The 55,649-nt window shown below is 72.3% G+C and carries 55 protein-coding genes and 1 tRNA gene (2 of these 56 running past the window's edge); 25 read left to right on the forward strand and 31 right to left on the reverse strand.

Annotated elements, in window-relative coordinates; genetic code table 11:
- Both coaD and V6R91_RS23705 read right to left on the reverse strand, forming a co-directional pair.
- Positions 1-335: the 5' portion of a pantetheine-phosphate adenylyltransferase gene (gene coaD / locus V6R91_RS23700; RefSeq protein ID WP_219084751.1), read on the reverse strand. It extends 163 nt beyond the left edge of the window; 335 of the gene's 498 nt are visible here — the first part of the coding sequence; it begins with the start codon at positions 333-335; the stop codon falls past the left edge of the window.
- Positions 336-419: 84 nt separating this feature from the next.
- Complete coding sequence (locus V6R91_RS23705; protein ID WP_336397328.1) at positions 420-2,597, reverse strand: ATP-dependent DNA helicase RecG; 2,178 nt, start codon at positions 2,595-2,597, stop codon at positions 420-422.
- 80 nt (positions 2,598-2,677) lie between these two features.
- On the opposite strand from V6R91_RS23705, the gene rsmD reads away from it, so the two are divergent.
- Complete coding sequence (gene rsmD / locus V6R91_RS23710; RefSeq protein ID WP_336397329.1) at positions 2,678-3,313, forward strand: 16S rRNA (guanine(966)-N(2))-methyltransferase RsmD; 636 nt, start codon at positions 2,678-2,680, stop codon at positions 3,311-3,313.
- Here rsmD and thiL read toward each other — a convergent pair.
- Positions 3,283-4,296, reverse strand: coding sequence for a thiamine-phosphate kinase (gene thiL, locus V6R91_RS23715; RefSeq protein ID WP_336397330.1), 1,014 nt, complete (start codon positions 4,294-4,296; stop codon positions 3,283-3,285). The genes rsmD and thiL overlap by 31 nt on opposite strands.
- A 23-nt stretch (positions 4,297-4,319) precedes the next feature.
- Here thiL and V6R91_RS23720 point away from each other — a divergent pair, with 23 nt between their 5' ends.
- On the forward strand, positions 4,320-4,844 hold the full coding sequence (locus V6R91_RS23720) for a DUF3515 domain-containing protein (protein ID WP_336397331.1): 525 nt from the start codon (positions 4,320-4,322) through the stop codon (positions 4,842-4,844).
- Between the two features lie 43 nt (positions 4,845-4,887).
- On the opposite strand, the gene V6R91_RS23725 is transcribed toward V6R91_RS23720, so the two are convergent.
- The 8 genes from V6R91_RS23725 to V6R91_RS23760 all read right to left on the reverse strand — a co-directional run bounded on the left by V6R91_RS23725 (position 4,888) and on the right by V6R91_RS23760 (position 13,062).
- The gene (locus V6R91_RS23725; RefSeq protein WP_219084747.1) at positions 4,888-5,970 is read right to left on the reverse strand and encodes a D-alanine--D-alanine ligase family protein; all 1,083 of its coding nucleotides are present in this window, start codon (positions 5,968-5,970) and stop codon (positions 4,888-4,890) included.
- Positions 5,870-7,015, reverse strand: coding sequence for an NAD(P)H-dependent glycerol-3-phosphate dehydrogenase (locus tag V6R91_RS23730; RefSeq protein WP_067244444.1), 1,146 nt, complete (start codon positions 7,013-7,015; stop codon positions 5,870-5,872). The genes V6R91_RS23725 and V6R91_RS23730 overlap by 101 nt, the downstream gene beginning before the upstream one ends.
- Positions 7,005-7,775, reverse strand: a complete 771-nt coding sequence (locus V6R91_RS23735) for a lysophospholipid acyltransferase family protein (protein WP_336397332.1) — start codon at positions 7,773-7,775, stop codon at positions 7,005-7,007. The genes V6R91_RS23730 and V6R91_RS23735 overlap by 11 nt, the downstream gene beginning before the upstream one ends.
- A gap of 4 nt (positions 7,776-7,779) precedes the next feature.
- Complete coding sequence (murA, locus tag V6R91_RS23740; protein WP_067244440.1) at positions 7,780-9,147, reverse strand: UDP-N-acetylglucosamine 1-carboxyvinyltransferase; 1,368 nt, start codon at positions 9,145-9,147, stop codon at positions 7,780-7,782.
- Positions 9,148-9,225: 78 nt separating this feature from the next.
- On the reverse strand, positions 9,226-9,822 hold the full coding sequence (leuD, locus tag V6R91_RS23745) for a 3-isopropylmalate dehydratase small subunit (protein WP_336397333.1): 597 nt from the start codon (positions 9,820-9,822) through the stop codon (positions 9,226-9,228).
- 3 nt (positions 9,823-9,825) lie between these two features.
- A complete protein-coding gene (gene leuC, locus V6R91_RS23750; RefSeq protein WP_336397334.1) occupies positions 9,826-11,271 on the reverse strand; it encodes a 3-isopropylmalate dehydratase large subunit in 1,446 nt (481 codons plus the stop codon).
- A 212-nt stretch (positions 11,272-11,483) separates the two neighbouring features.
- A complete protein-coding gene (locus V6R91_RS23755; protein ID WP_336397335.1) occupies positions 11,484-11,888 on the reverse strand; it encodes a hypothetical protein in 405 nt (134 codons plus the stop codon).
- Positions 11,889-12,057: 169 nt separating this feature from the next.
- A complete protein-coding gene (locus tag V6R91_RS23760) occupies positions 12,058-13,062 on the reverse strand; it encodes a TerC family protein (RefSeq protein WP_067244432.1) in 1,005 nt (334 codons plus the stop codon).
- Between the two features lie 197 nt (positions 13,063-13,259).
- Between V6R91_RS23760 and V6R91_RS23765 the strand changes: the two genes are divergently transcribed.
- The 3 genes from V6R91_RS23765 (at position 13,260) to V6R91_RS23775 (ending at position 15,656) form a co-directional block, all read left to right on the forward strand.
- Positions 13,260-13,880, forward strand: a complete 621-nt coding sequence (locus tag V6R91_RS23765) for a TIGR00645 family protein (RefSeq protein ID WP_336397336.1) — start codon at positions 13,260-13,262, stop codon at positions 13,878-13,880.
- 103 nt (positions 13,881-13,983) lie between these two features.
- Positions 13,984-14,541: an RNA polymerase sigma factor gene (locus V6R91_RS23770; RefSeq protein WP_271061158.1), complete on the forward strand. Its 558-nt coding sequence runs from the start codon at positions 13,984-13,986 to the stop codon at positions 14,539-14,541.
- Positions 14,538-15,656, forward strand: a complete 1,119-nt coding sequence (locus tag V6R91_RS23775; RefSeq protein WP_336397337.1) for a DUF4349 domain-containing protein — start codon at positions 14,538-14,540, stop codon at positions 15,654-15,656. Before V6R91_RS23770 ends, V6R91_RS23775 begins: the two co-directional genes overlap by 4 nt.
- Positions 15,657-15,704: 48 nt before the next feature.
- On the opposite strand, the gene V6R91_RS23780 is transcribed toward V6R91_RS23775, so the two are convergent.
- Entirely contained in the window at positions 15,705-16,145 is a 441-nt protein-coding gene (locus V6R91_RS23780) for a hypothetical protein (protein ID WP_336397338.1), read from the reverse strand.
- A gap of 208 nt (positions 16,146-16,353) precedes the next feature.
- On the opposite strand from V6R91_RS23780, the gene V6R91_RS23785 reads away from it, so the two are divergent.
- From V6R91_RS23785 to V6R91_RS23805, 5 genes are all read left to right on the forward strand, one after another.
- Positions 16,354-16,899: a helix-turn-helix domain-containing protein gene (locus V6R91_RS23785; protein WP_336397339.1), complete on the forward strand. Its 546-nt coding sequence runs from the start codon at positions 16,354-16,356 to the stop codon at positions 16,897-16,899.
- A 1-nt stretch (position 16,900) separates the two neighbouring features.
- Positions 16,901-18,193, forward strand: coding sequence for an MFS transporter (locus tag V6R91_RS23790; protein ID WP_336397340.1), 1,293 nt, complete (start codon positions 16,901-16,903; stop codon positions 18,191-18,193).
- A 9-nt stretch (positions 18,194-18,202) separates the two neighbouring features.
- On the forward strand, positions 18,203-18,625 hold the full coding sequence (locus V6R91_RS23795; RefSeq protein ID WP_336397341.1) for a nuclear transport factor 2 family protein: 423 nt from the start codon (positions 18,203-18,205) through the stop codon (positions 18,623-18,625).
- A gap of 76 nt (positions 18,626-18,701) precedes the next feature.
- Positions 18,702-19,436 carry a response regulator transcription factor gene (locus V6R91_RS23800; RefSeq protein ID WP_336397342.1) on the forward strand — a complete coding sequence of 245 codons (735 nt, stop codon included), beginning with the start codon at positions 18,702-18,704 and terminating at the stop codon, positions 19,434-19,436.
- Positions 19,437-19,442: 6 nt separating this feature from the next.
- Entirely contained in the window at positions 19,443-19,754 is a 312-nt protein-coding gene (locus V6R91_RS23805; RefSeq protein ID WP_067244417.1) for a DUF7882 family protein, read from the forward strand.
- Positions 19,755-19,854: 100 nt separating this feature from the next.
- Here the strand turns inward: V6R91_RS23805 and V6R91_RS23810 are convergent.
- Positions 19,855-19,927 (reverse strand) — tRNA-Glu (locus V6R91_RS23810).
- Between the two features lie 146 nt (positions 19,928-20,073).
- On the opposite strand from V6R91_RS23810, the gene V6R91_RS23815 reads away from it, so the two are divergent.
- Together V6R91_RS23815 and V6R91_RS23820 are read left to right on the forward strand one after the other, a co-directional pair.
- The gene (locus V6R91_RS23815) at positions 20,074-20,712 is read left to right on the forward strand and encodes an MBL fold metallo-hydrolase (RefSeq protein WP_336397343.1); all 639 of its coding nucleotides are present in this window, start codon (positions 20,074-20,076) and stop codon (positions 20,710-20,712) included.
- On the forward strand, positions 20,705-21,289 hold the full coding sequence (locus V6R91_RS23820; protein WP_336397344.1) for a GNAT family N-acetyltransferase: 585 nt from the start codon (positions 20,705-20,707) through the stop codon (positions 21,287-21,289). Before V6R91_RS23815 ends, V6R91_RS23820 begins: the two co-directional genes overlap by 8 nt.
- Before the next feature lie 65 nt (positions 21,290-21,354).
- Here the strand turns inward: V6R91_RS23820 and pepN are convergent, their stop codons facing one another.
- The gene (gene pepN / locus V6R91_RS23825; RefSeq protein WP_336397345.1) at positions 21,355-23,835 is read right to left on the reverse strand and encodes an aminopeptidase N; all 2,481 of its coding nucleotides are present in this window, start codon (positions 23,833-23,835) and stop codon (positions 21,355-21,357) included.
- A gap of 52 nt (positions 23,836-23,887) precedes the next feature.
- On the reverse strand, positions 23,888-25,165 hold the full coding sequence (locus tag V6R91_RS23830) for a trans-sulfuration enzyme family protein (protein WP_336397346.1): 1,278 nt from the start codon (positions 25,163-25,165) through the stop codon (positions 23,888-23,890).
- A 112-nt stretch (positions 25,166-25,277) separates the two neighbouring features.
- Between V6R91_RS23830 and V6R91_RS23835 the strand changes: the two genes are divergently transcribed.
- Complete coding sequence (locus V6R91_RS23835; protein WP_336397347.1) at positions 25,278-25,769, forward strand: Lrp/AsnC family transcriptional regulator; 492 nt, start codon at positions 25,278-25,280, stop codon at positions 25,767-25,769.
- Positions 25,770-25,780: 11 nt separating this feature from the next.
- Here the strand turns inward: V6R91_RS23835 and V6R91_RS23840 are convergent, their stop codons facing one another.
- Positions 25,781-27,055: an MFS transporter gene (locus V6R91_RS23840; protein WP_336397460.1), complete on the reverse strand. Its 1,275-nt coding sequence runs from the start codon at positions 27,053-27,055 to the stop codon at positions 25,781-25,783.
- A gap of 95 nt (positions 27,056-27,150) precedes the next feature.
- On the opposite strand from V6R91_RS23840, the gene V6R91_RS23845 reads away from it, so the two are divergent.
- The gene (locus tag V6R91_RS23845; protein WP_336397348.1) at positions 27,151-28,311 is read left to right on the forward strand and encodes an acyltransferase family protein; all 1,161 of its coding nucleotides are present in this window, start codon (positions 27,151-27,153) and stop codon (positions 28,309-28,311) included.
- A gap of 6 nt (positions 28,312-28,317) precedes the next feature.
- Here the strand turns inward: V6R91_RS23845 and V6R91_RS23850 are convergent, their stop codons facing one another.
- The 6 genes from V6R91_RS23850 to V6R91_RS23875 all read right to left on the reverse strand — a co-directional run bounded on the left by V6R91_RS23850 (position 28,318) and on the right by V6R91_RS23875 (position 39,142).
- On the reverse strand, positions 28,318-29,805 hold the full coding sequence (locus V6R91_RS23850) for a glycosyltransferase (RefSeq protein WP_336397349.1): 1,488 nt from the start codon (positions 29,803-29,805) through the stop codon (positions 28,318-28,320).
- 62 nt (positions 29,806-29,867) lie between these two features.
- Positions 29,868-30,569: an ABC transporter ATP-binding protein gene (locus tag V6R91_RS23855; protein WP_067244403.1), complete on the reverse strand. Its 702-nt coding sequence runs from the start codon at positions 30,567-30,569 to the stop codon at positions 29,868-29,870.
- On the reverse strand, positions 30,566-31,471 hold the full coding sequence (locus V6R91_RS23860; RefSeq protein ID WP_067244400.1) for an ABC transporter ATP-binding protein: 906 nt from the start codon (positions 31,469-31,471) through the stop codon (positions 30,566-30,568). The genes V6R91_RS23855 and V6R91_RS23860 overlap by 4 nt, the downstream gene beginning before the upstream one ends.
- A gap of 4 nt (positions 31,472-31,475) precedes the next feature.
- Entirely contained in the window at positions 31,476-34,148 is a 2,673-nt protein-coding gene (locus V6R91_RS23865) for an ABC transporter permease (RefSeq protein ID WP_336397350.1), read from the reverse strand.
- Complete coding sequence (locus tag V6R91_RS23870; protein WP_336397351.1) at positions 34,145-36,490, reverse strand: hypothetical protein; 2,346 nt, start codon at positions 36,488-36,490, stop codon at positions 34,145-34,147. The genes V6R91_RS23865 and V6R91_RS23870 overlap by 4 nt, the downstream gene beginning before the upstream one ends.
- Before the next feature lie 204 nt (positions 36,491-36,694).
- Positions 36,695-39,142 (reverse strand): tetratricopeptide repeat protein, encoded by a 2,448-nt coding sequence (locus tag V6R91_RS23875; RefSeq protein ID WP_336397352.1) that lies wholly within the window; start codon positions 39,140-39,142, stop codon positions 36,695-36,697.
- A gap of 143 nt (positions 39,143-39,285) precedes the next feature.
- Between V6R91_RS23875 and V6R91_RS23880 the strand changes: the two genes are divergently transcribed.
- The 3 genes from V6R91_RS23880 (at position 39,286) to V6R91_RS23890 (ending at position 41,400) form a co-directional block, all read left to right on the forward strand.
- A complete protein-coding gene (locus V6R91_RS23880; protein ID WP_336397353.1) occupies positions 39,286-39,783 on the forward strand; it encodes a hypothetical protein in 498 nt (165 codons plus the stop codon).
- Between the two features lie 3 nt (positions 39,784-39,786).
- Positions 39,787-40,788 (forward strand): hypothetical protein, encoded by a 1,002-nt coding sequence (locus tag V6R91_RS23885; RefSeq protein WP_336397354.1) that lies wholly within the window; start codon positions 39,787-39,789, stop codon positions 40,786-40,788.
- Positions 40,789-40,917: 129 nt separating this feature from the next.
- Positions 40,918-41,400, forward strand: coding sequence for a YciE/YciF ferroxidase family protein (locus V6R91_RS23890; RefSeq protein ID WP_336397355.1), 483 nt, complete (start codon positions 40,918-40,920; stop codon positions 41,398-41,400).
- A gap of 7 nt (positions 41,401-41,407) precedes the next feature.
- Here the strand turns inward: V6R91_RS23890 and V6R91_RS23895 are convergent, their stop codons facing one another.
- Both V6R91_RS23895 and V6R91_RS23900 read right to left on the reverse strand, forming a co-directional pair.
- Positions 41,408-42,364 carry a DNA topoisomerase IB gene (locus V6R91_RS23895; RefSeq protein ID WP_336397356.1) on the reverse strand — a complete coding sequence of 319 codons (957 nt, stop codon included), beginning with the start codon at positions 42,362-42,364 and terminating at the stop codon, positions 41,408-41,410.
- A gap of 9 nt (positions 42,365-42,373) precedes the next feature.
- On the reverse strand, positions 42,374-42,736 hold the full coding sequence (locus V6R91_RS23900; RefSeq protein ID WP_219087098.1) for a hypothetical protein: 363 nt from the start codon (positions 42,734-42,736) through the stop codon (positions 42,374-42,376).
- Between the two features lie 339 nt (positions 42,737-43,075).
- Between V6R91_RS23900 and V6R91_RS23905 the strand changes: the two genes are divergently transcribed.
- Both V6R91_RS23905 and V6R91_RS23910 read left to right on the forward strand, forming a co-directional pair.
- Positions 43,076-43,273 (forward strand): hypothetical protein, encoded by a 198-nt coding sequence (locus V6R91_RS23905; RefSeq protein WP_336397357.1) that lies wholly within the window; start codon positions 43,076-43,078, stop codon positions 43,271-43,273.
- Positions 43,274-43,384: 111 nt separating this feature from the next.
- On the forward strand, positions 43,385-44,005 hold the full coding sequence (locus V6R91_RS23910; RefSeq protein ID WP_271062228.1) for a dihydrofolate reductase family protein: 621 nt from the start codon (positions 43,385-43,387) through the stop codon (positions 44,003-44,005).
- A 3-nt stretch (positions 44,006-44,008) separates the two neighbouring features.
- On the opposite strand, the gene V6R91_RS23915 is transcribed toward V6R91_RS23910, so the two are convergent.
- Genes V6R91_RS23915 through V6R91_RS23930 form a run of 4 tightly spaced genes read right to left on the reverse strand, consistent with a single transcriptional unit; the run spans position 44,009 to position 48,193 of the window.
- Positions 44,009-44,863 carry a carbohydrate ABC transporter permease gene (locus tag V6R91_RS23915; protein ID WP_231821052.1) on the reverse strand — a complete coding sequence of 285 codons (855 nt, stop codon included), beginning with the start codon at positions 44,861-44,863 and terminating at the stop codon, positions 44,009-44,011.
- A complete protein-coding gene (locus V6R91_RS23920; protein WP_271062229.1) occupies positions 44,863-45,810 on the reverse strand; it encodes a carbohydrate ABC transporter permease in 948 nt (315 codons plus the stop codon). Before V6R91_RS23920 ends, V6R91_RS23915 begins: the two co-directional genes overlap by 1 nt.
- On the reverse strand, positions 45,807-47,147 hold the full coding sequence (locus tag V6R91_RS23925; protein WP_336397358.1) for an ABC transporter substrate-binding protein: 1,341 nt from the start codon (positions 47,145-47,147) through the stop codon (positions 45,807-45,809). Before V6R91_RS23925 ends, V6R91_RS23920 begins: the two co-directional genes overlap by 4 nt.
- A gap of 59 nt (positions 47,148-47,206) precedes the next feature.
- Positions 47,207-48,193, reverse strand: a complete 987-nt coding sequence (locus V6R91_RS23930; protein WP_336397359.1) for a LacI family DNA-binding transcriptional regulator — start codon at positions 48,191-48,193, stop codon at positions 47,207-47,209.
- A 167-nt stretch (positions 48,194-48,360) separates the two neighbouring features.
- Between V6R91_RS23930 and V6R91_RS23935 the strand changes: the two genes are divergently transcribed.
- From V6R91_RS23935 to V6R91_RS23945, 3 genes are all read left to right on the forward strand, one after another.
- Complete coding sequence (locus tag V6R91_RS23935) at positions 48,361-49,356, forward strand: ADP-ribosylglycohydrolase family protein (RefSeq protein ID WP_336397360.1); 996 nt, start codon at positions 48,361-48,363, stop codon at positions 49,354-49,356.
- Complete coding sequence (locus V6R91_RS23940) at positions 49,353-50,384, forward strand: ADP-ribosylglycohydrolase family protein (protein ID WP_336397361.1); 1,032 nt, start codon at positions 49,353-49,355, stop codon at positions 50,382-50,384. The genes V6R91_RS23935 and V6R91_RS23940 overlap by 4 nt, the downstream gene beginning before the upstream one ends.
- 534 nt (positions 50,385-50,918) lie before the next feature.
- On the forward strand, positions 50,919-51,575 hold the full coding sequence (locus V6R91_RS23945; protein ID WP_231821058.1) for a M23 family metallopeptidase: 657 nt from the start codon (positions 50,919-50,921) through the stop codon (positions 51,573-51,575).
- 12 nt (positions 51,576-51,587) lie between these two features.
- Here V6R91_RS23945 and V6R91_RS23950 read toward each other — a convergent pair whose 3' ends face one another.
- Complete coding sequence (locus V6R91_RS23950; protein ID WP_231821059.1) at positions 51,588-51,896, reverse strand: DUF1905 domain-containing protein; 309 nt, start codon at positions 51,894-51,896, stop codon at positions 51,588-51,590.
- Between the two features lie 29 nt (positions 51,897-51,925).
- Positions 51,926-52,312, reverse strand: coding sequence for a DUF1761 domain-containing protein (locus tag V6R91_RS23955; protein ID WP_271063000.1), 387 nt, complete (start codon positions 52,310-52,312; stop codon positions 51,926-51,928).
- A 71-nt stretch (positions 52,313-52,383) separates the two neighbouring features.
- Here V6R91_RS23955 and V6R91_RS23960 point away from each other — a divergent pair, with 71 nt between their 5' ends.
- From V6R91_RS23960 to V6R91_RS23970, 3 genes are all read left to right on the forward strand, one after another.
- A complete protein-coding gene (locus V6R91_RS23960; protein ID WP_336397362.1) occupies positions 52,384-53,034 on the forward strand; it encodes a TetR/AcrR family transcriptional regulator in 651 nt (216 codons plus the stop codon).
- A gap of 77 nt (positions 53,035-53,111) precedes the next feature.
- Positions 53,112-53,810 (forward strand): HEAT repeat domain-containing protein, encoded by a 699-nt coding sequence (locus tag V6R91_RS23965; protein WP_336397363.1) that lies wholly within the window; start codon positions 53,112-53,114, stop codon positions 53,808-53,810.
- Positions 53,804-54,838: a MerR family DNA-binding transcriptional regulator gene (locus V6R91_RS23970; protein ID WP_336397364.1), complete on the forward strand. Its 1,035-nt coding sequence runs from the start codon at positions 53,804-53,806 to the stop codon at positions 54,836-54,838. Before V6R91_RS23965 ends, V6R91_RS23970 begins: the two co-directional genes overlap by 7 nt.
- Here V6R91_RS23970 and V6R91_RS23975 read toward each other — a convergent pair.
- Positions 54,823-55,649, reverse strand: the 3' portion of a protein-coding gene (locus V6R91_RS23975) for an aldehyde dehydrogenase family protein (RefSeq protein ID WP_336397365.1). It continues 622 nt past the right edge of the window; the window shows 827 of its 1,449 coding nt (coding positions 623-1,449); its start codon lies off the right edge, out of view — the gene reads right to left on this strand; its stop codon occupies positions 54,823-54,825. The two genes, V6R91_RS23970 and V6R91_RS23975, sit on opposite strands and share 16 nt — an antisense overlap.

Below are 55,649 nucleotides of genomic sequence, written 5' to 3' on the forward strand. Positions count from 1 at the left end.
CGGTTCACGATGGCCATGGGCGACTCGTACGCCACGTCGACCTGCGAGCGGATGCCCTTGACGAGCACTCCCGCGCCGACATCGCGCGCGTAGTCCACCAGGAGCCCCATGCTCCAGGAGCCGACGATGACCTGGCCGGCGACCCCCGCCTCCGCGATCGACTCCTCCAGCAGCGAGAGCCGCTGGGACACCGGCAGCATCGCCTGCTTGTCGGGGTTGTGCACGACGAGCACGTGCAACTCGTCATACAGCGCGGCGGCTCGACGGATGACGTCGAGGTGCCCCAGAGTGGGCGGATCGAAGGAACCCGGGACGACGGCGATCCGGCTGCTCACTTCGACTCCTTCGTTCGGTCAGTGCACCGCATCCGTCCAGCCTAACGGGGTCGTCACCGGTCGCGACGCGTCCTCGTCCCACGCTCAGTTCTTCGCCAGGGCGGCGCGGTCCTCGTCGCTGAGCCGGCGATCGATCGCCTGTCGCAAGCCGGGATGCTGCTGGAGCCCCGGATCCCCGCTGAGGATGTCCTCCGCGATCTGCCTGGCCCGCACGATCAGTTCCTCGTCCTTGATGACGCGGAGGAGCTTGAGGGACGATCGGGCGCCGGACTGCCGCGCCCCGAGGACGTCGCCCTCGCCGCGGAGCTCCAGGTCGACCTCTGCCAGGGCGAATCCGTCCAGCGTCGCCGCGACCGCCTCGACCCGTTCTCGGGCGGGCGTGCCCTGCTCCGCCTCGGTGACGAGCAGGCACAGCCCCGGAACGCTCCCGCGCCCGACGCGGCCGCGGAGCTGATGCAGCTGCGAGACCCCGAAGCGGTCGGCGTCATGGACGATCATGGTCGAGGCGTTCGGCACGTCGACCCCGACCTCGATCACGGTCGTCGCCACGAGCACGTCGATCTCGCCGCGGGCGAACGACCGCATCACGGCGTCCTTCTCCTCGGCCGGCATCCGCCCGTGCAGCCCCGCGAGCCGCAGCCGCCCCACGCGCGGATGCGTCTCCAGGGCGGCGAGGAGCTGCACGACGCCCCAGCGCGGGCCGGTCGGCGCCTCGCCCTCGATCTCGGGCTCGGCCTCCCCGGCCTCCACAGTGTCCTTCTCAGTGTCGATCGCGGCGCACACCGCGAACACCTGCCGCCCCTGAGCGACCTCCTCCGCGGCACGCTCCCAGACGCGGGCGAACCAGCCGGGGTGATCGGCCAGCGGTGCGACGTGCGTCTCGATCCCCGCGCGTCCCTCGGGCATGGTGCGGATGACCGACGTGTCCAGGTCGCCGAAGACCGTCATCGCGACCGTCCGCGGGATCGGGGTGGCGGTGAGGACGAGGGCGTGCGGACTCGCCCCCTTGGCGCGAAGCGCCTCGCGCTGCTCGACCCCGAACCGATGCTGCTCGTCGACCACGACGAGGCCGAGGTCCGCGAACGTCGTCTTCTCCCCGAGGAGGGCATGCGTGCCGACCACGATGAGCGCCTGGCCGGAGGCCACCCGCAGGGCGGCCTTGCGTCGTTCGGGTGCGGACATCTGCCCGGTGAGGAGCGTCGGCATCAGCTGCGGCGCCAGCTCCGGTCCGAGCATCTTCGTGATCGATCGCAGGTGCTGGGCGGCGAGGACCTCCGTCGGCGCGATCAACGCCGACTGACCGCCCGACTCGGCCACCTGGAGCATGGCCCGCAGCGCCACGAGCGTCTTGCCCGACCCGACCTCGCCCTGGATCAGACGGTTCATGGGCGCGCCGCCGACGAGATCCCGCTCGATCACCGCGCCGACCGCCTCCTGGTCGGCGGTGAGAGAGAACGGCAACGCGGCGTCGAAGCGCTCCCGCGGTCCTCCGGGCCGCGCCTCACGCCGCGTGGCCGGCAGGCTCCGGACGACGCCCCGCTGCTCGAGCAGCGCCGTCTGCATCGTGAGCGCCTCGTGCATCCGCAGCGTCCGCAGAGCGGGCTCGATCTCGTCCCGCGTCCGCGGCCGGTGCACCTGCTCCAAGGCCGCCCGGGCGTCGAGCAGGTGCTCCTCCCGCCGCAGGTCCTCCGGCAACGGGTCCGGCACGGGACCGAGCTCGTCCAGGACGACGGCGACCATCTTCTCGATCTGCCACGTCGCCAGGGCCGACGTGGCGGGATACAGGGGGATCGGTCGCGTGACGACCTTGTCCGCCTTGGTGCGCGCCTCGAGCTCGTCGTCGAACAGCTCGTACTGCGGATGGGCGAACTGCGTGACGCCCTTGTAGCGGCCGACCTTGCCGGAGAAGACGCCCCGGCGCCCCAGACGCAGCTCCTTCTCCCGCCACTCGAGCTGGCCGCGGTGCTTGCCGAAGAACGTGAGCGACATGCGTCCGATGCCGTCGCCGATCGTGACCTCCATCATCGCGCCTCGGCGGTTGCGCATGTCCCGCACGGACACGCTCATCACCTCGGCCACGATGGTGACGGTCTCCCCCACGGGCAGGTCGAGGATCGGCGTCAGCTCGCCCCGGCTCGCATAGCGCCGCGGATAGTGCGACAGCAGATCGGCGACGGTCTGCATCCCGAACGCCTTCTCCAGCGCCTTGGCGTTGGTCGCGCCGACCGCGGCGTCCAGCCGGGTCTCCAGGGTCACGGGCATGTTCCGAGTCTAGGGTCGCGCACCGACACGGATCCGCGGGCCGGGAGGGAGCGCGTCCGGCCGCGGGCTAGGCTCGCCGGGTGACGAGAATCATCGCGGGAGCCGCAGGCGGCCTGCGTCTGGACGTGCCGGCGAGCGGGACCCGCCCCACCAGCGACCGCGTCCGCGAGTCGCTCTTCGCGGCTCTGGAGTCGGCGGATGCGATCGAGGGGGCCCGAGTGCTCGACCTCTACGCCGGCTCCGGCGCGCTGGGCCTGGAGGCGTTGAGCCGTGGCGCGGCGAGCGCGGATCTCGTCGAGCGCTCCCGCCCGGCTGCGGGCGTCGTGCGCCGGAACGCCCAGCGCGTCGCGAAGGCGCTGGGGAGCGCGCGCAGCGCCCCCGCGCGGGTCCACGAGAGCACGGTCCACGCCTTCCTCGCTCGCGCCGCAGGACCGTACGACCTCGTGTTCACCGATCCGCCCTACGACCTCGACGACACGGCCATGACAGCGGATCTCGTGGCCCTCGCGCCCCTGCTCTCGCCGGAGGCCCTCGTCGTCGTGGAACGCGCCAAGCGGGCCGCCCCTCCGGAGCTCGACGCCGCCGGGCTGGTCCTCGTCCGCGAGCGCGCCTACGGGGACACACGCGTCTGGTGGGCGGAGCCCGCCTCGGACGACGACGCGGGCGACGCGGACGACGAAACGGGTCAGCCCGACGCGGCGTCCCAGTCGCGGTAGGGGTCCCACCCCGCGACGTCGACCGGTTCGTCGTCGCACGTCACCCGGGCCTCCGCCCGCGCCGGGACCACCCGGCCGATCTCCCGGAATCCGGGAGGCAGGGCACCCGGGGGGAACGTGGCGAGCAGGGCGTGGTCCTCGCCGCCGGCCAGCGCGCGGTCCGGAGACGGTCCGAGCGCGTCGCGTCGGAGCTCCAGGGTGACGCCCGAGGCCTCCGCCATCCGACGAGCGTCCAGGGCCAGTCCGTCCGAGACGTCCATCATCGCCGTCGCTCCGGCCATCGCCGCGACCGGCCCCAGTCCCACCGGCGGCGCCGGTCGCAGCTGGGCGTCCACGAGCTCCCGCTCCCCCGGGCCGAGCGAGGCCCCGTCCACCGGGACCGGTTCGCCGCCGCGCCGGAACCGCTGGAACAGGATGGCGAGCCCGGCTCCGGCCGCCCCCGCCTCGCCGGCGAGCGCGACCGTGTCGCCGACGCGGGCGCCCGCCCGCGTCACCGGCGCCTGCCCGTCGAGATCGCCCAGCGCCGTGACCGCGATCGTCAGCACGTCGGACGTCGTGAGATCGCCCCCGACGACGGCGCACCCCGGGGCCAGCGCGGCGCAGGCGTCGCGCAGGCCGTCGGCCAGGCGTTCCACGAAGGACACCGTCATCTCCCGGGGGATCGCGAGGGCCACGAGCAGCGCCGTGGGACGGGCGCCCATCGCGGCGACGTCGGCGAGATTCACCGCTGCGGCCTTCCACCCCAGGTCGTAGCCGCTCGACCACGCCAGGCGGAAGTCGGGGCCGTGCACCAGGGTGTCGGTCGTCGCGACCACGGATCCGGACGGCGCGGCGAGCACGGCCGCGTCGTCACCGGGACCGATCAGGGCCAGCTCCGCCGCGGGAGTGCGCGCCAGGATCGCACGCAGCAGCGCGCCCTCGGAGACGTCGGAGATACGGGGGTCGTCGGGATCCGCGGCGGCGGAGCCTGGGAGGCGGGGCATGGCTCCCACGGTAGCCTGGACTCATGCCCCGCCGACTGCTCGCCGCCCTCCTCACGGTCGTCGGCGGAGCAGCCGTCCTCGCCGGGTGCTCCTCCACCGTGCACCTGGAGCCGGCCGAAGCGGCGAACGACCCCGCGTGCGCCGAGGTCTCCGTCCGCCTGCAGAACGTCCCGTCGATCGGCGAGCAGGAACGCCGGTGGACCGACGCACAGGCCACCGCGGCCTGGGGCGTTCCCGGGCAGCCGTCGGCCGTGCTCCTCGTCTGCGGCCTGCCGAAGGCGCAGCCCACGAGCGAGCTGCAGTGCGTCACCGCGGAGGGCATCGACTGGCTCGTCGACGTCTCCGAGCGGCCCTGGCTGCGCCTGACCACGTACGGGCGGGAGCCCGCCGTCCAGCTCTACGTCAACACGAAGCCGGACGAGCCGAACAAGGGCCTCAGCGCCAACGACGTCGTGGGCAACAAGAGTCTCGCGGCGGCCATCGGGACCATCCCCGCGGAGAACCGCTGCACGGAGCCGGACGCGCTCCAGGACGACGCCCAGGGCTGACCCCGGGCGGCGGGAGCGCCCCCCTCTCCCGCCGACGGTCCGATCAGCGACGCAGGCCCGCGTCGATCAGCTCCGAGATCAGCTCCCGGTACGACAGCCCGCTGGCGATCCAGCACTTGGGGAACATCGAGATCGGGGTGAATCCCGGCATCGTGTTCAGCTCGTTGACGACGATCCCGTTCTCCGCCGTGAGGAACATGTCGACACGGGCGAGGCCGCGCCCGTCGACCGCCTCGAACGCACGCACCCCCGCGGCCTGGATCGCGGCGACCTGGTCGCCGTCCAGCTCGGCAGGGCACACCACGTCGACCCCGTCGCCGCCGAGGTACTTCCCCTCGAAGTCGTAGAAGCCTCGGGAGGTCAGCACGATCTCCCCGGGGACCGAGGCCCGCGGGCCCTCGGCGCCTTCCAGGATCGCGACCTCGATCTCCCGTCCGACGACACCGGTCTCGATGAGGACCTTGTCGTCCTCCGCGAACGCGATCGCCAGGGCGTCGTCGAGATCGGCGGCGTTCTCGACCTTGGAGACGCCGACGCTCGAACCCGCGCGGGCGGGCTTCACGAACACGGGGAGTCCGAGCTCCGCCGCCGAGGCACGGACGTCCTCGGGCGCGGCGTCCCACTCGCGGCGGCGCACGGTGACCCACGGCGCCACGGCGATGCCCGCGGCCTGCAGTGCGACCTTCATGAAGTGCTTGTCCATGCACAGCGCCGAATCGAGCACGCCGCCGCCGGCGTACGGGACCTCGAGCGTGTCGAAGAAGCCCTGCAGGGTTCCGTCCTCGCCGTGGGGGCCGTGCAGCAGAGGCAGCACCACATCGATCTCGCCGAGGTCGTGCGCCTCGCCGCCGGGACGGATCACCCGCAGCGTGCGGATCCCGCCGGGCTCCGGCCACTGCACGCGGGTGCCGTTGTCGACGACCTCCGGCAGGTGTGCGGCGTCCAGAGGGAACTTGTCCGGGTCGTCGTCCTCCAGGACGAACGCGCCCTCCCGAGTGATCCCGACCGGGATCACGTCGAAGCGATCACGATCGATCGCTCGAAGCACCCCTCCCGCCGTTGCGGAACTGATCGAATGCTCGCTGGAGCGCCCGCCGAAGAGCACCACCACCGCCTGCTTGTCCATTCTGGGTCCTCTCCCCCTGAGGGGTGTCGTCGTCGGTGGTCAGATGCGGGGCGATGTCGCGCGGGTCCATGGTGCCGTCCAGCACCATCTTGACCTGCTCGACGATCGGCATCTCCACGCCGGCGGCGCGGGCCAGCTGCAGCACGGGCGCGACGGAGGCGAGTCCTTCGGCCGTCTGCTGCATCTGCTTGACCACGTCCTGGTAGCCGTATCCCTGGCCGAGCAGGCGCCCGGCGGTGTTGTTGCGGCTGAGCGGCGACTGGCAGGTGGCGATGAGGTCGCCGAGCCCCGCCAGGCCCTGCAGCGTCTCGGGCTGAGCGCCGTTCGCGACGGCGAAGTCGGTCATCTCCACGAGCCCGCGGGTGATGATCGACGCCTTCGTGTTCTCGCCGTACCCCACGCCGTCCACGATCCCGATCGCGACGGCGATGAGGTTCTTGAGGACGCCGCCGAACTCCGTGCCGACGACGTCGGTGTTCACGAAGCTGCGGAAGTACCGGTTGCGCGCCGCGCGCGCGACGATGTCCGCCGTCTCCTGGCTGTTCGAGGCGATCACGGCGGCCGTGGGCTGCTCACGGGCGATCTCCAGCGCGAGGTTCGGCCCGCTCGCCACGGCGATGCGGTCGGGATCGCAGCGCAGCTCCTGCTCGATCACCTGGCTCATCCGCAGGCCGCTGCGCCGCTCGACGCCCTTCATCAGGCTCACCACCGGCGCGTCGGAACCGGCGAGCAGCGGACGCAGCGCCTTGAGGTTCTCCCGCAGCGACTGGCTCGGCACCGACAGGTACACCTGCTCCGCGCCGTCGAGCGCCGCCGAGAGCTCGTGGGTCGCCGTCATCGATCGCGGCAGGTTGATGCCGGACAGGTACTGCGAGTTGCGCTTGGCCTCGGCGATCTCGTGCGCGAGCTCCGGGCGACGGGCCCACATGGTGACCTGCGCCCCGCCGTCGGCGAGGATCTTACCGAAGGTGGTCCCCCAGCTCCCCGCGCCGATGACGGTCACACGCGGCCCGGCCACGGGCGCGGGCGTCTGCTTACGAGTCAAGGCGACCTGTCTCCCTCTGACCGTGCTCGGACGGGTTCCAGCGCTGCGCAGGAGCCTTCTCGCCGCGGACCTCTTCGAGGAGCGCCGTGATGGCGGCCATCAGACGGTCGGTGGCCTCGGTGAGCGTGCCGCGCTCCCCCGCGCGCTCGCGCAGGTCGGACAGGTCCACCGGATCTCCGACGACCACCTGCACGCGCTTGCGCGGCGGCCACAGGCTCAGCCCCTTGGCGTAGCGGCCCATGATCTCCTGGGTCCCCCACTGCACCATCGGGATGAGCGGGATGTCGCCCGCGAGCGCCAGGCGCACCGCACCGGACTTGCCGCGCATCGGCCAGAGGTCCGGATCGCGGGTGAGCGTGCCCTCGGGGTAGACGATCACGCCGCGCCCGTGCTCCACGAGCTCGGCGGACTGCTTCAGGGTCAGCTTGGCGGCGGACGCCGACGAGCTCCGCGCCACCGGGATCATGCCCGTCTTCCGCAGGGCCCAGCCGAGGACCGGGACGCGGAACAGGCTCTCCTTCGCCATGAACCGCGGTGCGCGACCGAGCCGCCACACCGCGACGGCGACGATCAGCGGATCGAACTCCGAGTAGTGGTTCGGAGCGAGGACGAACGCGCCGTCCTTGGGCAGCTTGTCGCGCCCCCGGAACTCCAGCTTCGCCGCGAACGACACGAAGGGGACGACGAACACCGCCAGCAGCCAGAACAGGCTGGGGCGGGTCTTCTCCCGAGAGGCTCTGCCCATGTCCTTCGAGGCCATCCGCTCAGCCGACGACGTCGAAGTCGGCCCCCAGGGCGTCCAGCTTGCTGATGAACTTCTCGTAGCCGCGGCTGAGGATGTCCACCCCCGACACGGTGGACTCGCCCGACGCCGTCAGCGCCGCGATCACGTGGCTGTACCCGCCGCGGAGGTCCGGGACGACGATGTCGGCGCCGTGCAGCGGCGTCGGCCCGGTGATGACCGCCGCCTGCTCCAGGGCTCGGCGCGCGACCCGGCGCGGCCCGTCCTGCAGCCCGTGGGGGTGCACGACGATGTCGGCGCCCATCTTGACCAGCGCGTCGGTGAAGCCCATGCGGTTCTCGTACACCGTCTCGTGCACGATGGAGCGGCCGTGCGCCTGGGTCAGCGCGACGACGAGCGGCTGCTGCCAGTCCGTCATGAACCCGGGGTGCACGTCGGTCTCCACGACGACGGGGCGCAGCTCGCCCTCGCGGCGGAAGAGGATGCCGTCCTCCTGGACGTCGAACCAGCCGCCGGCCTTGCGGAACACGTTGAGGAACGTGAGCATCTCCTGCTGACGGGCGCCGCCGACGAAGATCTCGCCGTCGGTCGCGAGGGCCGCGGACGCCCAGGACGCGGCCTCGTTGCGGTCGAAGATGGAGCGGTGGTCGTAGCCGCGGAGCGTGGGGACGCCCTCGATGAGGATGACGCGGTTGGGCTCGTAGGAGATGATCGCGCCCATCTTCTGCAGCACGGCGATCAGGTCCATGATCTCCGGCTCGATGGCGGCGTTGCGCAGCTCGGTCGTGCCCTCGGCGCGCACCGCCGTCAGCAGCACCTGCTCCGTGGCGCCGACGCTCGGGTACGGCAGGTGGATGTTCGCGCCGCGCAGACCGTGCGGCGCGGACAGGCGGATGCCGCTCGGCAGCTTCTCCACGACCGCGCCGAACTTGCGCAGCGCGTCGAGGTGGAAGTCGATCGGCCGGTCGCCGATGCGGCAGCCGCCGAGGTCGGGGATGAACGCCTGGCCGAGACGGTGCAGCAGCGGGCCGCAGAACAGGATCGGGATGCGCGACGCGCCGGCGTGGGCGTCGATCTCCTCCATGTGCGCCGACTCGACCCCGCTCGGGTCGAACGTGAGCGAGCCCGGCTCATCGCCGACCGCCACACGCACGCCGTGCACCTCCAGCAGCGAGCGGACGACCGCCACGTCGCTAAGGTCCGGCACATCGCGCAGCGTGCTGGGGGTCTCGCCGAGGAGCGTCGCGACCATGGCCTTGGTGGCCAGGTTCTTCGCGCCCTTGACGTCCACGCGACCGCGCAGGGGTCGCCCGCCGCGGATCGCCAGCACGTCACCGGTGAGCGAGGGTACCGAACCGACGGAGGTGGTGTCGTGCAGCGGTGTCGTCATTCCCTGGGCCTCTTCTTCTTCACGCGGAGCGCGGCCGGAGCCGCCGGGGCGGAGGTGCCCCCGGCCCACGCTCCCCGCTCAGCGAACGGGCAGGGTCCGTGGCCGCCACGACTCGCGGCGGGCCTCGAACTGCGCGATCTTGTCTTCGTTGCGCAGGGTGAGCCCGATGTCATCGAGCCCTTCGAGGAGCCGCCATCTAGTGTAATCGTCGATGCCGATGGAGGCCTGGAAGCCGCCGATCACGGCGGTGCGCTCGACGAGGTCGACCGTGATCTCGCGACCGGGCTCCTCGTCGATCAGCGCCCAGATCCGCTCGATGTCGGCCTCGTCGACCGTCGCGGCGAGGAGACCCTGCTTGCCCGAGTTGCCCCGGAAGATGTCGGCGAACCGAGGGCTCAGGACGACCTTGAAGCCGTAGTCGCGCAGCGCCCAGACCGCGTGCTCACGACTGGAGCCGGTGCCGAAGTCGGGCCCCGCGACGAGGACGGACGCCTTCGCGAACGGCTCCTGGTTGAGGACGAAATCCGGATCCTGCCGCCAGGCGTGGAACAGGGCGTCGTCGAAGCCGGTCTTGGTGACGCGCTTGAGGAACACGGCCGGGATGATCTGGTCGGTGTCGACGTTGGAGCTCTTCAGCGGAGCGGCGACGCCGGTGTGCGTGGTGAACTTCTCCATGATTCAGGCCTCCTGCTCGACCAGGTCGCTCGGGCTGGACAGGGTGCCGCGCACGGCGGTGGCGGCGGCGACGAGCGGCGACACGAGGTGCGTGCGCCCGCCCTTGCCCTGCCTGCCCTCGAAGTTGCGGTTGGAGGTGGAGGCGCAGCGCTCGCCCGGGGCGAGCTGATCGGGGTTCATGCCCAGGCACATCGAGCAGCCGGCGAACCGCCACTCGCCGCCGAACTCCTCGACGATCTTGTCGATCCCTTCGGCCTCGGCCTCCAGGCGGACCCGGGCCGAGCCCGGGACGACCATCACCCGGACGCCCTCGGCCTTCTGCTTGCCCTTGATGATGGACGCGAAGGCCCGCAGGTCCTCGATCCGGCTGTTCGTGCAGGAACCCATGAAGACCGCGTCGACCTTCACGTCCTTCAGCGGCGTCCCGGGCGCCAGGTCCATGTACTCCAGGGCCCGCTGGGCGGCGGCGCGCTCGTTCGGGTCCTCGATCGCGGACGGATCCGGGACGGACGAGGACAGGGAGCTGCCCTGGCCCGGGTTGGTCCCCCAGGTCACGAACGGCTCCAGCGCGTCCGCGTCGATGAAGACCTCCGCGTCGAACTCGGCGCCCTCGTCCGTCGGGAGCGTCCGCCAGTAGGCGACGGCGTCGTCCCAGTCCTGCCCCTGCGGGGCATGCGGCTTGCCCTTCACGTACGCGAAGGTCGTCTCGTCCGGAGCCACCATGCCGGCGCGGGCACCCGCCTCGATCGACATGTTGCAGATCGTCATCCGGCCTTCCATCGACAGCGCGCGGATGGCGCTGCCCCGGTACTCCAGGACGTAGCCCTGCCCGCCGCCGGTGCCGATCTTGGCGATCACGGCGAGGATGATGTCCTTCGCCGTGACCCCGGGGCGCAACGTCCCGTCGACGTTGATCGCCATCGTCTTGAACGGCTTCAGCGGCAGGGTCTGGGTCGCCATGACGTGCTCGACCTCGCTGGTGCCGATCCCGAACGCCATGGCGCCGAACGCGCCGTGGGTCGAGGTGTGCGAGTCGCCGCAGACGACGGTGATGCCGGGCATCGTCAGGCCGAGCTGCGGCCCGACGACGTGCACGATGCCCTGCTCGGCATCGCCCAGCGAGTGCAGGCGCACGCCGAACTCCTCGGCGTTGCGGCGCAGGGTCTCGATCTGCGTGCGGCTGGTGAGGTCGGCGATGGGCTTGTCGATCGCCAGGGTCGGTGTGTTGTGGTCCTCGGTCGCGATCGTGAGGTCGAGGCGCCGGAGCGGCCGCCTCTCCGTGCGCAGGCCGTCGAAGGCCTGCGGGCTCGTGACCTCGTGCACCAGGTGCAGGTCGATGTAGATGAGGTCCGGCTCGCCGTTCTCGCCCTTGACCACGAGGTGGTCGTCCCAGACCTTCTCGGCCAGGGTGCGGGGGCGCGTCGGCGCGGTCGTCGCGTCGTTGGTCATGTGTCGCTGTCTCCTGTTGTCGGCGTATGGCCAGAGCGGACTCCGCGACGAGGATGGCCTAGCTGATCGAGGTCTCGTCGCGGCTGCTAAGGAGAAGCGCCGGCGCCTGCATGCCGGTCAGTTTACACCGGCACGCAGGCGCCTCGGACCGCGGGCGTCACTCCGTGACGGCGAGGTCCCGCCTGTCACGTCCACCCGCCGCCCCGCTGCCGTCAGGGAACGACATTCGATACCTCGCCGGGAAGAACCAAGAACTCCCCGACGACGGTCGTCCCGTCCTCGGCATAGACGGGGACCGGGAAAGACCGTCCTCCCCGTTCCTGCTGCCACGCCAGCGCCTGCTCCGGCGAGGTGAAGGACAGAGCGGCCGTCGTGCCGTCCGCGACCTCCAACTCCGTCCTGCGGACGTATCCGAGCCTGCCGTTGGTCGCGTACGCCCGGATCAGATCCGGCTCCTGTTCCCGGTTCGAGGCGTCCGCCGCGGACCCGAAGGTCTCACCGTGCGCGTTCACCGCGTAGGACGGCGCCGGGCGGGTCTCCGAAATGTCGCGGGATTCCGATGTCGCTCCGTTGGCGGCGAGCACCGTTCCGCCGGCGACGCCGACGAGTGCGGCCACGGCACAACCAGCGCCGATCAGAATCCGCCGACTCGCCGTCATCATCGTCCTCTTGCTCACCGATCTGGTGTGCAAAACGTACTCCTGAGGCGAGGAGAAGTACAGAGAGACGGCGAGGCGCCCGCGTGGGCACGGGGTGCCGGCACGCAGGCGCCTCGGACCGCGGGCGTCACTCCGTGACGGCGAGGTCCCGCTTCTCCTGCTTCTTGTCACGCGAGGACGCGATGAGGCTCGCCACGGTCGCCACGGCCATGGAGGCGAAGATCACGCCGAGGGAGACCCAGTTGTTGATGTCCGGCGCCCACTCGATCGGGTGGCCGCCGTTGATGAACGGCAGCTCGTTGTGGTTCATGGCGTGCAGGATCAGCTTGATGCCGATGAAGCCCAGGATGAACGCGACGCCGTAGTGCAGGTAGCGCAGCTTCTCCAGCAGGTCGCCGAGCAGGAAGTAGAGCTGGCGCAGACCCATCAGCGCGAACAGGTTCGCGGTGAAGACGAGGAACGGGTTCTGCGTGACGCCGTAGATCGCGGGGATCGAGTCGACCGCGAACATCAGATCGGTCACACCGATGGAGACGAACACGATGAGCATCGGGGTGAACATCTTCTTGCCGTCCACGACCGTGCGGAGCTTGGCCCCGTCGTAGTTGTCGCTGATGTCGATCCCGCGGCGGAGCATCCGGATGATGAAGTTCTCCGTCTGCTCGTCGTCCTCGTGCTTCTCCGGCATCGCCTGGCGGATGGCCGTGAAGATGAGGAACGCGCCGAAGAGATAGAAGATCGGGCTCAGGTGCTCGACCGCCGCGCCGACGATGAGGATGAAGATCGCCCGCAGCACCAGGGCGATGATGATCCCCACCATCAGCACCTCTTGCTGATAGCGCCGAGGCACCGAGAACTGCGTCATGATCAGCACGAAGACGAACAGGTTGTCGATGGAGAGGCTGTACTCCATCGCCCACCCGGTGAGGAAGTCGACCGAGTCCTTGGTGTCTCCCATGAGGAACAGGAGCCCGGCGAAGATCAGCGCGAGGGTGACGTAGAAGGTGACCCAGAGGGCCGATTCCTTCGTGGAAGGGATATGGGGCCGCTTCAGGATGAGCAGCAGGTCTCCGACGAGGATCAGCGTCAGCACGATCAGCGACGTGACCTCGAACCAGACAGGGATGTCCACGGGCGCGATGCACCTTTCGAAAGGGTCGGTCAAGAGCCGAAAGTCTCTCCCCCGCACCGGAGTGCGTCGCGCGTCCGGAGCAGCGATGACGATGCTCGTGATGACGACCGCGCGGAAGCGGGATACTCCCTCTCGCCTGAACATCGTACCGGACCGAGCGTCGTGCACCGGCCGCCGCTCGTGGTGAAATGGTCGGCGTGACAGAGACGCCGAACGCCGAAGCGCCGCTCGAGACCAGTGACCGCAACCCCTGGGCACGGGCCATCGCCTCGCTCATCTTCGTCAGCAGGTGGCTCCAGGCGCCGCTGTACCTCGGGCTGATCGTCGCGCAGGCGGTCTACGTCGTGGTGTTCATGATCGAGCTGTGGCACCTCGTCGAGAAGGTGTTCGCCGGCAAGGAGCTCGTCGAGTCCGAGATCATGCTGGCCGTCCTCGGCCTCATTGACGTGGTCATGATCGCGAATCTGCTCATCATGGTGATCATCGGCGGCTACGAGACCTTCGTCTCGCGGATCCACGTGGACGGCCACCCGGATCAGCCCGAGTGGCTCTCCCACGTCAACGCGAACGTGCTGAAGGTCAAGCTCGCGATGGCCATCATCGGCATCTCGTCGATCCACCTGCTGAAGACCTTCATCGAGGTGGGCGGGATGACCGAGAACGGCACCGTCCACAGCGGGGACAAGTACACCCCCGTCGGCGTCCTGTGGCAGGTCGTCATCCACATGGTGTTCATCGTCTCCGCGCTCGCGCTCGCCTGGATCGACCGGATGTCGTCCCACACCGCTGCCAAGCCGGCCGCCCCCGCCGCGCACTGAGCCGGACACGATCCGGCACCGATCCGCACCGGTCCCGATCCGGATCTGAGACGATTCCCGCACACGCGACACTTCCCGGTGAGAGACACCGAACGGAGCGGGTATGACACAGGCGACGGACGACCAGGCACTGGTCGCGCGAGCGGCCGAAGGTAGCGAGCACGCGTTCCGCGCGCTGTATCGCGCCTACGTGCGGCCGGTGTACTGGATCGCCCACGGCATCCTCGGGTCCCCGGCGGATGCCGAGGACGTGGTCCAGGAGACGTTCGTCGTCGCGTGGCGCAAGCTCCCGGGACTCGTCCTCGCCGGCGATTCCGTGCTGCCCTGGCTCGCGACGATCTGCCGGTTCCAGGCGGCCAACCGCCTGCGCCGGCGGATCCGCGACGAGTCCCGGACGCAGGAGGGCCTGGACGAGACCCTGCCCGCGACCGTGGACGTGGAGCAGCAGGTCATCAGCGCCGAGCTGGCGGATCGGATCACCCGCGAGCTCGCGGGGATGAGCGAGCTCGACCGCGAGATCTTCCGCCTCTGCGCCGCCGAGGGCTATGCCTACCAGGCCGCCGCCGACGAGCTCGGGGTCGGCCACGCCGTCGTCCGCAACCGTCTCTCCCGCGTGCGCACCCGCCTGCGCGGAGCCGTGACCGGAACGGAACCCGCATGAACGCCCAAACCCCCGACATCACCCTGCCCGACCTCCCGGACGACAGCGTCGCGCGCATCGAGGAGGCGGTGTTCGAGCGGATCGCCGATGAGCGGACCGCGGACCGGAAGAAGACCGAACGCTCCCGCTCCCGCCGTCGCCGGGGCTGGCTCACCGCCGGGGGAATCGCTGCGGCCTTCGTGGTCGGCGTGATGGTCACCCCGGCCGTCGTGAACGGGCTCGGCGGCGCATCGGGCTCGTTCGCGACCTCGGTGGCGGAGGACTCCGGCGGCGCGCCCGCGCCGGAGAGCGCCGGCGGAGGGGTGACCTACGACACCGAAGCGCAGAGTGACGCCGGCTCGGCCGTCAAGGGCGCGGATCCCGGTGCGGTCGCCGAGCGCGAGATCATCCAGACGGGATCCGCCACGGTCCGGGTGGACGACATCCGCGCGGCCGCCGAGACTCTCTCGACCCTCGCCGAGAAGCACGGCGGGTTCGTCGAGAGCCAGGACATCGGAGCGGGCGGCGACCCGACCGTCGACGGAGACCAGGCCGCGACGAGCGAACCGCCCCTTCCCCGGGGCGACGACTACGGCTGGCTCACCGTGCGCGTGCCCGCCGCGGACCTCGCCGCCCTGATGGACGAGCTGGGATCCCTCGGCGAGGTGACCGCCACGTCCGTCGGCAAGAGCGATGTGACCGCCGTCGCCGTGGATCTTCGGGCCCGGATCGAGTCCTCGCGGGCGTCCGTGCAGCGGCTCACCGAGCTCATGGCGCAGGCGGGTTCCGTCGCCGACCTGCTGGCCGCCGAGACGGCTCTCACCGACCGCCAGGCGCAGCTGGAGGGATACGAGCAGCAGCTCAAGGATCTCGAGACGCAGGTCGACATGTCCACGCTGTCCGTCTCGCTCACCCGGACGGCGGATCCCGTGAAGGCGGACCCGGCCGGATTCGGCGACGGACTCGCCGCGGGCTGGACCGGGCTCATCGCCACCCTCAACGGTCTCGTGGTCGCCCTCGGGTTCCTGCTGCCGTGGCTGGTGATCGCCGGAGCCGCCGCCCTCGTCGTCTGGGGAGTGATCCGCCTCCGCCGGCGTCGTCGCCCGGCCCGCGCGGAGACGGTCGACCGCGCCTGATCCGACGCGACGCCCGCCGATCCCCGATCGGCGGGCGTCGTCGTGCGCTCAGCTCACGGCGCGGCGGACCAGGTCCGTGACCCGCTCCTCGACCTCCGGCGTCCACGAGCGCACCGCGAACCCGACCGGCCACATGTCGCCGTCGTCGAGCGCGGCGCGATCCTCGAACCCGATCGTCGCGTAGCGGGTGTTGAACTTCTTCGCGGGCGAGAGGAAGACGACGATCTTGCCCTCGCCGTTGGCGAACCCGGGCATCCCGTAGTAGGTCTTCGGCACGAGATCGGGCGCCACGGAGGAGACCACCCGGTACAGCCCCTCGCCGAGCACCCTGTCCTCGGGCTCCAGGGCTTCGATGGCCTCCTTCACCGCCTTCTCGCCCGCGGCACGGTTCTTCCCCGCCTTCTCCTGCTCGCGCAGTTCCTTCGCGCGCTGCTTGACCGCCTCGCGCTCCTCCTTGCTCAGCCCCGCAGAAGCCTCGTCCTTGGCCATGTCTCCTCCGTCATCATGGTGTCCGTGGCCCGGGCGCTCTCGCCCGGTACGGATCCGAGGCTACGCGGATCCCCACGGCGTAACTTCTCGGTTCCTGATCGATCTCGCCGGGCCGAGAACGCGTGTTTGAGAATGCGCCGCTTCCGTGATTTTCCGGGGTATACAAGAACTCTTGTCGAATTCGGATCCCCGCCCTACCGTGGTCGGCGTGGAACAGATCTCCGTCATCACCGCCGTGCACCACCCGCTCCGGCGACGCATCGTCGACCACCTCGTGCTCCACGACACGGCGCAGGTCACCGTGCTGGCACGGCGCCTCGACGCACAGGTCGGCAGCATCAGCCACCACCTGAGGATGCTGGAGCGCGCCGGGGTCGTGGAGCGCGCAGAGGCGCCCGACGGCGACCGGCGCACCAGCTGGTGGCGCCTGGCCCGACGCGGCTTCACCTGGTCCGCCGACGATTTCGCCGACTCCCCCGCCGACGCGCTCCTGGCCCGAGAGGCCGAACGGCAGAACATCCGCGCGCAGATCGAGCGACTGCAGCGCGCTCGGCGACGACCGTCGGCCGAGACCCCCGGCTACGACGCCTTCAGCACGGACACCCTCTCATGGGCGACCCCGGACGAACTGGCGGACCTCGGAGACCGCATCAACGCCCTGGTCCGCGACTGGGCACGCGACATCGACCGAGGAGACGGCAGGGAGCGCATCCCGGTCTTCTTCTTCGCACACGGATTCCCCACGGAGGGCTGAGATGACGACCGCACCCCAGCCGCGCCTTCTGCGCGAGCCGCCGCCCTTCCGAAGGGACCGCATGGTCCAGTCGTGGCTGGTCGTCAAAGCGCTCTCCGACGCCGGTGACGCCGTGTGGACCATCGCGGTGGCTTGGACGGCCGTGCAGATCGCCTCACCGGCCGTCGCCGGGCTCGTCGTCGCCGCCGGGACGGTGCCGCGCGCCGTGATCCTCATCCTGGGCGGGGCCGTCGCCGACCGTGCGGACGCCCGGCGGATGATGCTGCTGTTCAACGGGATCCGCGTGGCCGTGCTGGTCGGAGCCGCGCTCTGGGCGTTGTCCTCCGCGCCGACGGTCGGGCTGCTCCTCGTCGCGACGGTGGCGTTCGGGATCTGCGACGCCTTCTACGAGCCCGCCGCGGGGACCATGCCGCGCCGGCTCGTCCGGACCGCCGACCTGCCCGCCTATTCGGCGCTCAGCCAGACACTGGGCCGCCTGGGAACGATGGCCGGCGCCGCCGTCGGGGGCCTCCTCGTCGCCCTGTTCGGGATCGGCGGAAGCGCAGCGATCGACGCGGTGACGTTCACCGTCGTGATCGCCTTCCTCGCCCTCTGGCTGCGTGCGCGCTTCGCGCTGCCGCGGTCCTCGGACGGGGAGTCGGTGCTGCGCGGGGTCGCCCGCGGCTTCGGCCATCTCCGGCGCGAGCCAGCCACGCGCACGCTCGTCCTGTCGTTGTCCGGGCTCAACCTCGCCGTCGGCCCCGCCCTCGCCATCGGCCTCGCTCTCCAGGCGCATGCCCACGGCTGGGGCGCCGGAGCCGTGGGGCTCTTCGAGGCGCTCGTCGGCGGCGGTGCGCTGGCCGGTGCGCTCGCCGTGGTGCGATTCCGTCCCCGCCGCGAGGCCGTCGCCGCGTTCCGCGCCCTCATCGCGCAGGGGGCGGCGATCGCGGTCCTCGGGATCGGCTCCCCGGTCGCGATCGGCGCGGCGTGTCTCGTGATCGGACTCACCGCGGGGTACGCGTCCGTCCTGCTGGGCGCGACGTTCGCGGCGACCGTCGCGCCGGACTACCTCGGTCGCATGTCGTCGGTGACCCGACTCGGCGACGACGTCCTCATGCCGATCGCGATGGCCGGGTTCGGCGCTCTCGCGTCCGCCCTCCCCCTCTGGATGCCGTTCGCCCTCTACGGTGCGTCACTCGCGCTGATCATGGTCCTCCCGCTGCGCACCCCCGCGCTGCGGGCCATCGTGCTGCGGGAGGGGAGCCGCGCCGAGGCCGCGTCTGACGCCGTTGAGGACCGACCAAGCGCTCGATAGAGTGCGCGGATGAGGATCACCGACATCGAGGACCGGCTCTCACTGCGCGATCTCGTCGAGAGCTACGCGCGCTGCGCGGACGACCGGGCGAGCGCGGAGCTCGCCGCCCTGTTCCTGCCGGACGGCGTCCTGCGCGCTCCGGATGGGACCCACACCGGACGGGCCGAGATCGCCACCGCCATCGCGCGCTTGGACCGCTTCGTCGAGACCTTCCACTTCCTCGGGAACCACCGCTCCGTCCTCCTCGGCGACGAGGCGACCGGGGAGACCGCCTGCACCGCGCACCATCTCCTGTCGAACGAGGACGGGCATGTCGACCTCACGCTGCTCATCCGCTATCACGATCGCTTCCGCCGGACAGCGCAGGGATGGCGATTCGCCGAGCGCGAGATCCGCGTCGCGTGGAGCGAGCGGCACCCCGTCCGCCGCTAGCGAGCGGCCCGGGCCGAGAGCGTCTTCACCCCTAGGGGTGAAGACAGGCAGTCCACTCCCCCGTACCGTGGGGATCATGTCGCCAGATGGTCCCTCGCGCCGCTCGGACGAACCGTCGACCGATCCGGATGCGCCCGCGCTCCGCGTCGCCCTGGTGAACGACTACGAGGTGGTCGCGCACGGCCTCGCCGGGATGATGCGCGCCTATCAGGACATGATCCAGGTCGTCGAACTGGATCTGAACACGCCCGTGGCGGACGAGGTCGACATCGCCCTGTACGACACGTTCGCATCCACGCAGGGCGACCGCGAGGACGTCCACGAGCTGTCCGCGAACTCGCGAGTCGGTCGCGTGGTGGTGTACTCGTGGGTCCTCGACGAGTCCGTGATCCGCGCCGCCATCACCAACGGCGCGGGAGGCTACGTCTCCAAGGGCGTCACCGCGGCACAGCTCGTCACCGCGTTGCGGGAGATCCATGCGGGGCGATCACAGGTCTGGGTCGACGGACGGAGCGCACCCGCTCCCACAGGCGGGGACTGGCCCGGCCGGGAGGAGGGCCTCACCGCTCGCGAGTCCGAGATCCTCGCGCTCATCACGCAGGGCTTCTCCAACACCGACATCGCCGAGCGCACCCGCCTCTCGATCAACTCCGTGAAGACCTTCATCCGGTCCGCGTACCGTCGGATCGGCGCGCGCTCGCGTACCGAGGCCGTGCTGTGGGGCGTCGAACACGGCTTCCGACCGGACCGTCGCCGCGTGCGCGAGCCCGAGCTCCCGGCTCCCGCGGAAGAGTCCCGCGGACAGGTGTAGGACGGCGTGGGACGCATTCACTATGGCGGGACCTCCTCCCCGATCCACGTCGAGGACCGGACTCTCGCCCACCTCACTCTCGTGATGACGACGAAGCTGCGCCGTGGTGAGAGCTTCACCGTCTCCTGGCCGCACTGCGACGACGAGCCGACCGGACGCAGTTCGATCTGGATCCACCCCGCCATCGCACTGCGGTTCGACTTCGACGGGTCCGAACCGCCGACGCTGAATCGGCAGTACCTCATGGAGCTCGCGAGGTCGGCGAGCTCGACGGAGGGCATCCGCCTCACCGCCGAGGACATGGGGCGCCGAGGATGATCCGCCGGTGCCGTCCGCCGCTGACCGGTCCCCGCACCGGTCAGCTCGTGGCAGGGAACGACGAAGGCCCCCGGCACTGCCGGGAGCCTTCGCTCTTCGGTGACCCCAGCGGGATTCGAACCCGCGTTACCGCCGTGAGAGGGCGGCGTACTAGGCCGCTATACGATGGGGCCGTTTCCGCGAGGCTTTCCGTCTCGCGACAACCGTTCAAGTATGACATGACGCTGTGCGCTCGCAAAATCGACGGCGGGCGATCGCGGATCCCGGGAGTGTCGAACGGTCGTTTGCCTCCGGCGCCGGAGGGGAGTTGACTCGTCCCATGCGCGTCACCAAGCACGAACACGCCACCGTCCGGATCGACGACCACGGCGAGACCCTGATCGTCGACCCCGGGATGTTCACCCTCCCGCTGGCCGATCTCGATCACCTCGTCGCGGTCGTCATCACCCACGAGCACCCGGACCACGTCGATCCGGCGCAGCTCGAGCGGATCCTTCGCGACGCCCCGGGAACGCCGGTCTACGCCCCCGCCGCCGTCGCTCGGTCGATCGACCCGATTCCGGTCAACGAGGTCGAGCCCGGGGACACGGTCACCGTCGGGTCGTTCACGCTCCGCTTCTTCGGCGGGACGCACGAGGTCATCCACTCCTCGATCCCGCTCGTCGAGAACGTCGGGGTGCTGGTGAACGACGAGTTCTACTACCCCGGCGACTCCTACGCCGTCCCGGAGGGGGTCGAGGTCGGGATCCTGGCCGCTCCGCTCGGCGCCCCCTGGCTGCGCGTGAGCGACGCGATCGACTTCGTGCTCGCCGTGAAGCCGCGGCGCGCCTTCGGCACCCACGACATGACGCTGTCCGTCATCGGCAAGAACATGCACCGTCAGCGTCTGCAGTGGGCGACGGAGCAGGGCGGCGGCGAGTTCCTCGCCCTGGAGCCCGGCGACGTGCTCGATGACTGAGCCGCCGCGCTCCCCCTCCGTCGCTCCTCCCCCGCTCCTGCCCGCGCCGACCGCACGGCTCCGCTTCCGCCCGATGGGCCCCTCGGACCTCGACGACATGGCCCGGCTGCTCGGCGACCCGGAGGTCATGGCGTACTACCCCGCGCCGCGGACCCGTGCCGAGAGCGCGACGTGGATCGCGAACCAGCAGCGCCGCTACGACGAGGACGGGCACGGGCTCTGGGTCGTGGAGACCCTCGACGGCGACTTCGTCGGCGACTGCGGCATCACCTGGCAGACCTACAACGGCATCCGGGTGCGCGAAGTGGGCTACCACGTGCGCCCGGAGCTCCAGGGCGTGGGGTACGCCACCGAGGCCGCGCAGGCGTGCGTGGACCTTGTCCGCCTGCACTTCGCGCCCACGCTGCTGACGGCCATCATCCATCCCGAGAACACCGCGTCCCGTCGGGTCGCGGAGAAGCTCGGGATGACGCACATCGCCGACGACCACGCACACCCGTGGATCGTCCGGAGCGTCATGGGGATGAGCGTCGACCGGAGCGTCGACACCCCCTCTGCCCGTCCGCACCCCCTCTGAAACACGGATTTCAGAGGGGGTCTCGGCGCGGCGAGGGGGTTTCGACGCCGGAGGCTCGGGGGGGGCTACTGGGCGGCGCGGACGCGGAGGTCGCGGGCCAGGTGGTCGCGCTGCTCGATCACGATCCGCCGCAGCGCCGCCGGAGCATCGGCGTTGGCCGCGAGCCAGGCGTCGACGGCCTCCGTCGACGCCGCCGCGGGGAACAGCCCGATTACCAGCCGCTGGGCGATCTCGATGCTCCGCTGCTCCCATGCGTCGCGGATCCGCGCGAAGTAGTCGGCGTCGTGCGCCTCGATCAGATCCCGGCGCGCGCCCGCCCGCACGCCGCGGATCGTGGCGTCGAGGTGGTCGTTGCTGAGGCTCTGATCCGTCCACGCTGACTTCCACGCCTCGGCACGCACGTCCGCCGTCGGGAAGGAACGGCGCGCGGCGAGCGCCGCGGTGCGCCCGCTCGCCGTGTCGTCGCGGCGCAGCTCGGCGGCGACCGCCGACTCGTCCGCGTGGCCGGTCGCCGCGAGCGCGACCACGAGCTCCCAGCGGAGATCCGGATCGAGGGGAAGCCCCTCCGGCGCCTTCCCGTCGAGGAGCGCGCGCACCTCTGCGCGACGGGCATCGTCGACGGCCGCGGCCGAGGCGAACGCCCGGGCCCAGGCCAGCTGCGCATCGCTGCCGGGGTCGGCGTCCCCGAGCGCCGCCCAGCACGTCTCCAGCCACTCACGACGGGCCCCCGCGCGATCGGCCTCCGGTGTGTAGTGCCCGACCGCGAAGGCCGCGTTGAGCAGCACGCCGTTACGCAGCGCGCTGTCGCTCTCCCGGGGAGCATGGTCGCGCGCGATACCCAGGTAACGCTCGACGGGCAGCTCGCCATCGCGCGTCGCGTTCCACAGCGCCGACCAGACCAGTGCCCGCGCCAGCGGGTCCTCCAGGGTCGACAGCCCCTCCTCCACGGTGGCGAGGGAGCGCTCGTCGAGGCGGACCTTCGCGTAGGTCAGGTCTCCGTCGTTCAGGAGGGTCAGGTCGGCGGCCGGCAGAGCCACCGGCGTCCGCTCCTGCGCGATGTCCGCGGGCACGCGCTCCCGGAGGGCCAGCACGCCGTCGACCCGGTCGTAAAGACCGATCTGCAGCCGGTGCGGGCGGGCCGCCGACTGCACGACCTCCGCCGATCCCGACGACGAGCGCTCCAGCCACAGCGTCGTGACGCCGGTGGTCTCCAGCCACGCCTGCGACCACGTCCTGACGTCCCGGCCGGAGGCGTCGGCGAGCTCGACGAGCAGGTCCTCCAGCGTCGTGTTGCCGAACGCGTGCCGGGCGAAGTACCGGCGGGCGCCCTCGAAGAAGGCCTCTTCGCCCACGAACGCGACGAGCTGCTTGAGCACCGCCGCGCCCTTGGCGTAGGTGATCCCGTCGAAGTTCAGCTTCGCCGCCTCCAGGTCGGGGATGTCCGCGACGACCGGATGGGTCGTCGGCAGCTGGTCCTGCGTGTAGGCCCAGGCCTTCCGACGGTTCGCGAAGGCGACCCAGGCGTCGGTGAACACGGTCGCGGCCACCGACGCGTGGGAGCCCATGTAGTCCGCGAACGACTCCTTCAGCCAGAGATCGTCCCACCAGCGCATGGTGACGAGGTCGCCGAACCACATGTGCGCCATCTCGTGCAGGATCGTGTTCGCGCGCGCCTGATGCTGGGCGCGCGTCGCGGCGCCGCGGAACACGTACGCCTCCGTGAACGTCACGAGCCCCGGGTTCTCCATGGCCCCGAGGTTGTACTCCGGGACGAAGATCTGGTCGTACTTCCCCCACGGGTAGTCGTAGCCGAACGCCTCGGTGAAGAAGTCCAGCCCCTGGCGGGTGATCGTCACGATCTCGTCGGCGTCGAGGTGCTCCGCGAGCGAGGCACGGCACAGCACACCCAGGGAAACGGACTGCCCGCCGTGATCCCAGGCGGCGTCGATCCGGTGGTAAGGACCGGCCGCGACCGCCGTGATGTAGCTGGAGATCGGCAGCGTCGGTGCGAACTCCACCGTCTGGATCCCGTGGGCGGCCGACGTGCCGACCGCGCTCTGGTTCGACAGCACCTGCCACCCCTCCGGGGCGCGGACCACGAAGGTGTAGGAGGCCTTCATGTCCGGCTGCTCGAAGCAGGCCATCACCCGCCGGGAGTCGGCCGGTTCGTACTGCGTGTAGAGGTAGGTGTGACCGTCGACCGGGTCCGAAAAGCGGTGGAGCCCCTCCCCGGACCTGCTGTAGGCGCCCGTCGCCTCGATCGTCACGACGTTGTGCGGCGCCAGGCCCGACACCGTGATCCGCGCGCCGTCGTAGCGCACCTCCTGGTCGACGCCATTCAACGTCACCCGGCTCACTCCCTCGCCGATGAAGTCGATCCACGTCTCCGGCGCCGTCGCATCGAACTCGAGCGTCGTGATCGTCGGGAATCCGGAACGGGACGGATCCGGGGCACCGCTCAGGTCCAGCTCGACGCGGACGCGCTGGAGGCCGATGGCCGCGGATCGCGCGGCGGTCTCTTCCCGGGTGAGGTTCGCAGAGGTCATCCCTCCATCGTTCCACGAGGCGCGCGACCGTCCCGCCGCGGAGCCGCCGCCCTCACTGCGACGCCGGCACAGGGACCGCCTGCCGGCCTTCTCGTGCGCCGTCGCGCCCCGCGCCGACCTCCTCGCGGACCGGGACACCCGCGCCGGTGCGGGCCGCCGTGGCCTGGCGCAGGGCCGTGTCCAGATCCGCGAGGAGGTCGTCGACGTCCTCGAGCCCGATCGACAGGCGCAGCACATCGGCACCCGGGCGAGCCTCGGGGGCGACCGGGCGGTGCGTGAGGGCGGCCGGATGCTGGATCAGCGAGTCCACGCCGCCCAGGGACACCGCGTGCGTGAAGAGACGGACCGCTCCGGTCACCGCGGAGGCGGCGGCGTAGCCGCCGTGCAGCCGGATCGCGATCATCGCCCCCGGCCCGCGCATCTGGGTCCCCACGAGACCACGGCGCTCGTCCTGCCCCGGGTAGCGGACCTCGGCGACCTCGGGGCGCTCGGCCAGCCAGTCGGCGACGCGCTGGGCGGACGCCTGCTGCGTCCGCATGCGGATCGGCAGCGTGGCGAGCCCGCGATGGAGCAGATACGCGCCGAGCGGATGCAGCAGGGCGCCGGTGATCGCACGGACGCGGCGCAGGGACTCGGCGGTCTCCTCGGAGCACGCGATCACACCCGCGATGACGTCCCCGTGACCGCCGATGTACTTCGTGGCGCTGTGCAGCGACATCGCCGCCCCGAGCGCGACGGGGTTCTGCAGCATCGGGGTCGCGAAGGTGTTGTCCACGAGCACCGGGATCCCGTCCGCCTGGGCGACGACGCCCGCGATGTCCACGAGGTCCAGCGTCGGGTTGCCCGGGCTCTCGAGCACGATCAGCCCGGTGTCCGGACGCCGCGCGTGCGAGACCTCGTCCTCGGCGCAGAACGTGACCTCCGCGCCGAGCAGCCCGGAGTCCAGCAGGTGGTCCGTCCCTCCGTACAGCGGGCGGACGGCCACCACGTGGCTCTTGCCGCGAGCGGTGGCGTGCGCGAGGATCGCTGCGGTCATCGCGGCCATCCCCGAGCTGAACGCGACGGCGGCCTGCGCCCCCTCCAGCTCCGCCAGCGCTTCCTCGAACCGTGCGACGGTGGGATTCCACAGTCGCGCGTAGACGTTGCCGCCCTCCGGCAGCGGGTGCCCGCCGTTGGCCATCGACTCGTACGAGTCGCCGCCGTGCAGGATGTCGGGCAGCGGGTTCGTGGACGACAGGTCGATGGGGACCGCGTGCACGCCGAGGGCGGTCAGGTCGTCACGGCCGGCGTGCACGGCGCGGGTGTCGAAGTGCGAATCCGTCTTCCTCATCCCTCCACACTGATTGCTGACGCACGTCAGGGCCAGATACCTTGTCCACACCGCAAGAATCCGGGATGATCTTGGAGAACAACCAACATCGGTGACCGGAGGAGCTCGCGCCTTGCACGACGGACAACCCCCCTCGTCCTCGACTCGTGCCCCGCTGGACGACGTCGACCTGCGCCTGCTCGGCGCCTACGTCGAGCACCCCGACTCCACGGTGAAGGCGCTCGCCGCCGGTCTCGGCATGGCCGAGTCGACCTGCGCCTATCGGCTCCGCCTGCTCCGGGAACGCGGCGTGATCACGGGGACCGCCGTGCTCGTGGACATGACGAGGCTCGGGCGCCCGGTCCAGGCGGTGATCCGGGTGCGGCTCGCCAACCACAGCAAGTCCGGGGTGGAGGACCTGTTCCGCGCGCTCCAACGCACGAGCGGCGTCCTCCAGGTGTTCCACATCGCCGGCGCGGACGACTTCCTCGTGCACGTGGCCGTCTCCGACGCCGCCGCGCTGCGGGACATCGTGCTCGAGCACATCACGGTCCACGACGTCGTGCGGGCCACGGAGACCCAGTTGGTCTTCGAGCGGCGCGAGGGCGTCGGCGTGCTGGACTGACGCCCCGCCCGTCACCGGGTCCCGGTCTCCTCCGCCACGGCGCCGCGCGACGCGACCGCTCCGTTCGCCTCGGCGGGCAGCCGCCGTTCCAGCGCCAGCGCGAGGACGGCGATCGCCGCGCATCCGAGGATCATCACGGCCACGAAGCCGAGATCCCACCCGCGCCCGAGCAGCACGCCCGCCGCGACCGGCCCGGCGATCGCGCCGCCCTGGAACGCCGCCGAGTTGATCGCGTTGTAGCGCCCGCGGTTGCGGTCGGAGGCCAGGTCGTTGTAGACCGCGGGCACCGTGGGCTGGAGCATCGTCTCGCCGAACGCGAACACTCCCATGTACGCGAGCACGCCGATGGCGGCGACGAGCGATCCGGGAAGCAGTCCCGAGGCGCCCAGCAGCACCCAGGACACGGCCCAGGTGAGCGCCATGACCTGCATCACCCGGGTTCGCCGATGCCCGCGGATCAGCCGGAGGACCGCGAACTGCAGCAGGACGATCACCGCCGTGTTGACGGCGAACGACAGCCCGACCACCTGCGTCGACACCCCGGCGACCTGACGCGCGAACGCCGGGAACCCGGCCTCCATCTGCCCGTACCCGATGAAGACCGACAGGAACGTGAGGAGGGTCACCCAGAGCACCGCCGGACGGCGAAGGATCCGCCGGTACCCCTCCACCGGCGCCGCCCCCTCTCCCTCGGGGCCGTGCGCGGTCCGCACATGGCGGAGCGGGCCGAGCAGCAGCGCCATCGGGATGAGGCTCGTGGCGGCGTCGACGAGGAAGATCGCGGTGAAGGTCTCCGGGCGTTGCACGTCGACGAAGAACCCGCCGACGATCCCGCCGACGCCGATGCCCAGGTTCACCAGGGCGAAGTTCACGCCGAAGTACTGCTGGCGCACCTCGCCGTCGACGATCGACGCGATCAGCGCGTTGAATCCCGGCCAGGAGACCCCGAAGTTCACGCCGATGAGCACGAGCGCGAGCGCGGCGGTGACGGGATGCATCGCGAAGGCGAGCAGCGCGCACCCGGCGATCATCGCCACGAGTCCGACGAGGAGCACGCGCCGCGCGCCGTACCGGTCGATGAGCGTGCCCCCGGGACCGGTCACGACGAGCCCGGTGACCGCGATGACGCTCATGAGCGCCCCCGACAGCCCGAGGTCGAACCCCCGCACCTCGTGCAGGTAGATGATCGTGAAGGGGAGGGTCAGGCCGCGCCCCAGGGTCTGGATCGCGACGGTGGACAGCAGCCACCGACCGGGGGTGGGCAGTGCCGCCCAGAATGCTCTCATTCCCGCCACCAGGACAGTCTGCCGGAGGCCCCGGACATCCGGCGCCGAGCATCCGGTCAGGTCGCGTCCAGGCGCGCGACGTAGCGTGGAGCGGGATGTCTCAGAGCGGTAGCGGCAGGACGACGCAGGGCAGGATCACCGGACTCGACGGCCTCCGAGGGGTCGCCGCGCTGGTGGTCCTGCTGTACCACGCCTCGCTCGTCGCCCGTCCGTGGCTGGACCCCGCGGCCTGGACGACGCTGACCGAGACCCCGCTCAAGCTGCTGCTGGCGGGGACCGAGTCCGTGCTGATCTTCTTCGTCCTGTCCGGGATCGTCGTGGCCCTTCCCGCCCTCCGCGGCGGCTTCGACTGGGCTCGCTACTACCCGGCGCGGCTGCTGCGCCTCTACGTCCCGGTCGCCGCCGCGCTCCTGTTCGCCGCGGCGCTGATCGTGCTCCTCCCCCGGGATCGCTCACAGATGCCCGAGGGCTCCTGGATGCGCGATGCACAGGCCTCGTCCGTCTCCCCCGGCGCCCTGCTGTCCGAGGCGTCGCTGATGCGCCCCTCCTACGACATCGACAACGTGCTGTGGTCCCTGCGCTGGGAGGTCTTCTTCTCGCTGCTGCTGCCCGTGTTCGTGTGGGTGGCGCTGCGCTCGCGCCGGCATTCCGCGGCTGTGGCCGCGGGCGCCGCGCTGGTGATCGTGATCGGACGGCTGACGGGCAACGAGGCGCTCGTGTACCTGCCCGTCTTCCTCCTGGGCACGGTGATCGCCGTGCACCTGGACGGTCTGCGGGCCCTCGCGGCGCGGCCCCGCGTGCGCCCCTTCCTCCCGATCCTGTTCGCGGCGGCGTGCGGCCTGCTCATCGCGAGCTGGCTCGCGCGCCCGATCACGACCCGCGGCGGCTCCGCGGACCACGTCCTGTGGGGTCTGTCCGCGGTCGGAGCCGCCCTGATCGTCGTCCTCGCCATCGTCTGGCCGCGCGCCGCACGGGTGCTCGACACGGCTCCGGCGCAGTGGCTCGGCCGGGTCTCGTTCAGCCTCTACCTGATCCACGCGCCGATCCTCGGAACGCTCGGCTACGCGCTCGGCCCCGACCGCTGGTGGCTCGCCTGCCTCCTCGGCATCCCGCTCAGCCTCCTCCTGGCTCCGGTGTTCCACCGGCTCGTCGAACGCCCGTCGCACCGCCTGTCGCGCACGGTGGGCGCCTGGTGCGGCGCCCGGGCCTCCGCGATCGGCGATCGTCTCGGCCGCGCACAGCCCGAGACCGGCTGAGCGCGGTCAGCCGGCGCGGAGAGCGCGCAGCCGGCGCCGCACGACGCCGAGGACGCGACGCGCGCGCACGAGGGCGCCCTTCTCCTTGGCGTCCGCGAGATGCTTGGCGTCCCGTGCCGCGCCCAGCTCCCGCGCCCAGGCGCGCGTGACCGCCTCGTCCGAGAACGCCAGGGCGCGGTCACGCGCCCTGCGCCGCATGGCGGCGACCTTGGCCTCCGGAAGCCGCTGCAGGCGCACGATCCTGTCCGCCATCGCATCGACGTCGCCGTCCTCGACGAGGAACCCGTTCACGCCGTCCTTGATGAGGTCTGCCGGGCCGTAGCGGATGTCGTACGCGATCGGAAGGCAGCCGGCCGCCATCGCCTCGGCGAGCACGAGCGGGAGCCCCTCCGAGGTGGAGGTCAGCAGGCTGAAGTCCGCCTCGGCGAATCGGGCCCGCGCGTCCGGGAGGAAGCCGTGGAGGCGGATCCGCTCCTCGGCGCCGTCGGCGCGGACGCGGGCGCGGATCGCCTCCTCCCGCGGCCCCTCACCGTACACGTCGAGGCGGATGCCGGCCCGCTCACGACCGGCGCGCGCCGCGGCCTCGACGGCCAGCTCGATGCGCTTGCGCCCGGTCAGCGAGGCGACGACGACGCCCTGACCCCGCGCATGTCGCGTGTGCGCGGTCGCGTCCAGCGGCACGCCGTTCGGGATCACCCGGACCCGAGCGCCGCCCGCGAGCCCGTCGGCGACGAGGTCCGCCCGCTGGCGCGCGGTCAGCACGACGACGAGATCGAAGTCCGCCGCCCGACGCAGCGCGTACTCGCGGGAGGCGCGGAGGGTACCGGCGGCGTCGCCACGCCGGTGACCTCCGTGGACGATGTGCACCGTGACGACGTGGTCGCGCCGATAGGTCGCCACGAACCGCGCCGCGGTCTTCGAGTCCACGAGCAGGTAGCTGGGCATCCGCGTGATCATCCGGTCCAGCCACCAGCGGTACAGCTTCCAGGTCGATCCCCAGCGCCGGAGCGGCTCGCCGTCCTCGCCGTGCACGATAACGACCCGCCGCCCGTCCACGGAGCGGTCGGTCGCGAGAAGGGTCCCGTCCCTCCGGAACCGGTCGGCGGCGACGAACCGGCCGTCCGCGTCCGTGCGCTCTCGGAGCAGGACGACGTCGCCGTCGCGGACGACCCGGTCGCCGTCCGCCGGCTCCAGCGGGGCCGCGGGACTGATCGGGTCACGCTGGGCCGACGGCGGCTTCACACGCAGCTCGTCCCACAGGTTGCGCAGGCGCATCCCGTCGATGAGCTCGCCGGCGGCGCGCAGCCTTTCCTCCACCGCGGCGTAGTCCGGCCGGTCGTCGAGGGTGAGCACGTCCACCGAGACGCCGCCCAGCGCCACGAAGGCGCGGGTGCGGTGCAGCATCGCGCTCGTCATCCCGCCGTAGTTGTCGGGGATGCCCCAGGTCAGCGCGTAGTGCCTCCCCCGGGGGAATCGGGACACTGCGGATCGCATGAGCTCGAGCCTAGGCGCCGACCCGATGCACCCGCTGGGAGCCGCTCGCGCCCGGAGCTCGATCAGGAGCGCCGGCGCCGCAGCCGGGGCCCGCGCGGCCGGAGGACCCCGTCGTGCAGTTCCAGGACGCGATCCGCCCTGGCGAGCATCGCCGGGTCGTGCGTCGCGACGACCGCCGCGGTCCCGCGGTCATGCACGAGCGCAGCGATGAGGTCCATGATCTGGGCTCCCGTCTCGCTGTCCAGCTGCGCGGTCGGCTCGTCCGCGAGCAGGATCCCCGGATCCATCACCAGGGCGCGTGCGATGCCGACGCGCTGCTGCTGCCCCCCGGAGAGCTCGCCCGGGCGTTGACGGGCGTGCTCGGCGAGACCGACGGCGGCGAGCGCCTCCGCGACGCGACGCTCCCGTTCGGCGGCGTCGACACGGCGGATCCGCAGCGGGACCTCGACGTTCTCCGCGGCGGACAGGATCGGCAGGAGTCCCGCCGTCTGGAAGATCGACGCGATCCGGGAGCCGAGCAGGGCCGGCAGGTCGGCGGCGGCATCGGCGAGATCGACGCCGTCCACGAGAACCCGGCCCGTCGTCGGCGTGTCGAGGCCGCCGAGCATGGTCAGCAGCGTCGTCTTGCCGGATCCGGAGCGGCCGGTCACGACGACGAGCTCGCCCTCGCCGACCTCGAGATCCGCGTCGCGGACCGCGACGACGTCGCCGGCGGGCGCGGGATACACCCGGGACAGTCTCTCGGCTCGCAGCACCGCGGTCATCGCGTCTCCTCCGCCTCGGTCCGGCCGCCGGGACGCTCCCCCGGCTCCACCCGGACGTGATCGGGCTCCAGTCCCAGCCGCACCCGCTCGCGCAGGGACAGCGCCGCGACGAACTCCGCCGGCAGCTGCATGCGACCCGCCCGGTCGAGCACGGCGTACTCCTCGGCCACGCGCACCGCCCGCCCCTCGTGATCCGTCCGCGTGCTGCGCAGCGTCTCCGTCGAGGTGCGCCCGTCGCGGATCCGCACCGTTCGGTCGACGTGCTCGGAGACGCTCGCGTCGTGCGTGACGATCAGGGTGGTCACGCCCCGCTCGCGGTTGACCGTCTCCATCGCCGCCAGCACCTCGGCGCTCGTGTGCTCGTCGAGCTCTCCCGTGGGCTCGTCGGCGAGGAGCACCCGCGGGCGGTTCGCCAGGGCCACCGCGATCGCCGCGCGCTGCCGCTGGCCTCCGGACAGCTGCGCCGGCCGCGCATCGGCGACGTCGGCCACCTCCAGCAGCTCCAGGAGCTCGTCCGCGGCGGCCGTCCGCTCGTCCCGCGGGACGACCCGCGCCACGGCGTGCGCCATGGCGATGTTCTCGCGTGCGGTCAGGTACGGCAGCAGGTTCCGTTCGGACTGCTGCCAGACGAAGCCCACGCTGCGGCGCCGGTACTCCCGCCGCTCCGGTCCCCGCATCGTCACGAGGTCGTGCCCCGCAACCCGCGCGGAACCCGCCGTCGGCGTGTCGAGTCCCGCGAGGATCCCGAGCAGCGTCGACTTCCCGGAACCGGAGGCCCCGACGAGCGCCACCATCTCGCCGGCGTTCATCCGCAGGTCCAGTCCCTGCAGCGCCTGCACCTCCACTCCCTGAGCGGTGAAGATCCGCACCAGGCCCTCGCAGAAGACGTCCGCGTCGCTCATGCCCTCATCCTTCCTCGTCCCCGGAACGGATCGCCTCGGCGGAGCCGACGCGACCGGCGATCCTCGTCGCCACGGCGATCGCGGCGGCCGCGACGAGGACGAAGCCGCCGATCACCGCCGCCGGCAGCGCGCCCCCGACATCCAGCGGCGGCTGCGTCACCCCGCCGACGAAACCGCGCAGGTCGATCGCGCCGATGACGAGCCACGACATCCCGGCGCCGGCGACGAGCCCGAACGGCAGGGCCACGGCCAGCGCCGGCACCACCTCCCACGCCACCACGGTGAGATCGTCCCGGCGCCGATGGCCGAGCGTCCGCAGCAGCGCGAGCAGGCGCCCTCTCCCCGCCGCCCCCAGCACGAGCGTCACGGCGACCGTGATGCCGAGCAGCAGAGCCACCAGGACACAGGCCGCGGCGAGCGCCGCCACCACGAGGCGGTAGGCCGGATCCTCCGACAGCTCCTCGACGATCTGTCCCGGGGCCGTGGTCTCGATGTCGGGCCCGAGGATGTCGCGGACGGCCGCATCGACGGCGGCGGCGTCCGTCCCCGGCGCCAGCGACGCGAACAGCCGCGAGATCGCCGGGCGCCGCACGTCGAGATCCGCGGCGTTCGCGCGGTCCACGATGATCCAGCGCGTGGCGGAGCCGAACGGCACGAGATCGGGAGCCGCCCCGACCACCCGCGTCGGCGTTCCGCCCACCTCGAGCACGTCGCCGACCTCCTGTCCGACGAGGTCCAGGAGAGCGCGGGACGCCACGACCGGAACGGCGCCGTCCGCGGGCTCCGACAGCGCGGGCGGCAGCGGGAGGGCGGCGGCGCGCCCGTCCTGCACCGCCGCGAGCTCCTGCCGGTCGACGACGTAGAGCCGGATCCGCACCGTCCGCGCTCCCGCGTCGAGCTCGCTGGCGAGGTCCGCGTAGAGCGGGGCCACCCGCTCCACCCCGGGGATGCCGGCGATGCGCTCGACCTCGCCGGGCGGGACGTAGCCGGCGGAGATGCGCAGGTCCGCCCCGGTCGCCGTCTGGGCGGTGCGAGCGATGCCCGCGCTCACGGTCCCGGCGAACACGACGGAGAAGACGGCCACTCCGATCCCCACGACCACCGCCAGCACCGGCGCCGTGCGCACGGAGGGGTCCCGGCGGGCGCGCGCGGGTCCGAGCAGGGCGATCAGCCCCGGCATGCGTGCGCCCCGGCGCTCGATCACGCCCAGCAGCGGAGGCAGGACCCGGAGGGCGAGGACGCTGCCGCTCGCGCCCAGCAGAACGGGCAGGACGATCAGCAGCGGATCCACGGCCCCGGCGACGGTCCGACGGGTCAGCAGGAGCGCGACGAGCGCCGCGGTCGCGAGCAGGACGACGCCCTCGACGGCCAGGCGCGCCCACGGTCGTCCCCCGACCGACGCCCCGAGGTCCCGCCGCGCGTGCGTCCGCGCCTCCGCGAGCGCGCTCGCCGGGAGGACGACCGCGGGAACCAGGGCGAGGATCAGCGGGACGAACAGCGAGAGGGCCCCGTCCCACCCCGGCAGGACGAGGGCCGCCCCCGCCCCGAGGACAGCGCCGACGAGACCGAGGGCCAGTCCCTCTCCCCCGAGCAGCGCGACGAGCTGTGCGGTGGAGGCGCCCCGGGCCTGCATCAGCCGCACGGTGCGCACCCGGCGCAGGGCCAGCATGCGCCCGCACAGCGCGAGCGCCACGACGGCCACGGCGACGGGGCCGATCGCCGCCACCGTCACCACCGCCGTCATGGCCTCGCCGCGGGCGACCGCGCGGTCGATGGCCTCGGGCGCGCCCGAGGAGTAGAGCAGCCCGGTGTCGTGGAAGTCGCCGGTCTCCGGACGCAGCCGCACGGCGTTCGAGGCGAGCAGGCGGAGCTGCTGCGCCACCGTCGGCGCGTCCTCGGCATCGAGCCGGTCCACGTCGAACAGCATCCAGGCGGGAGTCGCGGCGTTCTTCGCCTGGGGGACGAACGCCGTGACCTCGTCGCGGTCCGTGAAGGCGAGGGCGTTGAGGATGACGTCCCCGTCGGGAGTGATCTCCACCCTCGGCTCGAGCGCCCCGGCCAGGAAAGCCCAGTCGCCGTGGTCGTCCGCCCGCGGCGCGAACAGCCCCGTGAGCAGGAGCCGCGCGCCCGTGACCGTCCGCGCCGTGCCGACGGGCCACTCGAGCTGCCGCGCCACCTCCTCGGACACCGCGACCTCCACCGCGTCGGCGGCGCCGCTCTCCGGCGCCCGGCCCTGGGTGATCCGGGTTCGATCGGCGAACAGCGGGTCCGCCACCAGCGCGACGGTGTTCTTCGGGATCGGTCCTTCCGCGAACGACGGGAGCGGGTCCAGCTGGGACACGATGCGGGGAGCACCGAGAAGGCCGCGCAGCGGTTGCGGCAGCGCCTCCCGCCCGGCCTCCGCGTCGCGGATGGCGCCGCCCCAGACGCCGGCGCCAGGCGTCGGTCGGGCGTCGAGATGAGGCAGCCCCGCGATGCCCGCCGAGGCCGATCGCAGCGTGGGCGGCAGGTCCCGGATCTCCCGCTGGATCGTGGCCGTGCGCGCGTCGTGCAGGACCACGGGCGCGGCGGCGCCGAGGAACGAGAGCACGGCGACCACCACGATGATGAACGCGCTGAGCGCGGGTGCCGTCGAGACCGTCCGACGCACGACCCGCAGCGTCCCCGGACCGCTCACGAGAGCACCCCCAGGAACGGCAGCACGACCGCGCCCACCGCCACGCCCGCGAGCACGCCCCCGAGCACCGAGAAGAGGACGACCGACGCCGTCTCCACCGCGCGCGCCGCCCGTGCCGCCGCATCGGTCATCCCCAGGGCGCGCAGGATCCGACGGTCACCGTCCCGCCGGCGTCCGGACTGGGCGATGGCCGCTCCGGCGCCGAGCACCGCGATCACCGCGGCCACCGCGGCGCCCGCTGTGAGCAGGAGGACCGTTCCGTGCACGAGCGGGGCGACGCTGGCCGTCGAGGGCATGAGGATGCGCGCCGACGTCGCCAGCACGGATCGGAGCTCCTCCGCGACCGCCTCGGGGTCACTGGTGCGGAGCCACAGCTCGTCCGGACGGAACTCCGTCCCTGCGTCGCCGGCGATCGCCGCCCGGTCGGCGGCGACGCCCGGTGCGGTGCCGATCCCGGGGATCTCCGTGGCGACGGCGACGACGCGGATCTCGTACCGCTGCGACGCACGGCGCAGCAGACCGGAGAAGGTGTCCCCGGGAACGGCGCCGAGTCGCGCCGCCAGCGCCGACGTGATGACCGCGGGCACGGCATCCCCGTCGGCGGGACCGCGGGCGGCGGCGGGCAGAGGGAGGAAGTCCGGATCCGCCGCCACGAAGTCGGCATCGCCCCCGCCTAGGGCCATGGTCTGGTGACGCACCTCCGTCACCGCGGTCACGCCCGGCAGCGTCACGACCGCTCCGGCGTCCGGGCGTTCCTGGTCCGCACCCACGAATCCGGTCCCGCCGAGCACCACCCGCACGTCCGCACCGAGTGCGGCGGACAGCGTCCGTCGCTCCGCCTCGGCCGAATGGGCGGGCGCCGAGGCGGCGAGCGCCGCGGCTCCGGCGCCGAGGGACAGGCACAGCGCCGCCGCCGTGATCGAGCCGGCCCGCCGGGCGATCTGGCGCAGGGGAAGAACCGGGACGAGCCCTCGGCCGCGACGAGCGACGCGCTCGGCGAGCGCAGCGAGCGGCCCCGCGGTCAGCGGCACCAGGAGGCCGGCGGCGAGCAGGAGCAGCGCCGGCGCGGCCGATGCCAGCGGGTCGGCGCCGCCGCCCTCCGCACGGAAGGAGCCCGCGGCGAAGAGCTGCCAGAGCGCCAGCGCCGCCGCTGCGGCGGTGAGCGCCCAGGGGGTGACGAGAAGCAGCGTGCTGCTCTTTCCGGCGTCGTCGCGGCGGTCTCCGCGCCGGGCCGCCGCGAGGGCCGTCACCGCGGCCACCACGGCCGCCCCCGCGACGATCGTGAGCGCAGCGATCGTCCCGGACCAACCGGACGCCCCGGCCAGCGCGAGCACGAGCAGGCCGGCGGCCGCGCCCGCACCGGTCGCGATCGCCGTCTCCGCCGCGGCATGGCCGGCGATCCCGGTGGCCGAGGCCCCCCGCGAGCGGAGCAGGAACAGGTCCTCGGACCGGGCGTGCGCCAGCGCGACCAGGACGACGCCCGTCGCGATCATGCCGAGGACCCCGATGAGCAGCAGCGGGACGATCAGCAGACCGCGCGCGCCCGCGATCGCCGTGCTCGCGCGATCCACGGTCTCCGCCAGTTCGCCCTCGATCCGGGTGCTCCGCTGGTTCTGCGGGTCCACCTCCTGAGGAAGCGCGGCGAGGCGGGCGATGCCCCGGCGCAGGCCCTCGAGATCCTGCTCCCCCACGTCGACGGGGCGGATCGTCCACGTCACCGTCGGCGACGACGACTCGAGCCCGTCCATCCGCTCGCCGGTGAGCACGAGGGGTCCGGCCGCCGTGCCGGAGCGGCCCGAGCCGACGGCGGGGTTTCCGTTCCACTCGGCCGCCGCCGCATCCCGAGCGGTCCAGACACCCACCACGGTCACCGTCCCGTCCCCGGGCCCGAGCTCGACGGCGTCCCCGACGCCGATCCCGCGGTCCTGGGCTGCGCGCTCCAGGATCGCCGCCTCGTCGGACGACCGCGGCCAGTCCCCCTCGACGAGGTCGCCCAGCGTGGAGATGTCGTCGTCGGCGAGGACCTGGAGTGCGTCTGCGTTGCCCGACGAGAGCACGCTCACGGCCTGTCGGCGGACCGCGACGGGAGTGGGGAACGACTGCGCGATCGCCTCGCGGATGTCGGCGTCCTGCGCCGCGGGATCGGGGGCTCGCGCGGCGATCACCTCCATGACCGCGGCGTGCGGTTCGGCGGACGAGACCACCCGGCGGACGCCGTCGTCGATCGTGCGGGCCGCCAGGGCGTCGACTCCTCCGATGCCGAGCACGACGAGCAGTCCGATCGCCACGAGGACGACGAGCCGGCCCGCCTGCGCCCTGCCCCGCCGAATCGCGAACGTCATCATCCCTCACCCGGCGGTGCACCGCGCCGCGCCTCTTCCTCCGGGCACGCTGTCGGTGCCGGCGCCGTGCCCGACGCCCGCGTCGCGCACGCACTGCCCACCATCCTGAACCGTGCGCACCCCGGGACGCAACGGCGGAGCGGAAACCGCTGTCCCGCGCTCACGCACCGCTCAGGTGTCGCGCGGCGGCTCACGGGCCGCCGCTCACTCGACCGGTTCCGCCCCGCGGCGCCCGATCCTCTCGTCGATCGTCCGCGCGGCCGCCGCGTGCGCGGCCGCCTCCCCGGACCGCCCCGCGGCCCGGGCGAGGCGCGCCAGCGTCCGGTGCGCCCGTCCGACCTCGGCCACGTCCCCGGTGACCTCGGCGATCTCCTGGGCCTGGCGGGCCCGCGCCGCGGCCTCGTCCCGGAGCCCGCGCCGCTCCTGCTCCTGTTCGGCCTGCTCCGAGGCCTGGCCGAGGATCTCGCCGAGGGAGTTCGCGGCCTCCGTGACGATCAGCGGCGATCCGGCCTGCTCGGCTTCGGCGAGCGCGCCCTCCGCCGCGGCCCGTGCCGCACGGTGGCGCCCGGCACGGGCATCGATCCGCGCGCCCAGGAGGACCAGCTCCGCGGACGTCGAGAACTCGCCCGCGGCCCGAGCCGCGCGCAGGGCCTCATCTGCCCGCGCCCGCGCCGACGCGTCGTCGCCGCGGGCCTCGGAGACCAGGGCGAGCGTCCGCAGCACGTACGGCAGCGGACGCTCCCCGCCCTCTTCTCGCAGCGTCCGGAGATCCGCCTCGGCGGCGTCCAGCTCTCCGATCGACAGCCGCAGCAGGGCGCGGTTCCCGCGCACGATCCCCTGGTTGAGCTCGTCCGCGGCCTCGACCGCCATCCGCAGGGCGATGTCGTACTCGACCTGCGCCTCGGCGTACCGGGCGAGAATGCGCAGGGTGTCGGCGTGGTTCCCGAGCGCGCGCCCCTCCACGATAGGATCCCCGTGCTCCCGGGCGATCAGGATCGCCCGTCGATAGGACGACAGCGCCTCCTCGAACCTGCTCATCCAGCGTTCGACGTTGCCGATCTGGTTCCACGTCCGCGCGAGGGACGCCCCGGCCGCCACCCGGCGCACGCGGTGCAGGGTCACGAGCGCCTCGTCGTATCGGCCCAGCTTCTCGGCGCAGTGCGCGATCCCCAGGGCCAGCTCAGGGACGAGCCGGAGCCCTCCGGCCTCCGCCGCGAGCTCGTGCAGTCGCAGCGACTCCGTCCACATCGACCAGCGGGCCAGGGCGGGGTGCGCCGCGATGGCCAACCGCTCCACATCCTCGTCGAGACCGTGGCGGCGGGCCGCTTCGGCCACCGCCAGGAGCGTCCCCGCCTCCCGGGACGCCTCCTCGTCATCGCGCGCAAGACGGGCGTGGAGCGCGTCGAGGAAGCGCCGCACGGTCGATCGGCGGACCGAGGCGGGACGCAGGGAGGTCGATCGTTCCCGGGCGAACGCGAACACGGTCGCGTGCAGATGCAGACGCCCGTCCCGGACCTCGATCAGATGCCGACTCCGCAATCGCTCCACGGACGCCTCGGCCCCGGCGCCTGCGGCCTCGAGGACCAGCCGGAGATCGATGTCCCGATCGAGGAGCGCCAAGTCGGCGAGCAGCTCCGCATCGGCGGCGTCCAGGGCACGCGTCGCGGCGTCCAGCACGGGCCGGATGCGCGCATCGCGCGGCTCCGCCTCGAAGCGCGAGGCGAGGTCGTCGAAGGTCCACCCCGCGTGGTCGCGCACGATGCCGGCGAGCATGGCGAGATCCAGCGGAAGACCGCCCGCGACCTCGACCATCCGGCGCAGGTCCGCCTCCTCGGGCACGTGCTCGTGCGACGCTCCGAGCAGATGCCTCAGCAACCGGAGCGCGTCGTCGGCGGACAACGGGGGCACGGCCACGTGGGCGACACGGATACGGCGGAGGTCGGGATGCGCGGACGCCGCGGTGAGCTCGACGCGGGACGTGACGACGTAGCGGATCCCGTCGACGATCAACGGCGCCAGCCGCCACACCGATGCGGCGTCCTCGATCACCACCGTCGCCCCCCGGGCCTCGGCGGCGAAGCGCTCGCGCAGCCGCGCGAGGTCGTACGGCACGGACCGCGCTCCCCATGCCCCGAGCAGGCGCCGCAGCACGTCGACGGGATCCGGCGCCGGGCGCTCCGGCTCCGACTCGCGCAATTGGACGGTGAGGACCTGCTGGCCCTCGACGAGCGCGGAGGCCAGAGTGCTCTTGCCGACCCCGGGCAGTCCCGACAGGACGAGGACGTCGGCCGTCGGGAGCTCTGCGATCAGTCGCTCGCGGCCGATGCTCTCCCCCGCCCCTCCTCGCGCGGCGCGGCTGACGTCGATGTGGACGCCCGATCGCTCCCCGTTCAGGGTCCGGGCCGTATCCGCCCACCCGGCCGCCTCCTCCGCCGTCGCCCCGAGAGCAAGACCGATGTCTTCGACGAGACGCGGATCCACGCGACGGCGTCCCGGACGGAAGCAGTCGTACACGGTGACCTTCGCCGGCTCGTCTCCGCCGCGACGCTGCCCGATCCGCCGCGCGATCTCGGCGTAGGACGGCGCGCCGGACGCGGTCCGACGTCGCGTGAGCAGCAGGCACAGCTCGTCGAGGGTCCGCGGGGCCGGCATACGACGAGCCTACGGTCTTCCTTCCCTGTCGCGGCGCGCGCCCGTTCGGGGTCGTTCGGACCCCCGATGCCCGGCTCTCCCGCACCCGTACGCTCGGCGGATCAGGGCCCCGCTGCGGGCCGTCGCAGACCCGAGGGGCCACCATGACCACGCGTTCCGAGATCGCCGCCAAGCTCGACGACTTCGCCTTCCAGAAGATGAACTTCGGCGGGTTCCTGATGAACAAGCGCGCGAAGGCCTCGCACGCGCTGTGGACACGGGCCGCCGACAAGGGCGTCACCGAGCTCGCCCTGCTCGCGACCCGCGACTACGGCGACGGCAACGTCTACGACGTGGCCGCCTTCGTTCCCGACGGAGACGTGCCCGCCGCGCTGGCGCAGGAGCTGTCGGCGGAGGCCGAGCACCTTGCGGACGCGGTGAACCTGCGTGAGCACGGATACGTCTACACCGCCCTCGAGCCGTGGGACGGCGGCGGGACCATCTGGATCGCGAAGAAGCCGGAGTTCCGAGCCCTCAGCCGACTCGGCCAGGGGGTGCACGTCATCCCGATCCAGCGGCTCAGCGGGCTGGGCGAGCCGCGCTGGCTCGCCTGGGCGCGCGAGGGCGGTCAGCTCCACATCGCGATCGTCTACAAGCCCTGACGGATGCCCGGAGGGATCTTCCACACGATCCCGAGCGCCCTGCCGCGCCGGGGCGTGGCGCTCGTGGTCGCGGTGTCCGCGCTGTACTTCCTGATCGCGGCCGTCGTCGCGCTGTACCTGCTCCCCGTCGGTTTCGGCCTGACCGGGGCGGCGCTGCTGGCCGGTCAGCTCGGGGTGATCGTGATCGGCGCAGCCGCGGTCGCCTTCGTCGTGACGACGATCCGCTCCGCGCGGCGCCGAAGGGAGGCGCTGGAGGCCATCGCCCGAGAGCGCGGCTGGGTCTACGCCGCCGATGTCGGCGACCGCCCGTGGGGAGGGGCCGTGGACGAGCAGATCGACCGGTCCGCTCGCACCACGGTGGATCGCCTCGACGCCCGAGGCGACGTCGTCCCGTTCGACACGGCCGAGCGGACCTTCGTCGTCGGGGACGGGGATGGGGCGGCGATCCATCGCATCCGCGCCATCCGGATCCCCCTCCCCGCGGAGGCGCCGCGCATCGTGCTCCGCTCGCGGCGCGGAGGCGGCGCGCTCAGCGCACTGCCTCGAAGGCCCCGGACCGGCGCGGAGCTGCGGCTGGAGGGAGGGTTCAGCGACGTGTTCGAGGTCTCGGTCCCCGCGGGCTACGAGCGTGACGCCCTGTACGTCCTCACGCCCGATCTCATGGCGATCCTGCTCGACACCAGCGCGGACCTGGACCTGGAGATCGTCGACGGCACACTGCACGTCTACTTGCCCGCGGTGGACCTCACCCGGCCGCCCGAACTCGCGCGACTTCTCGCACTGGTCGGGATCCTCTCCGAACGGTTCGCTCGGCGGACGTTCCTCTACCGCGACGAGGCGGCCGCGCCCGTGGCACCGGACGCGGTGCGCCGCGCGGGCGACACGCTCTCCGCCGGCGCCCGCGAGGTGTCCTCGCGGGCGCGGATCGGCCCTGTTCTCGCCGCCGTGCTCACGCCGCTGGTGCCCCTGGTGATCAGCGTCGTGTGGGTGCAGCTGTCCGGATGAACCTCCGCCCGGGTCACGCACGGATTGCATGCGGCACCCGCCGTGGCAACCCCCTCCCGGCACGGTGGCGCCCGCGACATGCTGACACCTCGCGGACGGACCGGTTCGCCGACGACGAGAGGAACTCCCATGGTCCAGCAGACGCTCGACACCCCCACCGATCTCTTCCACTTCCAGCTGCGCACCGCCGTCACGATGGAGGACGACTCCCTCGCGGCGCTCGGCGAACTGGCCGACGCGGCGACCAGCGCCGAGGTGAAGAAGCTGTTCCGTCACCACGCCGATGAGACGAAACAGCAGCAGGAGAATCTGACGAAGGTGTTCGCCGAGCTCGAATGGAAGCCGACCACCGCGCCCTCGCCGAGCACGAAGGGGATCTCCCGCCAGGCCGAGTCCCTTCTCGAGCGCAGCGGCGGATCGCTGCGGGACCACGCCGCGGTCGCCTGCGCGCTGGGCAACGAGCACTACGAGATCTCCGCGTACGAGGGCCTCATCCTGCCCGCCGAGGCGATGGGCTGGACCGCGGTGGCGAAGCTGCTGCGGGAGAACCTGGATCAGGAGACGCACACGAGCGAGGAGCTCCGCTCGATGCTGCAGAAGATCGTCGGCTGACCGGCGCTCAGGACAGCAGGTCGCGGATCGCGGTCTCCGGGCTCACCGCGAGATCGAGCAGCCGCCCCTGGGCGTATCGACGGAAGACCCGGGGATCGATGTAGCTGGATCGGGCCACGGCGGGCGTGTTGCCCAGCGCGTCCGCCGTGACCTGGACGGCGAGTCGCTCCGCGCGACGCCGCGCCGGCTCGCTGCCGGCCGGCCCCGTCTCCGCCAGCGACCGCGCGGCGAGGATCGTGGCGCGCAGGGTCCGGAAGTCCTTCGCGGTGAACCGGCCGCCGGTGACGGTGCGGATGTACGCGTTGACCTCGGCCTCCGTGAGCCGCACGCGGCGCCGACCCCGCCGTCGGGCCAGGAGCGGAGTCCGCGCCGGCCCGTTCGCGAGGTCCCGCAGCACCTCGGCGAGGTCCGGATCGGTGATCTCGACCGAGGCGCGCTTTCCGCTCTTGGCGGGGAACGACAGCGAGATGTCCGCGCCGTCGACGCGGACGTCCCGGCGTCGCAGGGTCGTCAGCCCCCGACTCCCGTACCGGACCCGGTATCGCTCCGATCCGATGCGCAACGCCGCGTCGTCCAGCAGCCGCACGGCCGCCGCCCGGACGCGCTCCCCCTCGTCGCCCCCGCGCAGCGCCCGGGTGATCCTGGCGCGTGCGGCGGGCAGTGCTTCGGCCAGCGCCAGCGCGCGGACGAACTTCCGGCGGTCGCGGCGTTCGCGCCATCGCGGGTGGTAGAGGTATTGGCGCCGTCCCGCGTCGTCGGTGCCGACCGCCTGGATGTGCGCGCGGGGGTCGACCGCGATCCAGACGTCGGTCCAGGCCGGGGGCACGGCAAGGGCGCGGATCCGCCGCTTCTCACGAGGGGTCGCGTCCGTGCCGTCGTCGCGCAGGAACCGGAACCCCCGGCCGGCCCGCACCCGGCGGAATCCGGCAGCCTCCCCCGGGACGACGCGTCGCAGTTTCTCCACGGCCGCCGCTCAGTCCTCGCGCCCGGTCTTCTCGTCGATCGCGGTCAGCAGCTCCTTGAGGGCCTTGCGGATCTCCTCGTGGTCGTACTGCCCGGCGCGGCTCTCGCCCGAGATCACCGCGCACCGGTGCAGCGTGCGGAAGTCGCCGTACGGGAACAGGTGACGCCCCTTCGTCCCCTCGGTCTCGTCCGTGTCCTCGCCGAGGAACCAGAGCGCGTACTGCGCCATGCCCTCGCGGTCGATGAACTCGTTACCGTCCTCGGCGGACGGCGCGTGCTCGCTCCAGTCGTCGCGGGTGTCGTCCGTCACCTCGCCACGGCGAAGCAGCCCCCGTGCGTGCGCCAGGGCCTTCTCGTTCAGCGTGACGGTCATCTCTGCTCCTCTCGTCCCGGCGCGGACCTCGCGCCGGCCTCGGTCGTGTCCCCTGCTCCCCCGTTCCGTCCGACCCTGCCGCCGCCCGCATCCGGGCAGAAGGGTCTGGCGGCGACGACGGCCGCGTGCTAGTCGCCGCTCGTGCCGGCGGCCGCCCGCCTCGACGGGCCCTGCACGCCGCGGCGAGCCCCTGCATATCGGCGGGCAGATGTCCAGTCCCTTCCGCCCCGTGCCCGTCCCCTGCACACTGCTCCCAGGGTCGCGACGCGCGATGCCTCCCGGACCACCTCCGCGGAGCCCATCACCGCGCAACGGCGCCCGGAACGGAGGTGAACAGCCATGGATGACGAACTCGTCGTCACCCTCGCCCTCAGCGGCTCGCTGTCCTACTTCGTCCTGACCACCGCGCTCCACGACTACGCCGACCAGCTGGAACGCCGGGCGACGACCGAACCGGAGCACGCCGCGTTCCTCGGCGCGGAGGCCGCGGAGGCCCGGTCACTCGCCGCGCTCATCGACGAGCAGATCCTGGTCTGAGCCCGTCCCGCGGGTGTCTCGCCACGGCGCGATCGCGTCCGCTGCTGCGCCGGTGCCGCCCCCGGGTATAGCGTCGCGAGCAGTCGGATCCGCCACGGACGGGAGCAGCCCATGGGAATCGTCTACAGCGACATCGCCGTCTCCGCCGACGGCTACGCCACCGGAAGGAACCAGACCGAACAGTCCCCGTTCGGCGACGTCGACGACCGGTGGCTGCACGCCTGGATGTTCGACGCGTACGAGGAGAACAAGGCCGAGGTCGACGCCATCGTCGACTCCGGCGCCACCGTCATGGGCCGGAATATGTTCGGCCCGGTGCGCGGCGAATGGGATCGGGACTGGCGCGGGTGGTGGGGGCCGAACCCGCCGTACCACAACCCCGTGTTCGTCCTCACGCACCACCCTCACGATCCGATCGAGATGGAGGGCGGGACGACGTTCCACTTCGTCACTGACGGCGTCGAGTCCGCGCTGGCCCGTGCCAGGGAGGCCGCCGGCGACCGGAACGTGTCGGTGGCGGGCGGGCCCCGCACGGTCAACCAGTTCCTGGCGGCGGGCCTCCTCGACGAGCTGCGCCTGCACGTCACGGCGTGCGTCATCGGGGCGGGCGAACGCGTGTTCGACGGGGTGCCCGCGCAGCGGCTGGAATGCGTCGGCGTGCGGGCGACCTCGCTGGTGACGCACATGACGTACCGCCCGCTGCGCGCTGCGCAGACGGGCGATCCGTCCTGACGATCAGTTCGCGAGCCCGCCCGAGGCGTAGCCCTCGATGAACTTCCGCTGCAGCAGGAGGAAGACGATCACGACCGGGATCGCCATGATGAGCCCGGCGGCGCTCACCAGGGACCAGTCCGTGGTGAACCCCTGCTGGAAGGCGTACACGGACAGCGACGCCGGCATCGCCTCGCGGTCCTGGAGGAACGTCACCGCGAGCATGAACTCGTTGTACGCCTGAAGTCCCGCCACGAGCGCGGCGGTGAGGATCCCGGGCCAGATCATCGGGACGATGACGCGGAAGAAGACCCGCAGCTCCCCCGCGCCGTCGAGGCGTGCCGCCTCCTCGAACTCGGCGGGCAGCCCCACCAGGAACGAGCGGATGAGGAGGGTCGCGAACGGGCTGAACACCGCCCAGTAGATGATGATGAGGCCGATCCGCTCGTTGTACAGGCCCAGGAACGACCACCACGCGACGAGCGGCACGAGGAAGAGCTGCAGAGGCAGCGACGACGACACCAGCAGCCACAGGATCCACCCGCCCTTCGCGGGGAGGTCCAGGCGAGTCATCGCGTAGGCCGCCATCGAGGCGATGAGGGCGACGCCGACCGCGGTCGACACCGCGATGATCGCGCTGTTCAGGAGGGCGCCGCCCATGCGCGCCTGCTCCCACGCCACGGCGAAGTTCTCCCAGTTCCACTCTCGCGGAAGGCCGATCGGGTTGGCCGCGATCTCCCGGGACGACTTCAGGGCGTTGCTCGCGAACACCAGCAGCGGCCCCACGGCGTAGACGGCGAGAAGACCGACAATGATCCACGTCACCGGACGGAAGCGGCGGCGGGGGCGGCGGACGGCGGGAGAGGCGACGGCGGTCATCAGACGTCCCATTTCAGTCGGCGGCGGAGCACGAGGTACCCGATGACGGTCACGGCGCTGATCACGGAGAGCAGCATCGCGATCGCCGAGGCGTAGCCCTGGCGACGGTTCTCGAAGGCCTCGCGGTAGAGCACCGTGCTCAGCACGTCGGTGGAGCCGGCGGGACCCCCTTGGGTCAGCACGTAGATGTAGTCGAAGACGAGGAAGGACCAGATGATCGTCATCAGGGCGAGGAACACGAAGGTGGGCCGGATCGACGGCAGCGTGATGCTCCAGAACTCGCGCACCGGGCCCGCGCCGTCCAGCTTCGCCGCCTCGTACAGCGACGGCTCCACGGCCTGCATGGCGGCCAGGAAGATGACGAGCAGGAACCCCCACCACTGCCAGGTGTTGACGAACGCCACCGAGCCTAGCGCGAGCGACGGATTCCCGAGGAAGTTGACGTCGGCCAGGAACGGGATCCCGATCCCCGCCAGCGCGTCGCCGATCCCGCCGTCCGGGTCCATGATCTGGCGCCAGATCGCCGCGGAGATCACGGTGGCGAGGACGTACGGGATGAAGTAGAGGACGCGGAACACGATCTGCCCCCGGCCCAGGCGCGAGAGCACGAAGGCCCCGAGCAGTCCCATCGCCATGGGGACGACGAGGAAGAACAGCGTCCAGATGACGTTGTGCCACAGCGCGTTGAGGACCGCATCGGCCCGGAACAGCTCGGCGTAGTTCGCCAGGCCCACGAAGCTCGGGGAGTTCAGGCCGTCCCAGTCGGTGAACGACATCAGGATCGACGCCGTGCCCGGGCCGGTGATGACGAGCAGGTTGACGATGAGCAGCGGCGCCACGAAGGCCCAGGCGATTAGGCGCCGCCGGCGACGCAGGGCAGCGCCCCGGCGCGGAGCGGACGCGGTGGCGTCCTTCCGTGCCGGGGCGCCGAGGGCGGAGGAGGTCACTCGCGCCCCGCGGGGGTGAACGGCGTGAGGGTGCTGCCGGCGTCGAACTCCGCCTGGAAGGTCTTCTGGAGCCCGTCCAGGTACTCGGCCGACGAGACGTCCCCCGTCACGACCTTGTCGAACTCGGCGATCAGGTACGCGTCGCTCTTCGGCGGGAAGAACGTCCACGTCGCGTAGCCGACGTTGGTCGTCTCCGGGATCGCCGTGTACAGGTCCACGGTGCGGGAGTCGACCTCGGCCGGGAACTGATCGGCCGTGATGGCCAGCGGGGGCGGGTTCTCCCCGGTCCGGGCCGTGTACTCCAGTGCGCGGTCCGCGTCGCCGACGAGGTAGTCGATGAAGGAGGCCGCGGCGTCCGGGTTCTTCGACTCCGCGTTCACCGAGAGCGCGGTGCCGATCGCGAGGGGGTACACGCCCGGCGTGACGGCGTCGCTGAGCGAGGGCAGCGGAGCCCACGCCCAGTCGTCGGGGTCCTCGAAGACCTGGGAGAGCGAGTTGAACGCCCAGGTCCCGCTCATGTACATCGCGGTGGTGCCGTTGGCGAGGCCCGTGACGTTCGCGGTGTCGTCGGTGGTGAAGTACGACTCCGCGCCGCCGGCGAGCCAGCCCTTGTCGATCCAGCCCTTCACCAGATCGATCGCGGCGACGAAATCGGGGTCGGTGAACGAGGCCTCGCCGGTGAGGACGTCGTGGATCCTGTCGGGTCCGACCGCCGCGTTCAGCACGGCCGTCAGCAGCCACTCCGTCATGCCCTGGTATCCGGCGTTGCCGCCGCCGAGGGGGACGAGGCCCTTGTCCGCCGCCGCGGCCGCGACCTTCTCGAACTCGGCGAGCGTGGTCGGCGCGGTCCAGCCGTTCTCGGCGAAGACCGCCTTGTTGTAGTACAGGACCATCGATCCGTAGCCGGTCGGCACGGACGTGAGCTTGCCGTCGACCTTGCTCAGCTCGTAGGCCCAGGGCAGCAGCTTCTGCTCCCATCCGTACTCGGTCGCGTAATCGTCCAGCGCGATCGTGCGCCCGGCGCGCGCGAAGTCGGAGGCCGGCGACGGACCGCCCGCGTACACGACGTCCGGCGCCTGTCCGGCCGCGACCGCGGTATCGGTGAGCTTGGCGATCGTCGTCAGCTCCTTGACCTCCATCTTCACGGAGGCGTCGCCGGCGTCGTTGAAGCCGTCGACGAAGATCTCCTGGAACGCCTTCTCCGTGTCGGGTGAGTAGAAGGCACCCCAATAGGAGACGTCGGCGGAGGAGCGTCCGCCGCCGGTGCAGGCGGTGAGCGCGAGCGCGGCGGCGGCGACGGCGCCGAGGGCTGCGAGGATGCGCGGGGAACGGTTCATGGTCTCTCTCAGGGTCGGGTGCTCGGGATTTCGGGGGTTCTCACGGGGTGCGGGACGGATCAGCTCGACTCACGGACGAGGAGGCGGTGGGACAGGGCGACGGTCCGCGTGACCTCGTCCACCTCTCCGTCCAGGCGTTCGAGGAGCAGGCGCGCGCACGCCCGGCCGATCTCGCGCGCGGGGTTCTCGACGGTGGTGAGGGCGGGGTTGACCAGGGAGGCGGCCTCGATGTCGTCGTAGCCGGTGACCGCCAGGTCCTGAGGGACGCGCAGTCCTCGGTCACGAGCGGCGTCCAGGGCGCCGATCGCGATGAGATCGTTCGCGGCGACGATCGCGTCCGGGCGCTCGGCGCGGTCCAGCAGCACGGACGCCGCGCGGCGCCCGCCGTCACGGGTGAAGTCGGCGTACACGGCGTCGTCCGCCTCCGCGGCCCGCCCTGCGGCCAGCAGGGCCTCGCGATATCCCTCGAGCCGCTGCCGGGTCGGCAGCGCGTCCTCGTCACCGCCGAGGAAGACGATCCGTCGCCGGCCGCGGTCGATCAGGTGCTGCGTGATCTCACGCGCCCCGGCCACGTCATCGGTGTGCACGACGTCGCCGCTGACGCCGCTGGCCGTGCCGAGGGTGACGAACGGGATCCCCGCGTTCTGGAGCGCGGCAAGATCCTCGTCGGTGAGCCCGAACGGGGCCGCCACCATCGCGTCCACGCGGCGCGACACCAGCTGGTGGATCGTCGCATCGGGGCGCCGGTCGCTGCCGACGTCGGTGATCGTGAGCAGGATGTCGCGGTTGAGCAGCACGTCCTGCATGCCGGCGGCGACCATCGGATAGAAGGGGTTGGTCAGGGTGGGCACGATGAGCGCGATCGTCCCGGTACGTCCTCCGCGCAGCTGGGAGGCGCCGGGGTGCGGCCGATAGCCGAGCCGGGCGATCGCCTCCTCGACGCGCGCTCGGGTGGCCGGAGACACCGGGCGCTTCCGGGTGAGCACCTGCGACACCGTCGACACGCTCACCCCGGCCGCCTCCGCGACCTCGCGGATCCCTGCCATCGGTTCTTCTCCTCCGAGAGCACCCGCGCCGGGCGGATCCCGGCGATTCCTGCGCAAAAGGTTTTGCACTACGATGCATGATAGCCGCTGGATCCGGATCCGCAACACCGCGATTCCCTGACCATTTCGGCGATCAGCTGGCACAAAACGTGATGAGCGGAGATGCGATGGACCACGACCGCGCCCGAGGCGCACTCCTCGGGCTCGCGATCGGAGACGCGATGGGCGCGCCGACCGAGGGGATGACGCTGGCCGCGATCCGGGAGCGATGGGGTCGCGTGCGCGACTTCCTCGAGGAGGACGCCGCGGGCACCGACGACACCGAGTACGCCGTGCTCTGCGCCCGAGGCGTGCTCGCCGCCGGATCCGCCCTCTCCCCCGACGTCGTGGCCGCGACCTGGCTCGACGCACTGCGGCATCAGAGCGGCGGCTTCCACGGCGCCGGGTTCAGCGAGATGATCGCGATCGCCAATCTGCACGCCGGCCTGACGCCGCCGCGCAGCGGCCAGCGCAACGCCGAGATGTGGAGCGACGGCGCCGCGATGCGCGTCGCGCCGATCGGCGTCTACGCCGCCGGAAATCCCGCCCTGGCCCGGCGCATGGCCGTCGCCGACGCGAGCGTCAGCCACTCCCGGGACGGCGTCTACGGCGCCGAGGCCGTCGCCGCCGGGGTCGCCGTCGCGATGACCGCGGACTCCGTCGACCCGGTGATCGACGCGATGGTGGACGCTCTTCCCGACGACTCGTGGTCATCCCGCCTCGTGCGCCGGGCGTTGACGATCGCCGAGACGGGCACGGACATCCTCGAGATCGAGGAGGCGCTCTTCGCCGCGATCCCGCTGCGCCACTACATGTGGGCCGACGTCGCGCCGGAGGCCGTGGCCCTGTGCGTGGGTCTGCTGCGCGCCACCGACGGGACTCTCGCGGTGGTCGAGTCCGGCGTCAACATCGGTCGGGACTCCGACACGATCGCCGCCATGGGCGGCGCGATCGCCGGAGCACTGCACGGCATGTCGGCGCTGCCTCCGACGCACGTCGCGCAGGTCCGCTCGGTCGCCGGGCGCTGCATCGAGGCCACCCGTGGGACGGACCTCGTCGACCTCGCCGACGCGCTCGTGGAGCGAGCCGCCGCCGACCGCACGCGCAAGGAGACGGACCGATGATCCCCGAAACCACGATCGACCGCGCCGTGGGCGCGGCGCACGGCCTCGCCCTGGGCGACGCGCTCGGCTCCCCCGCGAGCGAGCACCGCACGATCAGGGACCCCTGGGTCCGCTCGATGCTGCGTCAGGGCGCCGCCGAGCTGGACCGCTCCCGCGTGCATCGTCCCGTGGTGCCCTTCGTGCTGAAGGCGACCGGTGTCCACTCCCTCGCCCCGACCGACGATGCGGAGTCGTTCGCCGTGTCCGCCCAGGTACTTCTCGCGGCGGGTGCGGACGCCTCCGCCGATGCGCTCTTCGACGCCTGGGTCGCGGTCATGGACCACGACGACGTCTGGGCCAGCGGCGCCCAGCGCTCGGCCCTGCTCAATGCGGCGAGCGGCCTGCGCCCGCCGCAGACCGGTCGGGACAACCCCGCCTTCTACGACGACAGCGCGTTGCCCGGCGCCGTCGCCGCCGGCATCGCGTCGACCGGCCCCGAGGCCGCCGCCGCCCTGGCCGGACGCCTCGCCTCGATCACGCACGACGCCGTCGGCGTCGCGGCAGCCGCGGCGGTCGCCGCGCTCGTGTCGCGCCTCGTGTCCGGCGCCGCCCTGGACGACGCGCTGACCGCCGCCGGCGCGGCGGCGGCGACCGACGACTGGCTGGCCGACGGGATCCGTGACGCCGAGCGGATCCTCCGGGACGCCCCGTCCCCGTTCGCCGCCCTCCCGGCGCTCATCGCCCGCTTCGCGCCGCGCACCTACAGTCACCCCGGGACCGTGGCCGAGACCCTGCCGCTCGCGCTCGGATTCGTGCGCGCCACGAGCGGCCGACACGATCAGGCGATCCCCCTGGCGATGACCGTCGCCCGCCATCAGGACAGCCTGCCCGCGATCGTCGGGGCGATCTGCGGTGCCGCCGGGAGCCCGGTGGACGGCGGCGACGTGGATGCCCTGCACGGAGTGACGGTGCCGTCGCTCGCCGGTCGCTCCCTGTCCGCCCTGGCGAGAGAGCTCAGCGGGCTGCGCGAGGCGCGATGCGCTCCCTGAGCGTTCGCCGCGAATCCGTGACACACGGCCTCCCGATTTGGGCCGGACGCGGATCCCGCACTATGGTTACAAATCGATAACAGACGACTCCGTCTGCCCGAGGAGCTCACCATCAACTCGCGATCCCCCGAAGCCGCGTCAACTGAAGAACACGTCACCGAGGCACCCTCCTCGGTTCCCGGTACCCCGCCGGGACTGCTGCGACGAGACCTGCGGCGCGCACAGACGACGACGTCCGCCATTGCGTCCGAGGCCTCGCCCGCCGCCGCACGGCCCCACGGGCCCGACGCTCAGGCCGGCCCCGACACTCCGCCCGGCGCCCGTCGCGTCCGTCGGCACGCGGACGCCCCTCGCGGCACCGGGGCGCGGACGACTCCCCCCTCTGCCCCCCGCTCCGCGCCCGCGAGCACCGGTCGCACGGCGGCGTCGGCCGGGTCGCGTCCGGCGGCCCGAACCACCCCCTCCGGAACGTCCTTCACGCCGCGCCGCCCCGGGGTCCGGCGCATCAGCCGCACCGCCGGCGTCGCGCTCGCGGTGACCGCGCTCGTGTGCGGGACGACCATCCCGGCGATCGGGCTCGTGCAGTCCGGTGCCGCCGTCTCCTCGTCGGCGGCCGCGGCGGACATCCGCGCCCAGTCGTTCACCGCCAACGCCGAGGTCCTGCCGGACGTGAGCATCCGCGGCTCCTACACGGCGACGACGCCCGACGAGCTCGAGGAGATCCAGGCCGTCGCCGCTGCCACCGCACGCAGCGGCATCGCTCCGATCGCGAAGCCGGGCCAGGTCATCATCCCGATGTCCGCCGGCTCTTACACGATGACGGACGGCTTCGGCGAGAGCCGTCCCGGCCGCAGTCACATGGGCCAGGACTACGCTGCCTCCGTCGGCACGCCGATCTACGCGGCGGCCGACGGCGTGGTCTCGATGTCCCAGGAGAGCTACGGCGGCTACGGCGTGACCGTGCAGATCGAGCACGATCTCGGAGGCGGAGCCTCGGCGATCTCGACCCTGTACGGGCACATGGACTACGGCACCAGGGCCGTCGAGGTGGGCGAACGCGTCACCGCCGGACAGTACCTGGGCAACGTCGGCTCGACGGGCTACATCTTCGGCTCGTGCCTGCACTTCGAGGTGCACGTGAACGGTGCCCCGATCGACCCGCTCCCCTGGCTCGAGGCCAACGTCCGCTGACCCCGCGAGGGATCAGCCGCGCCGCTCGGTGAGGTGCACGGTCACCGTGTCCCCCGTGGCCTTGCCGATGCGTCGGCGGACGGCGGCGGAGACCGGCAGCTTGTGCGTGCCGTCGCCGAGCGCCATGAAGGAGCTCTCGAACGGCTCGCCGTCGACGGTGCCGCTCACCTTGACGAGCCCGCGGGTCCCGAAGTACTCCGCAGACCCCTCCATCTGCACGTAGGTCCATCCGCCCTTGGCGTCGCTCGTGACGAGGGGCGCGGTGAACGTGACGTCCAGCGGTCCGGTCTTCGTGCTCATGTTCGTGTTCGTGTCGTCCATGATCGTCTTTTCCTTCCGGTTCGTTCGTGTCAGTGCAGGAGGCCGATCGCCACGGCGATCAGCAGGAGCTTCAGAAGCCAGTCGCCGGCGTGCAGCACGGCGGTGGGGACGGGCGCACGATCCCACCCAACCGAGCCCGTGAGGAGCACGACCGGGAAGACGATCCACAGCACGACGGCAAGCAGCAGCACGCCCGGCAGATCCGTCATCCCCGCCTGCGTCGCGAGCCACGCGACGCCGGAGGCGAGCACGGCCGTGCGCAGGAGCTCGGCCAGGACCCGCACCGGGCCCGGCTTCCCGCGCTCCACGGCACGGCCCCCGGTCGCCCTCCGCTCCCACGGCGTCAGCACCATGTAATACACGGAGCTGAGGATGAATGCCGCCACCGTGGCGACGGCGATGCCGATCCCGATCATGTCACCCTCCAATTTGAGTACTTATCCGTACGCTATACCCTTCGATACGTACTGTCTAGTACTATTTAGGGATGGATGTCATCGATCGCCCCACGCCGCCCCGACGCCGAGGGCGTCCGGGCGGACTGACCGGCCCGGAGCTGCTCGCGGTGGCTCGCGACATCTTCCTCCGGGAGGGGTACGCGGCGACCACCATGGACGCGGTGGCCGCGGGCGCGCGGATCTCCAAGCAGACGCTGTACCGTCAGCACGGCACGAAGGAGGACCTCTTCTCCGCCGTCGTGGCGGACTGGGTCGACCGAGGCCGAGACGCCATGAAGCCGCACCGGGAGAGACTCCTCGCGGGCGGCGATCCCCACGCGGCCCTGCTCGACCTCGCGACGGCACTGCAGAACGGCGTCCTGAGCGACCCCGTCGTGCGCATGCGGAGCCTGGTGATCTCCGAGGCCGAGCGGCTGCCCGCGGTGGCCGGCGACTATGTGCGCCGCAGCTGGGACCGCAACGAGTCCCTGCTCGCCGACGCGCTCGCCGACCTGGACGCACGGGGCGTGCTCGACGTCCCCGACCCGCGTACGGCGGCGCGTCAGTTCACCTGGCTGGTCGTCGGCACGCCGCTGGACCGGGCGACGCTCACGGCCGGCGCGGCGCGTCTGTCCGCGGAGGACCTGTCGGTTCTCGCGCGCGAAGGCGTCGAGACCTTCCTCGCCCGTTACGGACGCTGACCCCCGACGGCGTCCGCCCTCTTCCCTTGACCTTGACACGGTGACAAGGTCGATGCTGGAGGGCGGAGGTGGTCGAGATGACCCGGACAGACCGGACGGACCCGGTGACCACGATGCGGCACGCCCTGGCGGCGACGTCGTCGTCGACCCGACTGCAGGCCGCGCTCACGGCGGGCACACGCCCCGCGGAGGCGTTCGTGCCGCCGCTCGTGGAGCGCTGCGCGGTCGAGCCGGACTTCTTCGTGCGTGACATGCTCACCTGGGCGCTCACCCGCCACGACCCGCGGATCGTGGTCCCGCTCATGCTCGCGGAGCTGGCGTCCCCGCTCCCGCAGGCCCGGAGCCAGGCCTTGCACACGCTGTCGAAGATCGGCGACCCGGCCACGTGGTCCGCGATCACCGACGAGCTGCTGCGCGACGAGGACGACGAGGTCGCGCGCGCGGCCTGGCGCGTCGCGTCCGGCCTCGTCCCCGCGGACGGGGTCACCGCGCTGGCGGAGACGCTCGCGACGCAGTTCGGCCGGGGCGATCTCGCGCTCCAGCGGAGTCTCAGCCGCGCGTTCGCCGTCCTCGGCGCGCCCGCCGCCCCCGCCGTCGCGTCGGCGCGCCACCACGCCGCGGAGCACGTGCGCCTGCACGCCCTCGCCACGGAGCGGATCATGGCGGACCCGGACGAGGGGTTCGAGACCGCGCTCGCCGAGGCGCGACGACTGGTCGCCCTTCGCGCCGCGCCCCGGACGGGGACGGGGACGGGGACGGGGACGGCCGGATGCTGATCGGCGAGGTGGCGGAGCGCTCGGGGGTGAGCGCCCGGATGCTCCGCCACTACGACCGGATCGGCCTGGTCTCGCCCGCGCAGCGCACCGCCGGCGGCTATCGCCGGTACGCGGAGGAGGACCTCGCGCGCCTCTTCCATGTGGAGGGACTTCGTTCGCTGGGCCTCGGACTTGCGGAGGTCACCGCTCTCCTCGACGACCCGTCGTACCGGCCCGCCGAGCTGGTCGACCGGCTCATCGCCCGCACGCGCGAGCGACTGGCGAGGGAGACGAGCCTGCTGCGCGATCTGACCCGGGTGCGGGCGAGCGCCCCGGACGGGTGGGCGGACGTGTTGCGGACGGTCGCTCTGCTTCGCGGCCTGGACGCGGAGAGCCCGTCCGCACGGCAGCGGCTCGCGCTGGGCCTGGAGGGCGACGAGCGCGAGGCCGCTGCTGTCGTGGACGCCGCGCTGGCGGAGGCTGATCCGAACGCCGCCGGCGCCCTCGACTGGGCGCTCGCTCAGATCGGGGACGGCGTCGTCCCCGATCTCGTCGATGCTCTCGGCTCCGGGGAACCCGATCGCCGCCGTCGCGCCGTGGAGGCGCTGCAGAAGCTCGGCACATCCCGCGCGCAGGAAGCGCTGGCCGCCGCCGATCCGCATCCCGACCCGTTCGTCCGGGCTCGCGCCTTCCTCGCCCGAGGGCGCCGCGGCGACGTCGACGCGATCACCGGCCTGGTCGCGCTCGTCGTCGAGGGGCGCGACGACGTGGAGGCGGCCGACGCCCTGACCGCCCTCGCGCTCCGCGAGGAGCCGATCCCGGTCGTCGCCGCTCTCCGGGACGCACTGGGCGGCGCCGACGAGGCGGCGCGCGCCCGCCTCGTCGCGGCTCTGGCCGAGATCCCCGGGGCCGAGGCGGACGCGCTGCTGAGGGAGCGGACGGAGGATCCGGACCGCCGAGTCGCCCTCACCGCCGCCGCGCTGCTGCGCCGTCGGAGCGAGGCCCCGACCGGACGGGGAGGGAACGACCGGGATCAGCCGCGGAGGTAGACCGTCGCCGTCTCGGTGAAGAAGTCCCGGGCGGCTGCGCCCTGTTCCTTGGGGCCGAGCGCGCTCGCCGCGGTGCCGCCGAACGGCACATGGAGATCGGCGCCGGCGGAGGCGGAGTTCACATGGACCACCCCTACGCGGATGTCCTCGATCGCCGCGAGCGCGTCGGCCAGGCTCGTCGTGAACACCGCGGTGGACAGGCCGTACTCGCTGTCGTTGACCAGGCGGATCCCCTCCGCGGTGGACGAGACCCGGCGCACGCCGACCACGGGTCCGAAGAGCTCTTCGGTCCAGAGCTCCCCCGGCTCGTCGTCGTCCAGCTCGAACACCGACGGCGGGACGAAGTACCCTTCCGCGAGCGGCCCTGACGTGTACGGCTCGGGAGCGATCACGGGCGTCGCGGTGGCCCGTGCTCGCGTGAGCGCCGCGACGACCCGGGCGCGGGCGACCGCGTCCACCACCGGCCCCACCTCCGCGCCCTCGTCCAGCGCGTCGCCCACGGTCATCGCCGCGGTGCGGGCCGCGAGCCGGCGGAGGAAATCGTCGGCGACGTCCTCGTGCACGATCACCCGGGAGGTCGCCGTGCACTTCTGGCCGGCGGCGCGGAACGCCCCGAGGGCCACCTGCTCGACCGCGACGTCGAGATCCGCGTCGGCCAGGACGAGCGAGGCGTTCTTCCCGCCGAGCTCGCCCTGGAAGGGGACGCCGCGTCCGGCGAGCTGCGCGGCGATCATCCGGCCGACCCGCGTGGAGCCGGTGAAGGTGACCGCGTCGACGTCCGCATGCCCCACGATGGCCTCGCCGACCTCGG

Source organism: Microbacterium sp. CCNWLW41, from assembly GCF_037083505.1.

Bases quoted from the DNA above. Each gene is read 5' to 3' on its own strand.
- V6R91_RS23705 (WP_336397328.1), bottom strand. From the start codon at position 2,597: ATGCCCGTGACCCTGGAGACCCGGCTGGACGCCGCGGTCGGCGCGACC.
- thiL (WP_336397330.1), bottom strand. From the start codon at position 4,296: ATGCCCCGCCTCCCAGGCTCCGCCGCCGCGGATCCCGACGACCCCCGT.
- V6R91_RS23720 (WP_336397331.1), top strand. From the start codon at position 4,320: ATGCCCCGCCGACTGCTCGCCGCCCTCCTCACGGTCGTCGGCGGAGCA.
- V6R91_RS23725 (WP_219084747.1), bottom strand. From the start codon at position 5,970: ATGGACAAGCAGGCGGTGGTGGTGCTCTTCGGCGGGCGCTCCAGCGAG.
- V6R91_RS23735 (WP_336397332.1), bottom strand. From the start codon at position 7,775: ATGGCCTCGAAGGACATGGGCAGAGCCTCTCGGGAGAAGACCCGCCCC.
- murA (WP_067244440.1), bottom strand. From the start codon at position 9,147: ATGACGACACCGCTGCACGACACCACCTCCGTCGGTTCGGTACCCTCG.
- leuD (WP_336397333.1), bottom strand. From the start codon at position 9,822: ATGGAGAAGTTCACCACGCACACCGGCGTCGCCGCTCCGCTGAAGAGC.
- leuC (WP_336397334.1), bottom strand. From the start codon at position 11,271: ATGACCAACGACGCGACGACCGCGCCGACGCGCCCCCGCACCCTGGCC.
- V6R91_RS23770 (WP_271061158.1), top strand. From the start codon at position 13,984: ATGACACAGGCGACGGACGACCAGGCACTGGTCGCGCGAGCGGCCGAA.
- V6R91_RS23775 (WP_336397337.1), top strand. From the start codon at position 14,538: ATGAACGCCCAAACCCCCGACATCACCCTGCCCGACCTCCCGGACGAC.
- V6R91_RS23780 (WP_336397338.1), bottom strand. From the start codon at position 16,145: ATGGCCAAGGACGAGGCTTCTGCGGGGCTGAGCAAGGAGGAGCGCGAG.
- V6R91_RS23790 (WP_336397340.1), top strand. From the start codon at position 16,901: ATGACGACCGCACCCCAGCCGCGCCTTCTGCGCGAGCCGCCGCCCTTC.
- V6R91_RS23795 (WP_336397341.1), top strand. From the start codon at position 18,203: ATGAGGATCACCGACATCGAGGACCGGCTCTCACTGCGCGATCTCGTC.
- V6R91_RS23800 (WP_336397342.1), top strand. From the start codon at position 18,702: ATGTCGCCAGATGGTCCCTCGCGCCGCTCGGACGAACCGTCGACCGAT.
- V6R91_RS23815 (WP_336397343.1), top strand. From the start codon at position 20,074: ATGCGCGTCACCAAGCACGAACACGCCACCGTCCGGATCGACGACCAC.
- V6R91_RS23820 (WP_336397344.1), top strand. From the start codon at position 20,705: ATGACTGAGCCGCCGCGCTCCCCCTCCGTCGCTCCTCCCCCGCTCCTG.
- pepN (WP_336397345.1), bottom strand. From the start codon at position 23,835: ATGACCTCTGCGAACCTCACCCGGGAAGAGACCGCCGCGCGATCCGCG.
- V6R91_RS23830 (WP_336397346.1), bottom strand. From the start codon at position 25,165: ATGAGGAAGACGGATTCGCACTTCGACACCCGCGCCGTGCACGCCGGC.
- V6R91_RS23840 (WP_336397460.1), bottom strand. From the start codon at position 27,055: ATGAGAGCATTCTGGGCGGCACTGCCCACCCCCGGTCGGTGGCTGCTG.
- V6R91_RS23845 (WP_336397348.1), top strand. From the start codon at position 27,151: ATGTCTCAGAGCGGTAGCGGCAGGACGACGCAGGGCAGGATCACCGGA.
- V6R91_RS23850 (WP_336397349.1), bottom strand. From the start codon at position 29,805: ATGCGATCCGCAGTGTCCCGATTCCCCCGGGGGAGGCACTACGCGCTG.
- V6R91_RS23855 (WP_067244403.1), bottom strand. From the start codon at position 30,569: ATGACCGCGGTGCTGCGAGCCGAGAGACTGTCCCGGGTGTATCCCGCG.
- V6R91_RS23860 (WP_067244400.1), bottom strand. From the start codon at position 31,471: ATGAGCGACGCGGACGTCTTCTGCGAGGGCCTGGTGCGGATCTTCACC.
- V6R91_RS23870 (WP_336397351.1), bottom strand. From the start codon at position 36,490: ATGACGTTCGCGATTCGGCGGGGCAGGGCGCAGGCGGGCCGGCTCGTC.
- V6R91_RS23875 (WP_336397352.1), bottom strand. From the start codon at position 39,142: ATGCCGGCCCCGCGGACCCTCGACGAGCTGTGCCTGCTGCTCACGCGA.
- V6R91_RS23880 (WP_336397353.1), top strand. From the start codon at position 39,286: ATGACCACGCGTTCCGAGATCGCCGCCAAGCTCGACGACTTCGCCTTC.
- V6R91_RS23885 (WP_336397354.1), top strand. From the start codon at position 39,787: ATGCCCGGAGGGATCTTCCACACGATCCCGAGCGCCCTGCCGCGCCGG.
- V6R91_RS23890 (WP_336397355.1), top strand. From the start codon at position 40,918: ATGGTCCAGCAGACGCTCGACACCCCCACCGATCTCTTCCACTTCCAG.
- V6R91_RS23900 (WP_219087098.1), bottom strand. From the start codon at position 42,736: ATGACCGTCACGCTGAACGAGAAGGCCCTGGCGCACGCACGGGGGCTG.
- V6R91_RS23905 (WP_336397357.1), top strand. From the start codon at position 43,076: ATGGATGACGAACTCGTCGTCACCCTCGCCCTCAGCGGCTCGCTGTCC.
- V6R91_RS23910 (WP_271062228.1), top strand. From the start codon at position 43,385: ATGGGAATCGTCTACAGCGACATCGCCGTCTCCGCCGACGGCTACGCC.
- V6R91_RS23915 (WP_231821052.1), bottom strand. From the start codon at position 44,863: ATGACCGCCGTCGCCTCTCCCGCCGTCCGCCGCCCCCGCCGCCGCTTC.
- V6R91_RS23925 (WP_336397358.1), bottom strand. From the start codon at position 47,147: ATGAACCGTTCCCCGCGCATCCTCGCAGCCCTCGGCGCCGTCGCCGCC.
- V6R91_RS23930 (WP_336397359.1), bottom strand. From the start codon at position 48,193: ATGGCAGGGATCCGCGAGGTCGCGGAGGCGGCCGGGGTGAGCGTGTCG.
- V6R91_RS23935 (WP_336397360.1), top strand. From the start codon at position 48,361: ATGGACCACGACCGCGCCCGAGGCGCACTCCTCGGGCTCGCGATCGGA.
- V6R91_RS23940 (WP_336397361.1), top strand. From the start codon at position 49,353: ATGATCCCCGAAACCACGATCGACCGCGCCGTGGGCGCGGCGCACGGC.
- V6R91_RS23950 (WP_231821059.1), bottom strand. From the start codon at position 51,896: ATGGACGACACGAACACGAACATGAGCACGAAGACCGGACCGCTGGAC.
- V6R91_RS23955 (WP_271063000.1), bottom strand. From the start codon at position 52,312: ATGATCGGGATCGGCATCGCCGTCGCCACGGTGGCGGCATTCATCCTC.
- V6R91_RS23960 (WP_336397362.1), top strand. From the start codon at position 52,384: ATGGATGTCATCGATCGCCCCACGCCGCCCCGACGCCGAGGGCGTCCG.
- V6R91_RS23965 (WP_336397363.1), top strand. From the start codon at position 53,112: ATGACCCGGACAGACCGGACGGACCCGGTGACCACGATGCGGCACGCC.
- V6R91_RS23970 (WP_336397364.1), top strand. From the start codon at position 53,804: ATGCTGATCGGCGAGGTGGCGGAGCGCTCGGGGGTGAGCGCCCGGATG.